The organism is Corynebacterium sp. HMSC074C11, assembly GCF_001809455.1.
GTDB classification, from domain to species: domain Bacteria; phylum Actinomycetota; class Actinomycetes; order Mycobacteriales; family Mycobacteriaceae; genus Corynebacterium; species Corynebacterium amycolatum.
This window is the reverse complement of the sequence record NZ_KV797740.1, coordinates 5,759-60,047: the sequence shown is the minus strand read 5'-3', so window position 1 is coordinate 60,047 and position 54,289 is coordinate 5,759. Positions and strand designations below refer to the sequence as shown.

General features: G+C 57.6%; 46 protein-coding genes, 1 tRNA gene and 1 pseudogene. 21 read left to right on the top strand and 27 right to left on the bottom strand.

The window, feature by feature from the left end; translation table 11 throughout:
• Positions 1–280 precede the first annotated feature (280 nt).
• Complete coding sequence (locus HMPREF2614_RS08575) at positions 281–1,786, top strand: ABC-F family ATP-binding cassette domain-containing protein (protein ID WP_070560703.1); 1,506 nt, start codon at positions 281–283, stop codon at positions 1,784–1,786.
• A 272-nt stretch (positions 1,787–2,058) separates the two neighbouring features.
• Positions 2,059–2,209, top strand: a pseudogene (locus HMPREF2614_RS11075) (IS3 family transposase); the annotation flags it as partial.
• Positions 2,210–2,926: 717 nt separating this feature from the next.
• Here HMPREF2614_RS11075 and HMPREF2614_RS08570 read toward each other — a convergent pair.
• The 4 genes from HMPREF2614_RS08570 to nth are packed head-to-tail and all read right to left on the bottom strand — an operon-like array spanning position 2,927 to position 6,573.
• Positions 2,927–4,123: a MarP family serine protease gene (locus HMPREF2614_RS08570; RefSeq protein WP_049180721.1), complete on the bottom strand. Its 1,197-nt coding sequence runs from the start codon at positions 4,121–4,123 to the stop codon at positions 2,927–2,929.
• A complete protein-coding gene (locus HMPREF2614_RS08565) occupies positions 4,120–4,974 on the bottom strand; it encodes an NUDIX hydrolase (protein WP_049180720.1) in 855 nt (284 codons plus the stop codon). The genes HMPREF2614_RS08570 and HMPREF2614_RS08565 overlap by 4 nt, the downstream gene beginning before the upstream one ends.
• Entirely contained in the window at positions 4,971–5,729 is a 759-nt protein-coding gene (locus HMPREF2614_RS08560) for a TlpA family protein disulfide reductase (protein ID WP_070432014.1), read from the bottom strand. Before HMPREF2614_RS08560 ends, HMPREF2614_RS08565 begins: the two co-directional genes overlap by 4 nt.
• A gap of 16 nt (positions 5,730–5,745) precedes the next feature.
• Positions 5,746–6,573 (bottom strand): endonuclease III, encoded by an 828-nt coding sequence (gene nth / locus HMPREF2614_RS08555; RefSeq protein WP_224792307.1) that lies wholly within the window; start codon positions 6,571–6,573, stop codon positions 5,746–5,748.
• A gap of 629 nt (positions 6,574–7,202) precedes the next feature.
• Between nth and glxR the strand changes: the two genes are divergently transcribed.
• The gene (gene glxR, locus HMPREF2614_RS08550) at positions 7,203–7,886 is read left to right on the top strand and encodes a CRP-like cAMP-activated global transcriptional regulator GlxR (protein WP_005511668.1); all 684 of its coding nucleotides are present in this window, start codon (positions 7,203–7,205) and stop codon (positions 7,884–7,886) included.
• 579 nt (positions 7,887–8,465) lie between these two features.
• Here glxR and HMPREF2614_RS08545 read toward each other — a convergent pair.
• From HMPREF2614_RS08545 to HMPREF2614_RS08535, 4 genes are all read right to left on the bottom strand, one after another.
• The gene (locus HMPREF2614_RS08545; protein ID WP_070432015.1) at positions 8,466–9,281 is read right to left on the bottom strand and encodes an MBL fold metallo-hydrolase; all 816 of its coding nucleotides are present in this window, start codon (positions 9,279–9,281) and stop codon (positions 8,466–8,468) included.
• Between the two features lie 135 nt (positions 9,282–9,416).
• Positions 9,417–9,893, bottom strand: coding sequence for a RidA family protein (locus tag HMPREF2614_RS08540; protein WP_070432016.1), 477 nt, complete (start codon positions 9,891–9,893; stop codon positions 9,417–9,419).
• 44 nt (positions 9,894–9,937) lie between these two features.
• Positions 9,938–10,099 carry a Sp36 family protein gene (locus HMPREF2614_RS11070; protein WP_005511670.1) on the bottom strand — a complete coding sequence of 54 codons (162 nt, stop codon included), beginning with the start codon at positions 10,097–10,099 and terminating at the stop codon, positions 9,938–9,940.
• A gap of 71 nt (positions 10,100–10,170) precedes the next feature.
• Entirely contained in the window at positions 10,171–10,533 is a 363-nt protein-coding gene (locus tag HMPREF2614_RS08535) for a WhiB family transcriptional regulator (protein WP_038627417.1), read from the bottom strand.
• 369 nt (positions 10,534–10,902) lie between these two features.
• Here HMPREF2614_RS08535 and HMPREF2614_RS08530 point away from each other — a divergent pair, with 369 nt between their 5' ends.
• Positions 10,903–13,311, top strand: a complete 2,409-nt coding sequence (locus HMPREF2614_RS08530; protein WP_049180716.1) for a transglycosylase domain-containing protein — start codon at positions 10,903–10,905, stop codon at positions 13,309–13,311.
• A 116-nt stretch (positions 13,312–13,427) separates the two neighbouring features.
• Here the strand turns inward: HMPREF2614_RS08530 and HMPREF2614_RS08525 are convergent, their stop codons facing one another.
• Complete coding sequence (locus HMPREF2614_RS08525; RefSeq protein WP_005511696.1) at positions 13,428–13,889, bottom strand: GatB/YqeY domain-containing protein; 462 nt, start codon at positions 13,887–13,889, stop codon at positions 13,428–13,430.
• A 39-nt stretch (positions 13,890–13,928) separates the two neighbouring features.
• Here HMPREF2614_RS08525 and HMPREF2614_RS08520 point away from each other — a divergent pair, with 39 nt between their 5' ends.
• The 10 genes from HMPREF2614_RS08520 (at position 13,929) to HMPREF2614_RS08475 (ending at position 23,429) form a co-directional block, all read left to right on the top strand.
• Positions 13,929–14,864: a metallophosphoesterase gene (locus HMPREF2614_RS08520; RefSeq protein ID WP_070560700.1), complete on the top strand. Its 936-nt coding sequence runs from the start codon at positions 13,929–13,931 to the stop codon at positions 14,862–14,864.
• A 220-nt stretch (positions 14,865–15,084) separates the two neighbouring features.
• Positions 15,085–15,161 (top strand) — tRNA-Pro (locus tag HMPREF2614_RS08515).
• 519 nt (positions 15,162–15,680) lie between these two features.
• The gene (locus HMPREF2614_RS08510) at positions 15,681–18,866 is read left to right on the top strand and encodes a DUF4040 family protein (RefSeq protein ID WP_083300218.1); all 3,186 of its coding nucleotides are present in this window, start codon (positions 15,681–15,683) and stop codon (positions 18,864–18,866) included.
• Complete coding sequence (locus tag HMPREF2614_RS08505) at positions 18,863–19,345, top strand: sodium:proton antiporter (protein WP_038627412.1); 483 nt, start codon at positions 18,863–18,865, stop codon at positions 19,343–19,345. Before HMPREF2614_RS08510 ends, HMPREF2614_RS08505 begins: the two co-directional genes overlap by 4 nt.
• Before the next feature lie 23 nt (positions 19,346–19,368).
• Entirely contained in the window at positions 19,369–20,910 is a 1,542-nt protein-coding gene (locus HMPREF2614_RS08500) for a monovalent cation/H+ antiporter subunit D family protein (protein ID WP_070560986.1), read from the top strand.
• Entirely contained in the window at positions 20,910–21,392 is a 483-nt protein-coding gene (locus HMPREF2614_RS08495) for a Na+/H+ antiporter subunit E (protein ID WP_070560698.1), read from the top strand. Before HMPREF2614_RS08500 ends, HMPREF2614_RS08495 begins: the two co-directional genes overlap by 1 nt.
• Positions 21,389–21,679 (top strand): monovalent cation/H+ antiporter complex subunit F, encoded by a 291-nt coding sequence (locus HMPREF2614_RS08490; protein WP_005511667.1) that lies wholly within the window; start codon positions 21,389–21,391, stop codon positions 21,677–21,679. The genes HMPREF2614_RS08495 and HMPREF2614_RS08490 overlap by 4 nt, the downstream gene beginning before the upstream one ends.
• Before the next feature lie 24 nt (positions 21,680–21,703).
• Positions 21,704–22,045 (top strand): monovalent cation/H(+) antiporter subunit G, encoded by a 342-nt coding sequence (locus HMPREF2614_RS08485; RefSeq protein ID WP_016421914.1) that lies wholly within the window; start codon positions 21,704–21,706, stop codon positions 22,043–22,045.
• Positions 22,046–22,633: 588 nt separating this feature from the next.
• Positions 22,634–22,933: a hypothetical protein gene (locus HMPREF2614_RS08480; protein WP_038627407.1), complete on the top strand. Its 300-nt coding sequence runs from the start codon at positions 22,634–22,636 to the stop codon at positions 22,931–22,933.
• A 139-nt stretch (positions 22,934–23,072) separates the two neighbouring features.
• Positions 23,073–23,429 carry a hypothetical protein gene (locus HMPREF2614_RS08475; RefSeq protein WP_038627405.1) on the top strand — a complete coding sequence of 119 codons (357 nt, stop codon included), beginning with the start codon at positions 23,073–23,075 and terminating at the stop codon, positions 23,427–23,429.
• 156 nt (positions 23,430–23,585) lie between these two features.
• Here the strand turns inward: HMPREF2614_RS08475 and HMPREF2614_RS08470 are convergent, their stop codons facing one another.
• The gene (locus HMPREF2614_RS08470; RefSeq protein WP_070560695.1) at positions 23,586–25,115 is read right to left on the bottom strand and encodes a catalase; all 1,530 of its coding nucleotides are present in this window, start codon (positions 25,113–25,115) and stop codon (positions 23,586–23,588) included.
• A 359-nt stretch (positions 25,116–25,474) separates the two neighbouring features.
• Between HMPREF2614_RS08470 and HMPREF2614_RS08465 the strand changes: the two genes are divergently transcribed.
• The 4 genes from HMPREF2614_RS08465 (at position 25,475) to HMPREF2614_RS08450 (ending at position 29,435) form a co-directional block, all read left to right on the top strand.
• Positions 25,475–26,584: an efflux RND transporter periplasmic adaptor subunit gene (locus tag HMPREF2614_RS08465; protein WP_070560693.1), complete on the top strand. Its 1,110-nt coding sequence runs from the start codon at positions 25,475–25,477 to the stop codon at positions 26,582–26,584.
• Between the two features lie 9 nt (positions 26,585–26,593).
• Entirely contained in the window at positions 26,594–27,331 is a 738-nt protein-coding gene (locus HMPREF2614_RS08460; protein WP_038627399.1) for an ABC transporter ATP-binding protein, read from the top strand.
• Complete coding sequence (locus HMPREF2614_RS08455) at positions 27,318–28,748, top strand: ABC transporter permease (RefSeq protein ID WP_070560691.1); 1,431 nt, start codon at positions 27,318–27,320, stop codon at positions 28,746–28,748. Before HMPREF2614_RS08460 ends, HMPREF2614_RS08455 begins: the two co-directional genes overlap by 14 nt.
• Positions 28,749–28,856: 108 nt before the next feature.
• Positions 28,857–29,435 (top strand): RNA polymerase sigma factor, encoded by a 579-nt coding sequence (locus HMPREF2614_RS08450; protein ID WP_048759123.1) that lies wholly within the window; start codon positions 28,857–28,859, stop codon positions 29,433–29,435.
• A gap of 58 nt (positions 29,436–29,493) precedes the next feature.
• Here HMPREF2614_RS08450 and HMPREF2614_RS08445 read toward each other — a convergent pair whose 3' ends face one another.
• From HMPREF2614_RS08445 to HMPREF2614_RS08425, 5 genes are all read right to left on the bottom strand, one after another.
• The gene (locus HMPREF2614_RS08445; RefSeq protein WP_049181724.1) at positions 29,494–30,045 is read right to left on the bottom strand and encodes a hypothetical protein; all 552 of its coding nucleotides are present in this window, start codon (positions 30,043–30,045) and stop codon (positions 29,494–29,496) included.
• On the bottom strand, positions 30,042–30,497 hold the full coding sequence (locus HMPREF2614_RS08440; protein ID WP_070560689.1) for a hypothetical protein: 456 nt from the start codon (positions 30,495–30,497) through the stop codon (positions 30,042–30,044). Before HMPREF2614_RS08440 ends, HMPREF2614_RS08445 begins: the two co-directional genes overlap by 4 nt.
• A complete protein-coding gene (locus tag HMPREF2614_RS08435) occupies positions 30,484–31,572 on the bottom strand; it encodes an Asp23/Gls24 family envelope stress response protein (RefSeq protein ID WP_070560688.1) in 1,089 nt (362 codons plus the stop codon). The genes HMPREF2614_RS08440 and HMPREF2614_RS08435 overlap by 14 nt, the downstream gene beginning before the upstream one ends.
• A complete protein-coding gene (locus HMPREF2614_RS08430) occupies positions 31,569–31,766 on the bottom strand; it encodes a hypothetical protein (protein WP_005511694.1) in 198 nt (65 codons plus the stop codon). Before HMPREF2614_RS08430 ends, HMPREF2614_RS08435 begins: the two co-directional genes overlap by 4 nt.
• A gap of 65 nt (positions 31,767–31,831) precedes the next feature.
• Positions 31,832–32,359 (bottom strand): Asp23/Gls24 family envelope stress response protein, encoded by a 528-nt coding sequence (locus tag HMPREF2614_RS08425; protein ID WP_049181732.1) that lies wholly within the window; start codon positions 32,357–32,359, stop codon positions 31,832–31,834.
• Positions 32,360–33,182: 823 nt separating this feature from the next.
• Here HMPREF2614_RS08425 and HMPREF2614_RS08420 point away from each other — a divergent pair.
• Entirely contained in the window at positions 33,183–33,815 is a 633-nt protein-coding gene (locus HMPREF2614_RS08420; RefSeq protein WP_049181734.1) for a trypsin-like serine protease, read from the top strand.
• 107 nt (positions 33,816–33,922) lie between these two features.
• On the opposite strand, the gene HMPREF2614_RS08415 is transcribed toward HMPREF2614_RS08420, so the two are convergent.
• From HMPREF2614_RS08415 to HMPREF2614_RS08380, 8 genes are all read right to left on the bottom strand, one after another.
• Positions 33,923–37,114 (bottom strand): LPXTG cell wall anchor domain-containing protein, encoded by a 3,192-nt coding sequence (locus HMPREF2614_RS08415; RefSeq protein ID WP_049181735.1) that lies wholly within the window; start codon positions 37,112–37,114, stop codon positions 33,923–33,925.
• Positions 37,114–38,046 (bottom strand): isopeptide-forming domain-containing protein, encoded by a 933-nt coding sequence (locus HMPREF2614_RS08410; RefSeq protein ID WP_049181738.1) that lies wholly within the window; start codon positions 38,044–38,046, stop codon positions 37,114–37,116. The genes HMPREF2614_RS08415 and HMPREF2614_RS08410 overlap by 1 nt, the downstream gene beginning before the upstream one ends.
• Positions 38,039–39,052, bottom strand: a complete 1,014-nt coding sequence (locus HMPREF2614_RS08405; RefSeq protein WP_239392967.1) for a class C sortase — start codon at positions 39,050–39,052, stop codon at positions 38,039–38,041. Before HMPREF2614_RS08405 ends, HMPREF2614_RS08410 begins: the two co-directional genes overlap by 8 nt.
• Before the next feature lie 237 nt (positions 39,053–39,289).
• Positions 39,290–40,906 carry a SpaH/EbpB family LPXTG-anchored major pilin gene (locus HMPREF2614_RS08400; RefSeq protein WP_070560686.1) on the bottom strand — a complete coding sequence of 539 codons (1,617 nt, stop codon included), beginning with the start codon at positions 40,904–40,906 and terminating at the stop codon, positions 39,290–39,292.
• A 673-nt stretch (positions 40,907–41,579) separates the two neighbouring features.
• A complete protein-coding gene (locus HMPREF2614_RS08395) occupies positions 41,580–41,939 on the bottom strand; it encodes a hypothetical protein (RefSeq protein WP_005511660.1) in 360 nt (119 codons plus the stop codon).
• Between the two features lie 165 nt (positions 41,940–42,104).
• Positions 42,105–42,872: a class F sortase gene (locus HMPREF2614_RS08390; protein WP_038627376.1), complete on the bottom strand. Its 768-nt coding sequence runs from the start codon at positions 42,870–42,872 to the stop codon at positions 42,105–42,107.
• A 9-nt stretch (positions 42,873–42,881) separates the two neighbouring features.
• A complete protein-coding gene (locus HMPREF2614_RS11365) occupies positions 42,882–45,833 on the bottom strand; it encodes a VaFE repeat-containing surface-anchored protein (RefSeq protein WP_070560684.1) in 2,952 nt (983 codons plus the stop codon).
• Between the two features lie 939 nt (positions 45,834–46,772).
• The gene (locus HMPREF2614_RS08380) at positions 46,773–47,420 is read right to left on the bottom strand and encodes a hypothetical protein (protein ID WP_049190903.1); all 648 of its coding nucleotides are present in this window, start codon (positions 47,418–47,420) and stop codon (positions 46,773–46,775) included.
• 367 nt (positions 47,421–47,787) lie between these two features.
• On the opposite strand from HMPREF2614_RS08380, the gene HMPREF2614_RS10940 reads away from it, so the two are divergent.
• The gene (locus HMPREF2614_RS10940) at positions 47,788–49,131 is read left to right on the top strand and encodes an IS3 family transposase (RefSeq protein ID WP_083300216.1); all 1,344 of its coding nucleotides are present in this window, start codon (positions 47,788–47,790) and stop codon (positions 49,129–49,131) included.
• Between the two features lie 111 nt (positions 49,132–49,242).
• Complete coding sequence (locus HMPREF2614_RS08370) at positions 49,243–50,166, top strand: siderophore-interacting protein (RefSeq protein ID WP_070560682.1); 924 nt, start codon at positions 49,243–49,245, stop codon at positions 50,164–50,166.
• On the opposite strand, the gene HMPREF2614_RS08365 is transcribed toward HMPREF2614_RS08370, so the two are convergent.
• Genes HMPREF2614_RS08365 through HMPREF2614_RS08350 form a run of 4 tightly spaced genes read right to left on the bottom strand, consistent with a single transcriptional unit; the run spans position 50,163 to position 54,027 of the window.
• Positions 50,163–50,957: an ABC transporter ATP-binding protein gene (locus tag HMPREF2614_RS08365; RefSeq protein ID WP_016421888.1), complete on the bottom strand. Its 795-nt coding sequence runs from the start codon at positions 50,955–50,957 to the stop codon at positions 50,163–50,165. The two genes, HMPREF2614_RS08370 and HMPREF2614_RS08365, sit on opposite strands and share 4 nt — an antisense overlap.
• Positions 50,954–52,006, bottom strand: a complete 1,053-nt coding sequence (locus tag HMPREF2614_RS08360) for a FecCD family ABC transporter permease (protein ID WP_370547508.1) — start codon at positions 52,004–52,006, stop codon at positions 50,954–50,956. The genes HMPREF2614_RS08365 and HMPREF2614_RS08360 overlap by 4 nt, the downstream gene beginning before the upstream one ends.
• A complete protein-coding gene (locus tag HMPREF2614_RS08355; RefSeq protein WP_222867362.1) occupies positions 52,003–53,019 on the bottom strand; it encodes a FecCD family ABC transporter permease in 1,017 nt (338 codons plus the stop codon). The genes HMPREF2614_RS08360 and HMPREF2614_RS08355 overlap by 4 nt, the downstream gene beginning before the upstream one ends.
• A 51-nt stretch (positions 53,020–53,070) precedes the next feature.
• Complete coding sequence (locus HMPREF2614_RS08350; protein WP_016421885.1) at positions 53,071–54,027, bottom strand: iron-siderophore ABC transporter substrate-binding protein; 957 nt, start codon at positions 54,025–54,027, stop codon at positions 53,071–53,073.
• Positions 54,028–54,289: the final 262 nt, after the last annotated feature.

The following is a 54,289-nucleotide window of genomic DNA, read 5'->3' as shown; positions in this document are numbered from 1 at the left end:
CAATCAGTAGCAGTTTAAGCCGAGCAGCAATCAGGCCCACCAACACCAATTGATGGGCCCAATAAACCGTGCCTAGAACCCATCCCCAAGAGTTTCACCTAAGAACTCCGATTGGGGCTTGACAAAAACATAGGGACACCCCCAGTAGACCATCATGCGCGCTTTTACAGTTGGTGAGCTTTGACGCTCAGATTGGTTTGAAGTACAGTTTCGGCCTATGAAGATTCGTTCCTAATTCGACGCGCTCTTATTCATCGTTGACTCGAAGGCGGAACTTGGCATGCCTATTTCTTTTTCCCATCTCTCTTTTGCCTGGCCAGACGGCACTCCTTGTTTTTCAGACTTAAGCGCTACATTCACTGCGCCTTTCACCGGTCTTGTGGGCGCTAATGGCTCAGGAAAATCGTCCCTCGCTAAGGTATTGGCCGGCATCTATCAACCCACTTCTGGCACGGTGGAGGCCCCTAAAATCGGTTACCTTGACCAAGATTTAGGGCTCAAAGTGACCGACACCATCGCAGATGTATTTAAAGCCCGCGAGATCTTAGATGCCATAGCGGAGATCGAAGCGGGCAACTACTCCGAGGAACTCGCGGACATCGTTGCTGACAACTGGGATCTAAAGGAACGGATTCAGGCCGCCCTTAGCGCGTCGGAATTGAATTTTTCTCTTACTCGCAGCGTCGGCAGCCTGTCGGGAGGAGAGGCAGTCGCTGTGGCGCTGACGGCGTTGTTTTTCTCCCAACCAGAGATGATTGTTCTTGATGAGCCCACGAACAATCTCGACGCCGCCGCCAAGGAGCGCCTCCTACATATGATTGACGCTTCCCAGGTGCCCATGGTGGTCATCTCGCACGATCGGGAGCTGCTCAACCACGCTGACGAGATCGCTGAGCTCTATCACGGCTCATTACGTATGTTTAGCGGAAACTTTGAGCACTACCGTCAAACCATCGACCACGAACAGGAAGCCGTGCGGGCGGAAGTAAGTGAGGCCAGAGCCTCCTATCACAAGGAAGTTCGACAACGTGCCGAGATGCAGACACGGCTCGCCCGTGACGCCCGCCGTGGGAGAAAGTTCGCTACCTCCAAACGCAAGCCCGGCATGGCCATGGGAAACGATAAGAACCGATCTCAGGTCTCGTCAGCCAAGCGTGCCAGTGATGCCGCAGCCTCGGTGTCACAAGCTCGGGCAAGTTATGACTTGGCGCAGCTTAGGTTGCGGGAGGACACTCACGTTCACATCGAGCTTCCCGATACCAGCCTTCCCAATGCCACGCGCGTTCTGGACAGCGAGATGTTGACAATCGTCGGCCCCGAACGTGTTCGACTCGCCGGTGCCAATGGGTCGGGAAAAACTACGTTTCTCAATCGGATTGCCAGCGGCGAAGTCGACTATGCGCTGCCCTGCGGCTACCTACGCCAACGCATCACATTGCCGGCGGAAAAGAGTGTGTGGGAGCTGGTCGCGGAAAGCAATCCGCAGGCTGACCTGCAGCTTATCCGCGACAAGCTGGCGCAACTGTTGTTCCAGAATGACAGTGTCCACGCACCGGTGAGGCAACTTTCCGGAGGCGAGCGGTTCCGCGTCGAGTGCGCGCGCGTGCTGCTTGCGTCCCCCGCACCGCAGTTCCTGCTGGTTGACGAGCCGACTAACAACTTGGATATCCCCACCGTGGACTGGCTTGTCGACGTTCTCTCTGCCTACCGCGGAGCGTTACTCGTCGTCAGCCACGATGAATACTTCTGTTCGAACCTTTCGCTGGATCGCACCATCGAGCTTTAAAAGCATTTTGCAATGGGTCAGTCGGCACACGAAAACGGGCGAGTAATTGACACCTCGAATGTGCTCAGGCAGCGCCTCTTTGAATTGAACCATGACGATATCGTGATTCCATGCATTGTGCCCCCTCAAAAGCACTCGCTGTCACTTTGAGTCGTATTTTTCCACCGTCTTGAGCGGTCATCATTGAAAATGGGGCCAAGTGCATAGGCTGCTGTATTTTTATGAAGTCACTATAGGTGCCGTGATTTTGCCATGTCACGCGCTTAGCATTGTGGGCGACGGTCGGGGAAGCTGAGCTTGCCACCTTGCGGTGGGTGTACTGGGGGGGACACCAATCGGCTTCACGAAGCACTGGGCTACGCCACCCCACAGGAAATAAGAACCGATTACTATCACACCCAGCCCATCAACACAGGGTCGTAAAATATGCGGAACTAAACCCAGGATGTCGATTCGGGATAGTTGGTACCGCGATTCTGCGCATTTGGTACCTGTTTTTCTGTGTAGCCGGAACTGCAAACGATTTTCTCTCATAGTTAATGTTGGCAGTACCGTCGTCTGATGCTGTCTGTGTCTGCGTCAGCTCCTGCTTCGAGCGATCCATCTGGAGCCCTGCCCACGAGATACAACACTGTCGCGATACCAGGCCGACAACATCTCGTTGCGCAGTCCGAGAGCCCCGCACGTCCTAAGTTGCCAAGAGGCCAACCAAACCGTTACCGATCCATCGCCAACACTACTGTCAAATAGCTGGTTGCAACACAGCGGACACCGAACAACCGAACCCACATTGGTGACCTCAACATGCGCGCGGCCAGCGCCCGTTAGCTCCGAACTGTTATTGCATCCAGCCGGGTTGCCGCAGTCGGCCCGGCCCCTGTGCCGGTACCAACTACGCGGAAGGTGGAAGTACCGATTCTTCGGAATACCGGTACCAGAAACCTGCATCTAAAACCCCAGGACACCTCAGTCATAAGAAAACCCCAACAACCAGAGGCAACCCAACAGGAACAACTGCGAAACACCCCTAGATAGGCCCCTGAGAGCAATTAAAACGCCCCCTGATGTGAATGAACTAGCCACCAAGAGTTTCACTTAAAAATTCCGATTCAAGATTGAAAAACATAGGCTCCCTGGCTCCTACCCCGCCACGCACTCTTGCGTGCTGATGGCCCCGTAGTGATCCATCGCCTCATCAATGTGTGGCTGGACCTCGGCGTGCGTCAGCGCGTAACCAGTCTGGTCATTGTTCACACCGGCACCGAAGACCAAGCCCAGGATCTGGCCCTGCGGCGTAATCAGTGGGCCGCCCGAGTTGCCGTGGCGCACATCTGCCTTCAGAACATAGGACTGACGCTCGTGTCGAGTCGACGAATAAATATCCGGGCCTCGAATAATAATGTTCTCCGTCACGCGCGCAGGCGTGGCTTTAAAGGGGCCGGACTCGGGAAAGCCCAGCACTACCGCGTCATCGCCCGGACGAGCTTCCTGGTCCGCCCACTGCATGGGCTCCAGGGGTAGGTCGGTGGTCCGGAGCAAGGCGACGTCGTCAAGCGGATCGTAGTGCACGACGTTTGCGTCGGCCATGCCGACCACAGTTTCCAGCCGAACAGTGGTGGCGCCGGCGACCACGTGCGCGTTGGTGAGAATCAGATCCGGTGCGATGACAAAGCCCGTGCCCTGCAGCAAGCGTTCGCACTGCGGGGCCTCGCCCAAGACGCGGACGATGGACGGTCGAATACTGTCGACGACCCCTTGTGAAATCACATTGGGGTCGGCGGGTTCATCGGGGACGTTCTGCTTGTAGCCGAATGGCGGAGCGATGGCGGGCATTCCATCATCGCGGAGCTGGCGGAGGATGCCACTGAAGCCGTCACTCCATTCGTCGGGCGCGACCTGGTCAATGAGATTCATGCCCTTGGACTCACGCACCCAGTCGGCGAATTGTCCGGGCACGGCGGTGGCCAGGGGTACGGCGATCATCCATGTCACTACCAGCGCAGTCACCGACTGCACGATGGCGCCGAGACTCGAATCCAGGCCGACTGCCAACGGCGAGCGAATGGTATTCCGCAGCGACTGCCCCGCCACTGTTCCCACCGCGTGACCAATCAGGGCGAACAGGATCACCGTGCCGAGGCCCAGAAGAACCTTTCCCGACTGGTTCTCGACTTGTGCCATAGCTAGCGGCGCCAAGGGCACACCAATAACCAAGCCCAGGACAACGCCCAAAATGGCCATAATCGACGAGACGGCGCCCTGCTGCCAGCCGACGACAAGCGTGAAAATAAAAATCGCCAGCAGCGCAACGTCAAACACAGCGATTGCAGGCATCATCGTCGGCCTCCCTTCAGTACGGACAGTTTTTCACCATTAGCGGAACGCGCGAGCACCGGCAAAAGTTTCTGTACGTTGGTCTCGTCCCACGGTTCCGACCAGCCGGCCACATCCAGCAAGTAGGACAGCACGCCGCCGGTAAAGCCCCAAACGACGAAGTCACCAACCTTAAATGCCGGCCCTGTCCAGCCGTGATAGCCCAGCATCATGCGGTTGTCCGGATTCGTCAGGTGGCTGATTGGCACATTGAGCACCGATTCCGTCTCTGCAGGGTCGACTACACGCAGCGGATGCGGTGCATGCCAATACGCCAACACCGGATTGACCGCGAAGCCAGTCCGCGAAATGTCAATCGAGTCCAGCACCCGCACCGGCGTCACCGTCTCTCGGTTCAGGCCGGTTTCTTCCTCGGCTTCACGCAGCGCGGTATCGATTTCATCCACATCCTCGGGATCGACACGACCGCCCGGAAAAGCCATCTGGCCTGCATGTTTACGCAGGGTTGTCGCCCTGTGCGTAAGTACCACGCTGGCATCCTCCGGCCGTTGGTGCGCCTCCGCATCACCGCTGATCAGCACCAACACCGCCGACCGCGCAGGGTTCCGCAATGGTTTCTCCTGCGTCGAGGAGTCTCGCCGCAACTTCGCAAACGCGCGCTTCACGCTTGACGACGAAGCGGAGCGACCGGCCACCTGTTGCTCCGAGTGACCTGCCGCGTCTTGGCTGGTGCTGGTGTGGCCCGCCGCGTCATGATCAGCGCTGACTAGATGCGGCGGCAAACTATTGGTCAACCACTTCGGCAGATACAGCCCCGAGCTTGCGTCGCGATTCCACGACTGTCCCTTAGTCACTTCAACGCACCTCGCACGAGATCAGTAATCTGCTGCGCATCGATGAATTCACCGGGATGAATGGTCGCCACCGTGCCATCGGCCTTAAACACCACGGTAATGGGCACAACTCGCGGTAGATTCAACGCTGGTCCGACCACATCGACCGTGTCCGAGTAGGTCGGTAGATTCACTCCGATTTCCTGCAGGAGGGCCTGGCCACGCCCCGCCTCGCGAGCCGCATGCACCGTCACCACCTGCACATCTGGGTTGTCCTTGCCCCATTGCTCGATAAGCGGCAGCTCTTGGCGACACGGCGCACAGTTCCATGCCCAGACATTAAGCACGGTTGGCTTGCCCTCGACGACCTGGCCCATGTCTACCAGTTCCGTTCGGCCAGCCTCGTTGCTCTGATCCGCTGAGTCTCCCGACTCTGCCAACAGCGGCAAGCGCACACCGGCCAGCGAGCCACTACCCGCTACCGCCGCGATCTCGTCCTTCGACATCGCTGGCGCCGCCGATGCGCTATCCACCTCATCATCACTGCCGGTGCCACCATTATCAGCACCATTCGCACCGGCACTCACACCAGCTCCAGTCCCACCACCGTCGGCCTCGTCATTGCCACCAGTGGTATTCACAATCGCGAAAACCACCAGCCCCACAATGCTAATCCCCGCGATGAGCAGCGTAATCAGCGATGCCGAACGGTTAACGTCCGCCTGCCGATCCCCAATGTGGCCACCATTGTGACTACGACCGCCCTGCTCATTCACGAAAAGTGCTCCTCGACTAGTCCTGTGTCGCTGTGGTGTTGCGCGCGCTATCCCCGTCGTCAAGCGCGGAAAGTTCCTCCCCACTGTAGCCGTCATTAAGACCGGCCAGGTAGAGAAGCCATTCCCTGTCGTCTGACTTAATCAACTTCTCCGCCGTCTCCGGCTCCGCCGGACCCGCGACGCCATACGACGGGCAATCCGCCGCCAAGAAGCACGCCCCGCACGCCGCCCGGCGCGAATGGCACACCCTCCGACCGTGGAAAATCAGTCGGTGCGAAAACCACGTCCACTCCGCGCGCGGCAGCACCTCCATCATCTCGTGCTCCACGCGCACCGGATCTTCCTGCTCCGTGAGGCCCATGCGCCGCACCAGACGTCCAAAATGCGTATCGACGGTCAACCCCGGCACCCCAAAAGCATTCCCCAGCACCACATTTGCTGTCTTTCGCCCTACGCCCGGCAGCTTCACCAGCTCCTCCAACGTGCCCGGGACCTCGCCGCCGTGCTGCTCCATCACGCCCTGCGCAAAACCGATGATGTTCGCGGCCTTATTCCTATAAAAACCCGTCGGCCGAACGAGCTCCTCGACCTCCTCCTGATTCGCAACCGCCAAATCGGCCGGGCTGGGGAACTTAGCGAACAGCGCCGGCGTGGTCATATTCACCCGCGCGTCCGTGCACTGCGCCGACAGAATCGTCGCCACCGCGAGCTCATACGGATTACGAAAATCCAGCTCACAGTGCGCATTCGGGTACGCCACCGCCAGCGTGCGGTTAATCCGCCGCGCACGCCGCACCATACCCAGACGCGTCTCTTTCCCCCGCGCCGCCGGATGCGCCCCCACCGCCCGACGCTTCTTCGACGTCAGGGATCCCTGCGGGTGCGTGGGTTGGGGTTTGCTCGTCGCCTGGTGCTTGCTTATCTGGTGCTTGCTTATCGACGATGCCTTGCCGGTCGTATCCATGGTCGTAGTGTATCGGCTACCCCGGATTGCAATTCGCGTGCGCACCTTTTCGTCATACCTTTCGCGGACGGGATCCTTAGATTCACCAGAGATGCGGATGCAATCAGTTGAAGCTCGGGCGCAATCGGTCAGAAAAGTCGAAAAAGGTCACGTCCAACCACAACTTAGAACACCGTTAGCTCATTGCTATTTAGAAATACACAGTTCAGCGGCTTTTCACCAGAATTCCCCACAGACGCAGTGGCTCTTTTGCTACAGTGGTGTTTATCACATCTTGGTGACGGCGTAGTTTTTGGGATGCATCTATAGAGGCGATTTTGTCGTGAAATTCGTCCAGGGATGAACCTGCCTTGAAAGCTGGCAGCGGCGTTACCGGGAAAGACCGAAAGTAGTGGGACGGGGCAGCTTCTCTTCCCGTTTGACCACTGCAATCTGTAGTCGAGTGTTAATTTGGTGGCCGCTGGCCTGTATTTACGGTGGTTAGTGGCCCAAGACAGGAGAATTTTACCGTGGATGACGTCAAGGAGATTCTCTCCCGGGCCGGTGTATTTCAGGGAGTCGACCAGGAGGCTGTGCAGGCCTTGCTCGGTGAGCTCGAGACGGTTCGCTTCCCGCGTGGAACCACCATCTTCAATGAGGGTGAGCCGGGCGATCGGCTCTACATCATTATTGATGGCAAGGTGAAGCTGGCTCGTCGCTCAGCTGACGGTCGCGAAAACCTGTTGACCATCATGGGCCCGTCCGACATGTTCGGTGAGCTCTCCATCTTCGACCCGGGCCCGCGCACCTCTTCGGCGGTCTGTGTCACCGAGGTTTCCGCCGCATCCATGAGCGCTGATCAGCTGCAGGAATGGGTCGGGTCACACCCGGATGTTCCGGCACAGCTGCTGCGCATGCTGGCCCGCCGTCTGCGTCGCACCAACAATTCGCTGGCTGATCTCATCTTCACCGACGTCCCAGGTCGCGTGGCTAAGTCCCTGCTTCAGCTGGCTAATCGCTTCGGTGTTCAGGAGGGTTCTGCTCTCCGTGTGAACCATGACCTGACCCAGGAGGAAATTGCACAGCTCGTCGGCGCCTCCCGAGAGACCGTTAACAAGGCTCTAGCAGAGTTCGCCCACCGCGGCTGGATTCGCCTTGAGGGCAAGTCCGTGCTCATCTCCGATACAGAGCGTTTGGCTCGACGCGCACGCTAGCTAGTTGCGCTTGTGGCGTTTGCGGCGTTTGCGGAGCTGCCCAAACGATTCACATCCCGCAGCCTCTGCTTTTGGTTCCTCGGTTCCCGTAGGAGCACATAAAACGCATGAGGCTCGCGGGATTTTTGTTGTCTTCCCCGCTTGGCCTGGCATGCTGGCCTGGCATGCCAGCCCCACCCCACCGGCCGAATTATGGCCAATTTTGGCGCACTTATCGATGCTTCCCGTCGATGCTTCCCGCTTTTCTGCCACTCATCGACGCATTCCCGGCACCTATCGATGCACCATTCACCGATTTCTCCCCGCATCAATCACTTGTCGATGCGCTGTTCACTTATGCGTGCGCTATAGCTCATCGACAAGTGGATACCTCATCGATAAGTGATTGAGCTGACCCCCGACGAGGACAACCCACCCCAAAACCGCCCCCGCCCAAACAAAAAGCGCGCAACCTGCACAACTGCAGGTCACACGCCCTTTTTCAAGCGACAACCCAAGCCCAAGCTCTACCTAGGACCAACCCAAGCTCAACCTGAGACCACCCCAGCCCAGCAACCGGCCGAAGCCAAAGCCCAGCAACTACTCCCCGTGATCGCGCAGGTAGCGCAGGGTCACACGAGTCGACTGCTCAGCAGCATGACGCAGCACCGGATCGACATCGGTGTAAATCTCATCCACAATCTGGTCCACCGTAGCTTCGTCACCCAGCTTGGCAACGGCATCCTTCACCTGCTGCAGGCGCAGCTTACGACGCTCAATGTACTTCTGCGTCATTACAGTGATGTCCGGCAGGTCAGCGCCATGACCAGGCAGCAGACGAACACCCTTGCCGCGCGAATCCAGCATTTTCAGGGTTTCCATGTACTTACCCAGGTCGCCGTCGGTCTCCGAAATCATAGTGGTGTGGCGGCCAGCGATTGTGTCACCGGTAACGATACCTTCAACATCATCCTCGCCATCACCAGTATGGATGAAGTAGCAGACAGAATCAGCGGTGTGACCAGGGGTTGCCACGACCTCAATCTGCGGAGTCACTCCGTCGAGGACGATACGTTCGCCGTCGACAAGCGGATCCTGACCTCCCGCACAGTACTGAGACTCCAGCTCTCGAATCGGCGCGCCGGTGAGCTGGCGGAAACGCGCGGCGCCATCAGCATGGTCGCCATGACGGTGCGTCAGCAGAATCAACGCGACGTCACCGGCATAACGCTGGAGGACGTTCAGGTGTCCCTCGTCCTCCGGACCCGGATCGATGACAATGCTGCGGCTATCCCCCTCAGCCTTAATAACGTAGGAGTTCGTACCCTCCAGCGAAGAGTAGCTGGGGTTCGGGCACAGAACGACGCCCACAGACTGAGAAATCTGACGCAGTTGGCTATACGCAGGATGCTCCATGTCCTCTATCCTACGTGGTTGCGCAATCCGGGGAGCGCGCCACGTCCTCCAAATCGACTCATTTGGGTGTAAGCACGCTTCACGACGCCCCGGAGAACGCAACATCCTCGCTGCTTGCAGCAGCAAATACAGCAGCTACTGAGCTACTTCAACGATGATTTCTACTTCCACGGGAGCGTCCAGCGGAAGCTGATTTACACCCACTGCCGAGCGAGCGTGCTGGCCGCGCTCGCCGAAGACGTCGCCGAAGAGCTCCGAGGCTCCGTTGATAACGCCCGGCTGACCAGTGAATCCGGCGGCGGAATTGACGAAGCCGACGACCTTCACGATGCGGGTGACATTGTCGAGGCCAACCTCGGCATCGACTGCGGCCAAAGCGTTGAGAGCGCAGGTGCGGGCGGCCTCCTTGGCCTCCTCAGCAGTGACCTCTGCGCCGACGTGGCCGACGTAGGTGAGCTCGCCGTTAACGAATGGGAGCTGACCGGAAGTGAAAACAAGGTTGCCCGTGCGCGTTGCGGGTACGTAGGCCGCAACTGGCGCGGCAACGGCAGGCAGGGTAAGCCCCAGGTCCTCGAGGGCCTGGGAAGGAGTGCGAGATTCAGAGTTGCTCATTTAAATTAAGCCTTTCCACGGCGACTAGGGCCGGACGAATAAAGTTAGTCAGCCTTTGGGCGCTTGAAGTAACCAACGTGGTTTTCGCCGGTCGGGCCGGGGAGAACGGTGACGAGTTCCCAGCCGTCCTCACCAAAGTTGTCCAGGATGGCCTTGGTGTTGTGAATGAGCAGCGGTGCGGTGAAGTATTCCCATTTAGTAGTCATGGGAGCTACTTTATCTGTCCCCCAGCCTCGCGCGCTGGGGGTTCAGTTTTACTTCGGTCTAAGTTGGGTTTTTACTTAGCCAGCTTTGCCTTGCGCTGAGCTGCGTACTGCTCAGCGTAGAAGTCGGCCCACGAAGTAATTTCCGGGTGCTCGCGCAGCATTGCGCGGCGCTGACGCTCGGTCAGGCCACCCCAGACGCCGAACTCAACGCGGTTATCCAGAGCGTCGGCACGGCACTGCAGAACCACTGGGCAGTGGCGGCAGATAACGGCGGCTTCGCGCTGTGCGGCACCGCGTACGAACAACTTATCCGGGTCAATATCGCGACACTTAGCGCGCGGGACCCACTCCTGGCGATCGCGGAAGCTCTCTACACCGAGCTCGTATTCTGGCGTAGTAGCAGTGCGGTTGCGATCTGGAATCGTGGCGGTCATTGTAGCCTCCTCGTGCCTGCGATTTTCGTTATTTCGAAATAGTTTCAACTAAATAGTGCTGAAATTTTGTTGTAAGTCTATTCACACCACCCAAATAATGTCGATTGGGTCACACTAGGAAGGTGGACGTGGCGCAGCTCTAAATATAACGATGCAGGTGGGGCAACTTTTTCCAACAAAAGCACGGGGGTGATTTGCGTCACTATGAAAATCTTTTTCCGGAAACTACTACACGACGAGTTGCGCGGTGTTGTAAAGGCATTCGTAGCGCCCCTCCCCGCTCGCCAGGCGTTTTACTGGACTCCCCGGGCATGTCACTAGGTGGATTTTCGAAAACCTACTTCGGCTCAATCCGCCCTACCTTGTAGTGTGATTGCTGTGAATAAAGGTTCGACGCTGTTCAAGCTCTCCGTTGCCACTGTGTTGGCAGCGTTGATTATGGCCAGCGCCCTCTTTCCTCTTGTGGGCGGCTCGGCCTACCTCGTTGCGCGCACGGCTGATGAATTCGCGTCGGCGTCGCGGTCGGTGATTTCTAAGGACGCACCAGGGGTCACCACTATTACGGATCGTAATGATCAGCCAATTGCGTGGCTCTATGATCAGAGGCGGGTTAATGTGCCGTCGGAACGCATCTCGCCAGCTATGAAGGACGCACTGGTCAGCGTGGAGGATAGGCGCTTTTATGAGCACTCTGGTGTGGACTGGAAGGGTACTGCTCGTGCGGCGGTAAAGAACTTCATGTCTCAGTCGGTGCAGGAAGGCGCCTCCACGATTGAGCAGCAGTTGATTAAGAACCACACGCTGCTCGTGGACGCGCAGTCGGAGTCGGAGCGCCGCGCTGCTACTGCCACGGATTATGGCCGCAAGATCCGCGAGATTCGCATCGCGTTGGATCTGGAAGATGAGCTGACGAAAGACGAGATTCTGACCAAGTATTTAAACTTGGTCCCCTTCGGCAATGGCGCTTTCGGCGTGGAAGCTGCAGCTCAGACCTACTTCGGCATTCCCGCGTCCGATCTGAATGTTCCGCAGGCCGCTCTGCTCGCGGGCATGGTTCAGCAGTCTTCCGGGCTCGATCCGTATACAAATCCGGAAGGTGCGCATGCACGGCGTAACGACGTGCTTGCGGCTATGGAATCCACGGGGGCAATTGGCCCGCAGGAGGCTCAGGACGCCAAGGCAGCTGATCTCGGTATTCTTCCGGAGCCTCAGCGCCTGCCGCAGGGTTGCATCGCGGCGGGCGATCGCGGTTTCTTCTGTGACTATGTGGTCTCTTACCTGGAGAACCACGGTATTGATGCCGAAAAGCTGAAGCGCGGTGGCTTCCATGTGAAGACCACACTGGACCCGCGTGTGCAGGACAGCGTGCAGGAGTCTCTGCGTCAGCAGGCGTCACCGACTGCGGATGGCGCAGCTGAGGTTATGAGTTTGCTTGAGCCTGGGGATGACTCCAGGAGGTTGCTCGCGATGGCGTCGTCACGCGTATACGGCCTCGATGCGGAGCAAATGCAGACCGTGCAGCCGCAGCCATTTACGCCGGTAGGCAATGGCGCGGGCTCGATTTTTAAGATTTTCGCGGCAACGTCGGCGGTGGAAAAGGGGCTGGGTATTGATACCCACTTCCCGGTGCCGCGTCGTTATGAGGCCTCCGGGCTGGGCACCGGTGGCGCAGAGGGCTGCCCGCCGGGCCTGTACTGCGTGGAGAACGTAGGCAGTTTCCCGCAGTCGATGTCACTGCGTGAGACGCTCGCGCGATCACCGAATACTCCTTTTATTCAGATTTCGGAGCTGGTCGGCGTTGATGGCGTGATGGACATGGCAGTACGCCTGGGCATGCGCTCATACACGGAGCCGGGCAGTTTCGATGGTGAGTCCTCGGTGGCGGACTATGTCTCGGAGCACAAGCTCGGCTCGTTCGTGCTGGGTCCAACGTCGGTGAATAACCTTGAGCTGTCCAATGTCGCTGCCACCCTGGCCAGTAATGGCCGCTGGTGCGAGCCCTCTCCAATTGAGTCGATCACGGACTCCAAGGGCAATGCGGTCAAGCTGAATGTGCCACCGTGCGAGCAGGCGGTGGAGCCGGGGGTTGCGCACGCAATCGCTAATGCGCTCAGCAATGATGCCACCGATGGCACTGCGAAGGATGCCGCGAAAGAGCTGAATTGGGACGGCCCAGTCGCGGCTAAGACCGGTACCACCGAGTCGAACCAGTCCGCGGCATTCCTGGGCTTCACCGGCGGTCTGGCCGGATCGGTGTACGCCTACAACGACACCCCGACTGTCACGGAGCTGTGCACGTCACCGCTGCGGCAGTGCCCAAGCGGCAACCTCTTTGGTGGTCGTGAGCCCGCGCGGACATGGTTTGGTGCAGTCGGCCCGGTTATCGAGGACTATGGCGGAAAGAACCTCCCCCCATTGGATTCGGACTACGGCCTGGGCACCTCTATCACCCAAATGCCGAATGTGGTGGGCATGCAGAAGGCCGAGGCTCGGGAGACCCTTAAGAAGGCTGGCTACAAGGTAGAGGAACGCACGGTGTCCCGCACGGGTGAGTCGCGCGGAATCGTGGTCGGGCTGGATCAGCCGCCACTACTTCTTAAGGGGGGCACCGTCACAATCCGCGTGGCCGATGGCACCCGTCGTCCGACCCCGCCACCAGCGCCGTCGCCGCGACCGGAGTCGACGACGCCCCGGCCGGATCCACTACCGCAGTTCCCTCGCCCGAACACTCCACCGGCGCCGAGCTTGCGGGATTTGATTCCGCTGCTGCCGTTCTAAAAGCTGCCGTTATCGAAGCTACGGTTCTAGAAGCTGCCGGTTTAAAAAAATGGCCGCGGCAACTTGCTAAAAGTCACCGCGGCACTGAAACACTGAAGGAACCCCGAGAGGTCGCGCTAGCCCTGCAGGGCAGCCTTAACGGCCTCGGAGAGCCGCTTGCCATCGACCTGGCCAGCGGCCTTTTCCTTTGCCACCTTCATAACCTGCCCCATAATCTTCATGCTCGGCGCGTCATCGCCAGCAACCTCGGCCACGGATTCTGCGACGAGGTTCTTCACAGCGTCGTCGTCAAGCTGTTCCGGCTGGTAACGGGCGAAAACCTCTGCTTCGGCGAGCTCGGCGTCGGCAAGTTCCTGGCGGCCGTTCTCGGCGTACATCTCAGCGGACTCGCGACGCTTCTTGACCTCCCGCTCAATCACACGCAGCACTTCTTCATCGGTGAGCTCGTGCTTGGAGCCGGAGACCTCCTCGGTCTGGATGGCGGCCTTCAGCATGCGCAGCGCCGCAACGGTTTCCTTGTCGCGGGCCTTCATTGCGGCGGTCATATCGGAGACAATTGTGTTCTTCAGTTCACTCATACGCCCTAGATTACCGCTGTAGTTGATAGTGTCTCTGTCATGACATCGCGCGCTTTTTCCAACCGAATTCTGCGGTCTGCCGCAGCTATCGCCACGCTCGGCTTGACGACGTTCATCTACGCGAACCAAATCGAATTGCGCGCATTTAAACTCCACCGCGTTCAAGTTCCCGTGCTGACACCCGGCACACTCGCCCGGGCGGGAAAGCGCGAGGGCGAGTCTTTCCGGATTCTGCATGTCTCCGACTTCCACATGCTCCCCGACCAGAAGTTGAAGCAGAAGTGGGTTGCCAGCCTCGATGCTCTGAACCCTGACCTGGTGATTAATACCGGCGACAACCTGGGCAGCGACAAGGCCGTTCCCAGTGTCCTCGCAGCGCTCGGCCCCCTACTGAACCGTCCGGGTGCCTTCGTGTTTGGCACCAATGACTACTTCGCGCCGCGGCCCGTAAATCCGCTGAAGTACCTGACGGGCAAGAAGCGCAAGCCCTCACGTGTCGAACTACCGTGGCGCGGCATGCGCGCTGCGTTTATCGAGCACGGCTGGCAGGATGCCACCCATGCCCGACTGGAGTTTGTCGCGGGCGGAGTGAAGGTGGCACTGTCCGGTGTGGATGACCCTCATCACGAGTTGGAGGATTATTCGCAGATCGCCGGTGCCCCGAATGCGGATGCCGACATCGCTATCGGCCTGTCGCACTCGCCGGAGCCCCACGTGTTGGATGCTTTTGCGGACGATGGCTACGACCTGGTGCTTTCTGGTCATACCCACGGTGGCCAGGTGTGCCTGCCCGGAGGGAAGGCCATTGTGACCAACTGCGGTATCGACCGCTCGCGGGCCTCGGGATTGTCGCGCTGGACCGAGAAGACGTGGCTGCACGTCTCCAATGGCCTTGGCACTTCCCCCTACGCCCCGGTGCGCCTGTTCTGCCACCCATCCGCGACCTTGATTGAGATTGTGGAGCGGGATTCGTAGTTTGTTGATCGCAGGGATGCAGTTTGTAGATCGTACGGGTGCGGTTCGTAATTCGTTGGGCGCGGTTCGTAGTTCGTAGTCCGTTGGGTGCGACAGAGACCGACGCTTGGCCCCGCAGCCCGTTAAGCAGGCGTTTTGCATTCTGGCTCAGCGTCGGGCTAAAGTAAGTCCTCGCAAGCACAGCACTGAGACATATGTTCCCAGTTCGTGTCTGCGGCCTCGGGGTATGGCGCAGCTTGGTAGCGCGCTTCGTTCGGGACGAAGAGGCCGTGGGTTCAAATCCCGCTACCCCGACCAAGTAAAAACCCTCTCTCACCTGGATTTATCCAAGTGAGGGAGGGTTTTGTCATTGGCTACTTTCCGCCGCCGTTCAGGGACGCTAGACAAAAAGCGTGCCTGGTTCTCAAGGTAGTGACTGGCCAGCCCCCCCCACTGCGGCAGCACCACAGCCCGGGATTACGTGGCAAAACAGACAGCCCGAAAACTCCGGGGCTGCAAATGTGAAACTGTGCGAGTTTATGACACTTTCAGGCCATTTTTCGGACCATTTTTGACATAAACGCAGTCAGTAACTCGGATCGACTCAACGCCACCTGACATAAACGCAGTCAGTAACTCGGATTGGGCGTAAGTAGCGAAGATGCCCACCCGCCGACGCACCGTTCATCACTCGTTCCACTATTTTTTCGCTACCGGGTCCACAGAGCCTTACCCCACTCCCCCAAATGCCCCTTTCACCCCGCGTAGAGCAATTTCGTGGCTGTTAGTCTGTAGAGGTACGAACTTTTTTAACAGCAATGTGAAAGTAGCCCCCAAGTGACGCACCTGGCAGCAGCTCTGGCATCAGCCAGCTCCTTTACAGCCAGTCCTCCGTCGGCGACCGCACCACCAGACCAGACATTGGCTTCTGAGTTTGCGTCCGGCGGCGTATCGGCAACATTGAATTCTTTAGATTCCGTTCTTTCTGCCCCAGCAGCTATTTCTGCCCCGGCAACTATTACCGCCCAGGCAAGCAGCTCCGCAGAGCACGCGACAACGCTCGCAGCCCAAGCAGCTCAAGCCACCCAAGCAGCTCAAGCCGCCCAAGTCTCCGCCGACAGCCTGACCCTCCTTTCGGTCCCGCTGCTGGTCGCGGTTGCCCTGGCGCTGACCCCACTGTTTGTGAAGCTCCTTGGTCGTCACGCAGGCTGGCCCATCGTCGCGTTTTTTCTCGCGTCGGTGGTCCAGCTTTCACGTGTAACGGGCGATATCCTCGACGGCACCACCTTCACCTGGTCCCGCGTCTGGTCCCCGGAGCTAAACGCGGCGTTTGCGCTGAAGCTCGATCCTCTCTCCATGGTGTTCAGTTTCTTGGCGCTGTTGGTGGGCTCGATAGTCTTCATCTACTCCACCGCGTATTTGCCGCCTAAGAAGTCCGCGATGAGCTTCTACGTCCTGATGACGGCGTTCATGCTGGCGGTTTTGCTCCTCGTGCTTGCCGACGACATCATGCTCCTCTTCATTGGGTGGGAGCTGGTCTCGATGGCGTCGTTCCTGCTCATTGCAAGGTCGGGCTCGTCGGGCGAGTTGGGCTCGTTGCGCACACTCCTGCTGACCTTCACCGGCGGCCTGCTGCTTCTGGCCGCCCTCGGCGGTGCTGTGTGGCTGACCGGTTCCACGAACCTCACCGAGGTTTTGGCTTCGCCTGAGTGGGAGGCCAACCCGGCAGCACGCAGTCTCATTGCCGCGCTGGTGGCCCTGGGTGCTTTCACGAAGGCAGCTCAGTTCCCTTTCCACGCCTGGCTTCCAGAGGCCATGGCGGCAGCAACTCCCGTCTCGGCTTTCTTGCACGCAGCGGCCGTCGTCAAGGCGGGCGTTTACCTGCTGATGCGTTTTTCCACGGTCTTCGCGGACGTGCGCGTGTGGCAGTTGCTGCTGATTGTCATGGGTATGTGGACGGCTGTTGCCACGGCCTACTTTGCGTTGCAGCAGACTGACTTGAAGAAGCTGATTGCGTACTCGACGGTCTCGCAGTTGGGTTGGATTGTCGCCACGATTGGTGTGGGCACGAAGTTCGCCATTATGGCTGCGGTTGTGCACACCATTGCGCATGCGATGTTTAAGTCTTCGCTGTTCATGATGGCTGGCGTGGTTGATCACCAGGCGGGCACGCGCGACATTCGTCGCTTGGGTCCGCTGTGGAAGCAGATGCCGTGGAGCTTTGGCTCGATGATTTTCGGTGCGGCATCGATGGCGGCAATTCCGCCGTTTTTCGGCTTCATGTCGAAGGAGGGCATGCTGACCGCATTCGAGGGCGCACCTTTGACCAACACCGGCGTGGTCATCCTGCTGACAGTGGCGGCAATTGGTGCGATTGGTACTTTCGCGTACTCGGCACGTTTGGTGTTCGGTGCGTTCGTGGATGGTCCGCGCAACGTTGACCACATCACTGAGGCCCCGATTTCGCTGTGGCTTCCGGCCGCCATCCCTGGCGTGCTGAGCCTGCCTGCAGCCTTCGCTGCCGGCGCTATTTTGAACCGTCCGTTGGACCGCGTGGCGGATACGGTCGGTCAGCTTCCGGCTAGCACGACTCAGGAATCGCACTTGAGCCTGTGGCACGGAATAAATGTGCCGCTGATTATCTCTGTGATTGTGCTGGCTGTCGGCGTGGGCTTCATCTTCACTCGCGCTCGCGTAGGCGCTGTCATGGCCGACCGCAAGCTCTTCCCGTTCACTGGCGTGGAGGCAATCAATGCGTCGCTGAGCGTCTCGCAGCGCGTGGGTCGCGTGCTGGCGAAGATGGCGCGTTCGCATCAGCCGTCGCGTCACCTGTTGCCGCTGCTTGGTCTGCTCGCGGTGTACGCCCTGGTCATTGCAATCGCTCCGGGTGTCGGCGGTGCTCCGGTGCTACCGAAGATCGACGACATCGACCACCTGACCGATCTGATTCCGCTGGTCGTTGTCCTGATTGGTGTGTGGGCCACGCTTCGGGCAAAGAACCGTCTACAGGCGGCTGTGCTGCTCAGCGTCACCGGTGTTGGTGTCACGTTGCAGATTCTCCTGCTGGGCGCACCAGATGTGGCATTGACGCAGTTCATGGTGGAAATCCTGACTGTCGTGCTGATGATGCTGGTGCTGCGCTTCCAGCCTCGCGCGTTCTCTGAGACCTCAAAGAACCGCCAGGCTTCCGCCGCGGTCGTGGCAGCTGCCGTAGGCTTGGCTACGTTCGGCGCGGTGTGGTTCCTCACTGGCCGTCGTCAGTTGCCTGAGGTTGCGCAGTGGTACATCGACAACACTGAGAAGGTCACGGGCGAAACCAATATTGTCAACGTGATCCTGGTTGAGTTCCGTGCTTTCGATACCATGGGTGAGCTGGCGGTTCTCGGTATGGCGGGCGTCGCGATGGCAGCGGTTGTCACGTCGATGCCTCGCTTCCCGCACCTGCTCGATCAGCCCTCCCCGCTTGCGGAGCCCGCTCTGAACTCCATCATGATGCGCTGGCTGGTCCGCTGGCTGTCGCCGGTTCTGTTCGCCCTGTCTGCCGTGGTTCTCTACCGCGGCGGTACCGCCCCGGGTGGCGGCTTCAACGCGGCGCTGATTGGTGCCGCCGCCGTGATGCTGGTTTACCTGTCCAAGGACCGCGACGAGCTGGTCTTCGGCAAGAAGACCCCGGTGGCGCTCAGCGCTGCGGGTGTCATAACAGCAATCGTCACGGGCTTCATCGGATTCGCCAAGGGGTCGTTCTTGGCACCGCTGTACGGCGAGTTCCTGGGCCAGCACCTCACCACGGCATTGCTTTTCGACGTCGGCGTGTACCTGGCCGTCATCGGCATTGTGGCGACCGCACTGAATCTCCTGGGCGGCCCGAACCGTCCTGGGGTGACCGGGTCGGACGATGTGATGCAGGATCTCTACTCAGACCGCTCTAGCTTGCGGGTGCCGCCGGAGATGGGCGTGTTCGCCTCAGAAGCGGAAAGTGCTCCCGCCCCAGCTCATGCCACCGTTGAGGAGGCCAAGAAGTGATTATCGCCATCATGGCTGCCGTCCTCGCTGGCGGTGGCACGTACCTGGTGCTACAGCGCGGCATGCTGCGCACCATTATCGGTATGACTCTGATTTCCCATGCCGCTAACCTGATTATTTTGTCCACGGGTGTCGGCGCCTGGCGCGGCGAGCCGCTGCTGGGCAACGAAGCCACTGCGGGCGCTGGCGCTGCCGAGCAGATGGCTGACCCGTTGCCGCAGGCATTCGTGCTGACGGCCATCGTGATCACCATGGCTGTGACCGCGTTCATGCTGGCACTGGCTGGTTTGGGCCGTGACGACGATACCCGTATCCATGAGGATCGCGAGGCTATGCGACAGCTGTCGACGGCTGGTCGTCGTGCGGGTAAGAATGTTCCGGCGGACTCGGACTCCACGGTCACCGGTACCCCAGGGGTCTCTTCGGCTCCGAACAAGTTCCCGCGCGAGACTCCTTTCGGCGGTGACGAGAAATGGTAGAAGCCTCTGCAATGACCTCTGCAATGTCCCCTTCAACTTTGTCTTCGCTACTGCCACTGTTTGCGGCACTGCCGCTGATTTTGTCGGCAGTCACAGCCATCCTGCCGAAGCTGTGGATGCGCGCGACGATGGGCATCGCCGTTCCGGCCCTATCGTCGCTGGCTGCATTTTGGGTGATGTTCTACGTCACTGAAAACGGCCCGGTCGGCCACGGCGTGGGCGCGTTCCCCGGTGGTATCTCGATTCCTTTCCTGGCGGACACGTTCTCCATGCTGATGCTGGGTGTGGCTGCCGCTGTGGTTGCCATCGGTAACTGGTTCGCCCACGTCGCGGGTGAAAACACCTCTCGTTTCTTCCCTTCCCTGACGCTGATGATGCTGTCCGGCATGTCGGGTGCTTTCCTGACTGCCGACCTGTTCAACTTCTTCGTGTTCATGGAGGTCATGCTGCTGCCCTCCTACGGCCTGATTGCGGTCACCGGTACCTGGCACCGCCTGGCTGCTGGCCGTAACTTCGTGCTGGTCAACCTCTTGACCTCCACGGTGTTGCTGATTGGTGTCGCGCTGATCTACGGCTCGGCGGGCAATGTGAACATCGCAATGCTGGCCGACATGGCCAGCAAGGGCGGCCCTGGCGGCACGGGTGTGGTCGCGTTGGGCATTGTCATCATCGCACTGTGTGTGAAGGCTGGTTTGGTTCCGGCGCACACGTGGTTGCCTAGGACGTACCCGTCGACAAGCCCTGCGGTGATGGCGCTGTTCTCTGCGGTGCATACGAAGGTGGCGGTGTACATGCTCTTCCGCATCTACGTCGTGATTGTGGGCATGAACCCCTCCTGGCACTGGCCGATCATTATCATCATGGCGATCTCGATGCTGGTTGGCGCGTTTGCTGGTCTCGCCGAGAACACCATGCGTGAGGTGCTCGCCTACCAGATGGTCACGGGTATGCCGTTCATTCTGATTGTGCTGGCGTTCACGGATGCTAACGACGGCCAGGACGCCAAGGCAGCACTGGCTGCGGGTATTTTCTACGCGATCCACCACATGGTGACTGTCGGTGCCCTCATCCTGGGCTCCGGTGCGGTGGAAGAGACCTACGGTACGGGTACGCTCTCCAGGCTTTCTGGGCTTGCCCGCCGCGACCAAGCAGTCGCTTGGGTGATGGCGGCGATGAGCTTCTCCATTGTTGGTTTCCCGCCATTTTCCGGTGTGTGGGGCAAGGTGGGCATTGTCTTTGCCTCTGCCGCTACTGGCGATGCCCGTTCGATTATTGCAATCACCGCAATCATCGTGGCCTCGCTGGGCTCGCTGCTGGCCATGATTCGGCTGTGGCGCGCGGTCTTCTGGGGCCGCCCCATGCAGGGTGTGGACGATTCCGTTCGCGTTCCGGGCGCGCTGGTTGCGCCGTCCGCCATGCTGGCAATTGTTTCTGTGGCAATGTTTGTCGCGGTCGGTGCCGTCACTTGGGCGACTACCGGTGCGGCTGATGCGCTGCTGAATATTGATGGCTACCGCGAGGCCACTCTCGGCGGGGTTGAAAACGCCATCGGAGGTATTTACTGATGAAGTTCCTGCATGTTATCCGCTATTCCCTCTGGCTGGTCTGGCAGGTTGTTGTGGCTGCGACGGACGTGGTGCGCGATACGCTGCGCCCGCACCAGAAGCAGCAGCCGGTGCTCATTGGGCTGCCGCTGCGTGTGACGTCTGACCTTGAGGTCACTCTCTTTGCCGAGTCCATCACCATGACTCCTGGCACGCTAGTCTGCGGTGTCCGTGAGACCGATGTGGGACGGTTGTTTATCATCCACGCAATCTTCGGTGCCGACCTGGACGCGCTGTACGACTCCCTCTACGACATGGAGGAGCACCTCGTTCCCAGCCTCCGCGATGTCCCCCGCCCGAAGGCGTTCGTCTTCGAGGAGTACAACGCAGACCAGTTCATTGACCCGGATGCCGTCGTCGGCGTTGCCGCTGAGGTCGACCACGGTCTGCCGCTGCCGGATGGCATTACCTCCAAAGGCGAAGACAAAGGAGCACGCTCATGAATGACACATTGATCGATCCCACCGCAGTACAGGTAATCAGCGGCATTGGCATTGCTCTATGTTCAGTGGCGCTGCTTGTGGGCGTGGTGCTGATCTTCCGGGTCAAGGGCAATGTCTCACGCGCAGTGCTTTCCGACGCTGCCTTCTACCCCATGGTGGGAGTGTTCCTCACAACTGCCATGCTGCGGACTACGGCCATCACTTTCGATATTGCAATGCTGGCGGGTCTGCTTGGCATTCTGTCGACCGTGGGCCTGGCCCGAGTTATTTCCCGTGGCCGCCGCTAAGACCGATTAAGGACGAATCGCAATATGAGTATCGCTTCAATTCTTGTAACTATATTGTTTGCCGTGCTGGTCATTGGCGGATCTTTGTACCTGCTCCTGGCGGGCGTGGCCATGTGGCGCTCTAAAGATGCCTTGAGCCGGTTGAACCAGCTTTCAGCCGGAATCATGGTGGGCATCCCCGCACTGGTGATTGCCAACTTGGTCCTAGAGGCCGACCAGGGCGATTTGACGTGGGGCAAAACCCTCACCGCCATTCTGGCCATTGTTGCTGTCCTGGTCGTCGCCACTGTCGCATCCGAGGTACTTGGACGCGCGGTGCTGGGTGCCCGTGATGGCTCCGCTGAGGACTACGTGCCGGAGCGGTAGCTAGCGGCACGGGAAGCGTCCCGCATACGCTGCTTCCGGCCGGTTTCAGAGCAGCCTCTCAGTGCTCTCCAAGACCCCCTTTGGGCCACCCACCCTACCCAAAAGGGGGTATGTTTCCCCACACTTTTGGCCTCCCACAATGTGATGTACCTCTCATAGGATATGGGTCGCTCGTTAACCCCGTTTATGCCCCTAAATTGAGTGGCAGTTTTTGCCGTTAACTAACCTTTGGTTTCCCTTAGTTAGGGAACCCTTGGTTATCATTTTTGATGAATTCGCCGTTTGCCTGCACCTTTGTGACACCAAGAACAAAACAATCAATGCAATCCCGGTAAAGATTAGGAAAACAACACTTTTGTCATCCGATATTCAGGCAGAGGCCGGGGCCGTCCCGACCGACTCATAACCGCCCTCTTTCCAATATTTTTAGATGGATTTGAGCGAGCTTCAGGGGACACAACCAACTGGAGGCGGACCGAGCCACCTATTTTTTCATTGCAGCCCCTTGGCCCATCGGTTAACTTAATTTCTGTGAGATCGCCAAGAGCGACTCAAAATCTTTACCCCCGAGAACCTAAGGATTTTCTCATGTCCTGCTCTGCAGAAGATATCGCAACCATCCTCGAAGCCCTTCCGGCCGTCACCGTCGAGAGCCCGCTGCCGGCTTTCGAGCAGCTGGCTGGCGGCGACATCAACTTCGCTAACGTTGGTGGCGACCTGAACCTGCCGTTCGGTAACGACTTCCTGGACATCACCTCCAACGATGACTACTCCACCACCGACTCCCACGACACCGAGGTTTCCGACTTCCTGAACCCGGAGACCCACGTCGACCAGTCCAAGGACTTCGACTTCCTGAACCCGACCATTTCTGGCATCGGCAAGTAAGCTCCCGGGCTTCATGGCAGGACAATAACTCTGCCAATCCTTGACACAATAAACCGCGAGTCTCTAAAAAAGACTGCGGTTTATTGTTCAGTTAAAACCGATATTTTTCATTTCGTTACTGTCTAAAGGAACACCAAAAATGGACGTCACTCCTATCGTTGAGGTTCTGGAAGCAATGCCTTCCGGCCCGACCGTCAACGTCACCTTCGAGATTAACCCGACCATCGATGGTGATCTGACCCTCCTGGAAACCGGCGACTGGAACGCTCCGTTCGGCCGCGACTTCATGGACATCAACATCACGAACGATCAGTCCACACACAATGACAACTCCACCCACGTCAGTGGTGTTGAGGCTGATAGTGTCTCCGACGCTGCCGAACAGGGCCGAGAGGTGTCCGAGTCCGCCGAAGAGGCTGACGAGGCTGACGAGGCCGCAGCTGCTCCGAAGTCGATTTTCAACGGCTCCCCGAGCATGCCGGGCATCGGTGCCTAAAACAGCTCACACTTAGGGTTGTTCCTTAGCCGCCCCAAACGGGTCGGCGTGCAGGCAACCACAAAGCCCGTGGCTGTCATGCACAGACAGAATTTTTAAATAAAGCGTTAGCCCTGCAGCTGGTCAAACCACCTGCAGGGCTAACGCTTTTCGTACTTACTTCGTTGCCTTGAAGCGCTTTTCCACCTCAGCACCGAGCCAGGAATCAACGTTGGTCCAGTACTGGTAGACACGCTGCTCCACCTCTGGGGAAACGCCCTGCATGGCACCGACGATGTTGTTTGCCAAGCGATCACGCTCGGCATCGTCCATCACATTGCGGACAAGATCGCCTGCCTGCGAGAAGTCATCATCCTCAGGGTGCTGCACGTAGGCGCCGGCGTAGAACTCTTCGCCCACGCTTTCCCACTGGCCAAAAGTGCCAGCGTCAACCTGCCCCGCGTGACCGGAGCGGACTGGGCAGCCAGCGGCCTTGGCCGCAGCCGCGGTATCGGCCTCCGGGCCGCGTCCGGCGGCGTTGGAGCCATGAACCGGCAGATTCGGGTCAGCGTAGTGGTAGGTGCCGTAGCCGTCCTGCGAGAAGGAATTCACTGGGCAGCGCGGCTGGTTCACCGGCAGCTGGTCATGGTTGACACCAAGACGGTAACGGTGCGCATCAGCGTAGGAGAACACACGAGCCAGCAGCATCTTATCCGGGGAGAAGCCGACACCCGGCACGGTATTCGACGGCGCGAATGCGGCCTGCTCAATCTCGGCGAAGAAGTTGCCCGGATTGCGGTTCAGGGTGAAGTGACCGACCGGAATCAGCGGGTAGTCCTTCTGCGACCAGGTCTTGGTCAGGTCGAACGGGTTCACCTTGTAGCCGGCAGCCTCGTCGTAAGGCATAATCTGCACCTTGACGTCCCAGGTTGGGTAGTCGCCGCGCTCAATTGCCTCGAAGAGATCCTGGCGAGCGTGATCCGTGTTTTCGCCTACCAGCTCAGCGGCCTCATCATCCGTCAGGAAGTCCCAGCCCTGGCGAGTCTTAAAGTGGTACTTAACCCAGAAGCGCTCACCTTCAGCGTTAATCCACTGGTAGGTGTGGGAACCGAAGCCGTCCATATGACGGAAGTCCTTCGGAATACCACGGTCACCCATCAAGTAGGTGACCTGGTGAGCGGACTCCGGAGAGGCAGTCCAGAAATCCCACTGCATATTGGCATCGCGCAGACCCGTATCCGGCAGGCGCTTCTGAGAGTGGATGAAGTCCGGGAACTTAATGCCATCGCGGATAAAGAACACCGGCGTGTTGTTGCCCACGATGTCGAGGTTGCCCTCTTCGGTGTAGAACTTCAGCGAAAAACCGCGCACGTCACGCCAGCCATCCGGGGAGCCCTGCTCACCAGCGACAGTGGAGAATCGCGCCAGCATCGGAGTGACAGTGTTCGGCTGGAAGACGGCAGCCTTGGTGTACTTGGAGACATCCTCGGTGATGGTCAGCTCACCGAAAGCACCTGCGCCCTTAGCGTGAACAACGCGCTCCGGGATGCGCTCACGGTTGAAGTGTGCGAGTTTTTCCAGCAAGTGGATGTCGTGGAGGTTGATACCTCCCTGCGGGCCGTTTGTTAGCGAATGCTGCTCTGTAGGAACCGGCGCGCCGTTAAGACGAGTGGTCGGACCATTGGAGCCTTCATAGAGATTCGACATGGGGTTTCCTCCTAAAGACGAGGGCTAGATGTCAGTCGCAACATGCCCTGACGTTTTCCACCCTACACGAAGTTTCATATTTTGCCTATCAGTCCTCTGGGATTGATATATGGACTTAATTATTAGTCCGATTAGGTTCGCTATATCGGCGACGAACACTCGACCCAAAAAAGGCAGATTTTTCTCGAAGAAAACCGCACACAATGACCGTCGAAAAGCACTTACTGCGCTTTCAAGCAATACCTATCAGCAGTGAATAAAAGGTATAGCCAGCACTACCACTGCCCGCAGGCGTTGAGGGTAGGATTTTTCGCGTACCACGCTGTCAATTTGGATTCTGATCGGATACTTCTGCAGACATGAAAAAACAAGGGAGGGGCGCAAAAGCGCTCACAGTCTTCAAGTACACGCTGGCGTTGCTGGCGACCATTGCGCTTCTCAAGATCGCATTCTTCCCCGCTAACGACGAGGACTATGCGCAAGCAACCGGTGATTTCTCCCAACCCACCACGGAGCTATCCCCTCAGCGGATCAATAACACGCAGAAACTGTCTGCCACCATCGTCCCGGATGAGCCCACCGTGATCCGTGCCAACGCGTCTGGTGAAATCACTGACGCCTTTGTCAACAGCGGTGGCAACGCCGTAGAGGGCCAAAACCTGCTCCAGGTGAAGAAGACCTCGGTGTCCGAGAATGCCAGCACCTCCGGCAGCGCGGATTCCGATGATGAAAGCGCCGCAGCTGCCGCGCCCGAAACTACCGTGACCTGGGGAAACATCACCGCTAAGGCTTCTGGCACTGTGCAGTGGGATATCGTCATTGGCCAGACGGTCGAGATTGGCCAGGAAATTGGCACCATTTCGCCGAATAGCTTCCACGCCGTAGCACCTATTAAGCCGAGCCAGCTGTACACGCTGGGAGACTCGATTAACAATGGCCGCCTCGCTATCACCGATGGCCCGGCACCATTTTTGTGTGATTCAGTGAAGACTGTCACGGGAAGTGGCACGGGCTCGCAGAACACCGGCGCCGGAGAGGGTGCTGGCATGGGTGCCGCCGCTGCGGGGAGTTCCTCGGGCGGCCCACAGCTGCGCTGCGATATTCCCGCAGATCAGACCGTCTACGAAGGTGTTCCCGCAACGCTGATTCTTGGCAGCGGCACGACCTCGGAGGTTCCAGCACTGCCAGTGACCGCCGTGGAGGGACGCTTCCGCGAAGGTGTTGTCTACGCTCCAGCTAAGGATGGCGGCAAGCCCACCAAGATCAAGGTCGAGCTGGGCGCCAACGATGGCACTTTCATTGAAATCAAGCGTGGCCTGAAGGAAGGCCAGCAGGTTTTGGAGTATGTGCCTTCCTACAGGAACGAGTTCGCTGGCGACGGCAGCGGCGACGGCACTGGCACCGGCACTGGTGAAGGCAGTGACACTGGCTTCGACGAGTCCGGCGATGACGCTGGCTCTGAAAAGTAGGCCCGCGCCATGCTTAGTTTGACCGCAGTCACTCGAACAGTGACGCTCCCCAACGGCGAGGAGCTGCCTATTTTGAAAGGCATCGACCTCGAAGTGCCACGCGGTGAGCACCTCAGCATTGTCGGCCAGTCCGGTTCGGGTAAGTCAACGCTGCTGAACATCATTGGCATGCTCGATTTGCCGGATTCTGGCACGTACACGTTCGACGGCACTGATATTTCCACCTTGTCGGATAGGAAACGCGCTGCGCTCCGGGGCGATAATTTAGGATTTGTCTTCCAGCAGTTCAACCTCTTCCCCTCCCGCACCACGCTGGAGAACGTCGAGGTTCCGCTGATGTACGACCGAGGCGAGAAGTTCTGGAATCGCACCGAGCTCGCCGCCGCGATGCTGGAGCGCGTCGGTCTGGGAGACCGCCTAGAGGCCACGCCTTCGCAGCTTTCCGGTGGTGAACAGCAGCGTGTGGCGATTGCCCGTGCGCTCGTGCGCCAACCGCAGCTCATTCTTGCCGATGAGCCCACTGGTGCGCTCGATGTCGACACCGGCAAGATCGTCATGGATCTGCTCGAAGAAGTCGCCACGGAAAACAATGCTGCGCTGATTGTGATTACGCACGATTTAGAGGTCGCCGAGCGCGGCGATCGGGCACTTGAGCTTCGCGACGGTCAGTTGCACGCCGACTCCGTCCTGCTATCTGCCGCCAACGCCATGCACGGCTTCGAGGAGGTTGCTGATGACGACGAATAAAGAAACCGAATCGAAGTCACGGCCGTCCTTCCTCTATGCGGCAACGCCTTATCTCGGCGCTCTGCTGGAAGCGTGGCATGAGCTGCGCATTAACCGTGGCCGCATCATGCTGTCGCTGGTCAGTGTGGCCGCGGCAGTGTGGGCGATGGCCACAGTCATTGCGCTTGGCAATATTCTCACCAGTTCCCAGGATGCGGTAACCGCACAGAGCACGGGCATCGCCGGCACGGTCACGTTGACTGCCGGAGCAGGTAGTTCCGGTTCTGAGGATGGCGGCGACTTCGGTGATGGCGGCTTCGGCGACGGTGCCAACGGCACAATGGCCGATAGCTTCGGTAGCTTCGGCGGTGAAGGAGCCGGTGGAAATGGCCCGGATGACCTGGGGGTTATCAACCCGGACGGGTCTGTCAATGACGCTTTTTCCACTGCCGCTCACCGCTTAGTGGAGACCACTCACGCCAACTTGTGGTCGCGGGTTCGTATGCAGCCAGCGACACCTGTTCAGAATTCGGAGGACTGTGCTCCGGATGACTATGAGTGCTTAGCGCCCGGCACACCCGAATTGATCGCCGCTGACCCAGGCTGGTTCGATATTTACGCCCGCACCATGGTGCAGGGACGTCGTTTGGAAGATGCCGATGGCCAGCGTTTGATGAACCCCGTGGTGGTCAATGACCAGTTCTACGAGACCCTGGGCAACCCTGCGCTGGCAGATCATCCCACTTTCACGTTGAAGGAAACGGGTAACACCACTTTCACCGTGGTGGGAGTGTATAAGTCCCTCGGATCGTGGGACGCCCCGAGCATTGTCACGCACTACGATTCCTTCCTCAATGCCGGCTACGAGGGTCCGGTGGGTGAGCCGCAACTTCTCGTCGCAACGCCTGAAGAGTCCGCGAAGGAGAACCAGAAGGCGCTGCACAACATTTTCCAGGCAGAGCTCGGCCCCAGCTGGAAGGTGAATACCTCCCTGTCGGAGAAGGACACGGAGATTTCCCAGGAAATGAATAACACCATCACTACGGCGCTGGGCATTATCGGCGGCATCGTGATCGCGCTTGGCGCGTTGGGCCTGCTCACGGTCTCGATTGTCACCATCGGCCACCGTGTCCGTGAGATTGGTATTCGTCGCGCAATGGGCGCGTCGGCAGGCCGGATTTTTATCTCTGTGTTCTTGGAGTCGATTGTCGCCACGACGGTGGCGGGCGTGGTTGGCGTGATTGCATCGATCATCACGGTCAAGCAGCTGCCGCTGGATAAGATACTGGCGTTGCCGCTGGAGACGGACGCCGTGGCCTACCCTGTCACGGCCGCTGTTATCGGCGTGTTGGTCGCGACGTTCGTGGGCGCGCTGGCGGGTATTATCCCGGCCACCATCGCAGTCCGCGTCAAGCCCATCGACGCCATTCGCTTCTAGCTTTTTCAGCCCTCGTTCGCCTGGCTGCGTCGCCGCCTGCTTTTTGCAGGTGAGGCCACGTGCAGCCAGGCGAATTATTTTTAGGTTTTAAGTTGCTAAGCTATTGCCATGACTCCCGCACGCCTCGTCTCTAATGACGAATACATCACGCAGCTGGCGCTGAAAGCCGGTCGTGGTGATCAGGCTGCGCTGACGGAGTTCGTACGGCTGACCCAGAAGGACGTGTGGCGTCTGGTCGCACATCTGGGTGGCGTTGATGCCGCGGATGATTTAACGCAGGAGACGTATCTGCGTGTGATGGGGGCGCTCCCCCGTTTTGCGGCGCGTTCTTCTGCCCGCACGTGGCTGTTGTCCCTGGCCCGGCGTGTGTGGGTGGATTCGGTTCGCCATGATTCGGCGCGGCCGAAGAAGTCTGCGGTGGAAGTGGAAAACGCTGCCGAGCAGTTTACGACCGGCGAGTCGTGGTCGGAGCTCGCTGATGCCCGCGTGCTGCTGGAGCAGCTGCCGGAGGAACGCCGCGAGGCACTCATTCTGACGCAGGTGCTGGGTTACTCCTACGCAGAGGCCGCGGAAATCGCAGGTTGTCGCGTGGGCACTATTCGCTCACGCGTCGCCCGTGCGCGCCGCGATTTGGTTGCCGCGCTTGACGACGGCGACAGTGCCAGCGGCGACTCTGCAGCTGTTTAGACCCGCTCCGGCCAGGGGACGTAGCTAGCCGTTGTAGGTTGTGGCCTCTCGAAGCTGACTAACGGTCTAGCTCGATTTTGTAAGTCGAGGCGATATCAGCATGCCCGATGGCATCCCGCATATCACGCTCCGCGTTTTTCAGGGCAGCTACAACAGCGGGGAGGCTCGCGTGCGGCGACATTGCCACGGTCACTTCCAAGGTAGGGATTCCATTATCGCGGTAGACCCGCGAATCCGCCTGGTTAATATGTGCGTTGCGCTCTAGATCGGTGCACACCGCATCGGCAACGTCGGCGACCGGCAGCGAAATCTCTCCCAGTTTTTCTTGTGATTCCGCTGCGGCGACGGTGCTGAACCGGTGCGAGCGCAGATTTGCGACCACCAAGATACAGCCGACGACCGCTAGAACCGCTGTGACCACACCGAGGACGGGAACATACCAGCTTTGCTCAGGTATTTTTCCCCAGGAGTCCATCCGTCCGGTGTCATGAAGCCACTGTGCGGGAGCGACGCCGAAGTAGCTCGCAATTGCCCATGTTGCTACCAGCAGTAGCAGCGCTGAGAAAAGAAACAGCACAATTCGGTCGAATACGCTTACTGATGTTTTCACTTGTCATCACCTTCGTATCCGCCGTGAGTTCCGGAAGCAAGTGCCGTGCCATTCTGGATTTCTTGGTAGTCAGACTTATGCATCCAAACTGGCAGGTTGGCATCGTCATCGACGCGTACATACCGACGCGGGGCAGGAAGAAACACCGCGATGAGCTGTCCCAGCCCATAGATTGCAGCGAGGATTCCGACGAGGAGCAACACCCATGACGCGGCTGAGCCCTGTGGGTTGCTGAACCAGTCGAATACCGGTTGTAACCATGAGGTGTCACCTGAGCTATTGGCGCTAATGATTGCTTCTCTACCTGCGACTATGGCCGCTGCAATCATCAACAGACCGGCGAAAACTCCCAGCCCGCGGACCTTCGGTGATTGACGCGGGTCACGTCCCTGGCGAGTTTCTACTGACTCGTCCGAGACCACCGCGGCCGATGACCTCTCAGTCGGCGTCATAGGGTGTCACCTCAATCTTTTTCAGTGGGCGCGGCTCTGGCGTGCTTACCACCACGGTACGTGGTTGTGGCACAGATACCGGGCGCAGCTGCTCCTGTCGCGGTGCGCGAACTTGTTTCAGCCGAGTTGGACGCGGCACTTTGACCGGACGCAGTAGCGCTGGTCTTGGCGCCTTGACATTAATTGTGCGTGGCGACGGCACTCGTACCGGACGCAGCTTTGGTTGCCGCGGGACACTCACCTGCATCAAGGACGTCGGCTTTGGCGCTGTGACCTTTCGCAGCTGTATGGGCCGTGGAATTGGTGTGCGACGCACCTGTTTCGGCTTCGGTGCCGGGGTGCGAACCACTGGCAGCGGCGGTGGCACAACAACGCGACGGGCCGGTTGCGGCTTTGGTGCCTTAATAGCCACAGCTGGTTGCGGCTTCGGCTGCATGACAAAGCGCACCGGTTGTGGAGCAGGTGCTGGGACACTGCGTACCCGTTGCGGACGCGGCGGAGTAATGCTGCGTACCGGCTGCGGTGTCACCGGCTGAATGCTACGCACTGACTGCGGCTGCGGTACTGAAATACTGCGTACCGGCTGCGGCGTCGGTACAGCGATGGACTGCACTTCTGGGACCCACCGCACCTGCGGGGTAGTCACTACCTGCTGGTTCACCCGGACAGGTGTCACCTGCGGGTGATCTGAAAAGTGCGCCAAGTCCTCTCTGGTGACACGCACGTGCCCGGGTTCGACGCTGTCGATGTCAACATCGACGGTGACATTTTCAAGTCCGGCCATGTCAGCGAGCCAGGTGGCAACGCTGGACCGAATGCGCACTGCAATTTCCGCTGTCGGCGCCGGCCATGATGCAACGGCGCGAACTGCGACTCGAACCGCACTAACGACGTTTGTAGTGGCAGAACTAGGGGCAATCTCACGGTCGATTGAGACAATTGGATAGTCGCGCCCTAGCACACGGGATTGGTCGAGGGTGCCGGGAACCGCGCGCACGGCCATCTCTACGATGCGGCGGATTGCCTTTTCGCTTACGACGGTGGTGCCACGCGTTGCTGGAACGTGGATAGTCACCGTCGGCGGCCTCCTCGGTTGAACTTACGGTTGAGCTCGGGCGCGTCGATTTTGCCATCGAGTACCGCACCGGCTGCACCGGCCAGACCTCCGAAGGCAATAACCGCAAGAAAGCCCGTGAAACCACCAATCATTGCGGCGAAGCACAGGACAACGGCAATCGTCGCGAAGGTCTTTGTGTAATTATCGAACATGAAATTCCCCTTTTTACGGGCTTACCTGCCCATCCTGCCCGGCTTCGACGCGCAATAGTTGTTAACTACTGAACGCGTGGCTGCTCCTTGGGCTCGTTAGCAGCCGCGATGGCCTTGCGCTGCTCTTCGCGCTGCTTAGCGGCCTCTTCTTCGCGCTCCTGCGGGGTCTGGTAGTCGGTGTGAACATCGGAAACATCAACATTGACTTCAGTGACCTCGAGGCCAGTCATACGCTCAACGGAGCTAATGACGTTCTGACGGATAGCCTCTGCCAGCTCATGGATGGCAACGCCGTACTCAGCAATGATGGTGACGTCCACTGCAGCCTGGCGCTCGCCGACCTCAACGGCAATTCCCTGGGACACGTTGGCGCTGCCGCCGGAGACAAACTCACGGACGGAACCAGCGAAGCGATCCATGCCACCACCAAGGTCATAGACACCGGAGACCTCGCGGGTAGCGATGCCTGCAATCTTGGAGACGACACTGTCGTCGATAGAAGTGTGGCCGTGGCCGGTTCCCTTATTCGCAGAATCCGAGCCAGCCTGAGTTGCCGGAGTGTTCTTAGCAGAGTTCTTTGCATTGTCAGCCATGATGTGCCGTTCCTATTCTCAGTGATGTAGACGAAATGTCTGGACAACGCCAATGCTATAACTGCCGCAGGCAACCTGCAGTACGGCTAGGTGTACATAGCTGCGTGAGACCCCCTCTAGTAGGGCTTTCGTTATAAAAAATTCTTAGATAACCGGATCGCAGATTTGATTTGTTTTTGTCCACAGCCTTCCGGGTATTTTTGTATTTTTGGATTACTCCTGCGTGACGGCAGTTTTTACCTGCCATTCACGGTTCTGATGTTACGAGCGGCCCCCACTTGCCTGCAGAATGCTAACAAATTCAACAACTTTGTATAACAAGGTGCAATTTGCGGCACTATTCCATATTTCGACGTTGGATTAGTACCGGCCCTGGTTGGAACTCGTGCGCGCCACGATTTGGTTGCCGCGCTTGACGACGGCGACAGTGCCAGCGGCGACTCTGCTGCTGGTTAGTGCAGCTGTTTAGCCATGCTCCCCCGATAGGCGTTGCCCTTTTTGCCACCCCATTTTTGGAGCGCTATCGCACATGATTGCTCAGTTGAGCGTAGGTTCTGCCTTAACTGATAGTTTTATACATTTCCTTATATTCGCGATACGAAACGGGTATATAAACTGCCCGGCACGCTTAAGTTCCATCTTTTTCGACGAGATTAGCTTCGTTTTTGCGCATCTTTAGGATGATTGGACGCTTACCATGCGCGTTCGTATTCGCCCTCTAGGAAAATCAACCAGAGGAAATGCTTTTCAATGTGCGACCTGGAAGCGCCAGAACCAGTTTTTGGGCCGCCACCGACCAACTCACTGAGGAGCAGATTTCCCCATGAATAGACCTTCATGGATTTTCACTGTCACTGCCATCATCACGGCTACAACCGGACTACCGGCCTACGCTGCCACTATCAACCAAGGTGATCCAGTTGTTATCGTTCACGCTAATGGGCCACAAGCCAGTGTCTGTACAGCTGGCTACGTCGACAAAACCAACTCTCAGATCTACACAGCAGGTCATTGTGGGCAAGAAGGAGACACGGTGACGGATGGGACCTTCCAGAAAATTGGAGTATTCCAACCGTCTCCCACCTATAACCATTCACTAGATACGGGAAACGATATCGGAGTTGTTTCGCTTGATGACCCCGCTACTGCCGGTGAGAATTCGTATTCGGGTGACTCAATAATATCCCCAACAGATGTTCAAACTGGTGAGACAGTCTGCATATACGGAAACACTACGGGGAAAGTGACCTGCGGTTTAGCCGCTGATCGAGAGGCATACCAAATCGAGGACAACGCTCTACAGGTTCAGAATGTACACGCTCAACGCGGCGATTCCGGTGGCCCTGTATGGGTTCCGGAAAAAGGTGCTGTTGGCGTTGTATCGACTAATTGGAACATCATCGATGGGAACGGGCAGCAGCTTGGCTCCTATATCACCGCTAATTCACCCTGGTAAGAGGGCTTTGTTTGCGTAGGGCTTCCTGATGGGTGGGACGCGAGTCTTGTTCTTTGTGCTGCCCAATGGGTTCTGTGCAGGCGACTGCACAGAACCCATTCTTGTTATTAGGACTGCTGGCGGCGAGTCCAGAACCAACCGCAGCTTGCGATTACCGCACCAAACAGTGTCCAGAGAAGAACTCCGTTTCCGCCGGTCTTTGGCAGCTTACCGGTCTTGGTGTCGGTCACCTGCATGATCATGAGTTCGCCGGAGCCTTCGGCCTTGATAAGCGGGCTGCTGCCACCTACCACTGAGACGGTGTACTCCTTGGTCTCCTGGTCAATTGAGATTTCAAAAGCTACTGGCTCTGGCAGCAGGCTAAGTCCTGCCGGTGCCATCGTTTCTACAAGGTAGAAAGTGCCAGTCTCAGTGATTTCAATCGACTTCTGATCAGGCGTGATGGTGTAGACCGGTCCTCCACTGTGGTCTGGCTGACCACCTGCCGAGGGGTAGATATCGAAGGTCGCACCACCAAGTCCCGGTAGAATCTTGACTCCCTCACCATCGACGTACTCTGCCTTTTCCAAGGTCAGCTTGCCCGGCTTGGTGTCCGGTGCTTCGTAGTTATCGACGACACAGGAAATGGAAGACAGGACCTTATTGGATTCCGACATCTTTACGCGGAAACCGAACTCGCCCACATTCTCCACCTTGAGAGGTGAGGTTTTCCCGTCGCGGGTTTGAGTACATACGGCGTTGAAGTCACCGGTGGAATCCAAGGTGTCACCGCGGCGGAACAAAGTGAAGCCCTGCTTCTGTGTTTCAGCCAGAACCAGCGACTGCTCACGCTCGCTTTCAATGTTCCACGATGCAGTACCCTTATCGGATTCAGATCCGGAGGTTACCTTCATCGACTGATGAACCAACGGGCCATTACCAGAACTGATGACATTGTTCTTCGCAGAAAGAGTGAACTCCCAACCTGGGGCGCCGTCTTCGAGGACCTTGCCGTTTTCATCGACAATCCGCTTCTTGACCTTCACTACACCGTTACAACGAGAAGCGAGTTGTTCACCGATCTGCTTCATCTGCGCGGCGAGCTTGGAGTATTGCTCAACTCGGATGGTGTCGCCTGTACCGGAAATATCCTCACCCATGGTCTTAACCCCACGTGGACCATAGGTCCACTTGGATTGATTTCTCGTGATGTTATTCCAACGTCCGTCCGGGGTACGCTCAAACACACTGAAACCGTCCCCCTTGAAAGCTAGCTCGAAATTTGCCGTGGTATTCGTCTTTAAGTAACTCGCAGCATCCACGTAGTTTTTTGTGAACTGCCAATAAAGCCCTGGCTCTGAATTGGATACATTCGAGTTCCACCAACGTACATTTTTCAGCACGAGATCCTGAGTAACAGTTGTGTGCCGAGCATGCGTTCCACCTACAGTCAAGTCGACCATAATCGGGACGATGCGAGTTCCGGCCGCTTTCAGCTCATTTGCTGCGTCGATTGCCTGGTTAAGGGCAGATTCTTGAACAAATTCGCCACCAAGTTTTAATCCGGGCGCTTTCGAGGAATATGTCGGCATACCGTCGGTGATGAAGTACACCACGTCATAGTTTCCTGCCGCGACCTGCTTGAGGCCTGCCTCCCAGTTGGTCGAGCCGTCGCCTTGCCAATTAGCGACAATGCTCTTTGCCCGGTTTACACCTTGTTCTGATTGCAACGAGATGTAAGGAGGGTTCTGCCCATAGGTTGAGCCGTTAGCAGCACGTGGCGCTCCACCCGCGAAGTTGTAGATACCCAGTTCTGCAGGGGTTCCAGCCAACGAATCAATCAAAGCATTTGCCGCCCGCTTCGACTCGGTAAAGCCATTTGAATCAGCGTAATTCAGTGAGGTGGACAGGTCGGCCACCACAGCAATGCGCAGACCACAACGCTGCGGCATCGGCGGGTTAGCGACACGTCCATGAACCCACTGAGCTCCATCCGGCGGAGTAATAATCTCTGGTGGTTTTGGTGTGCTCTTTTTCTCTCCGTACACGTCGAGCGTCACCTTCAGGTTCTTGTTCTGTGAAAGATTATTGGTGAAGGTAAACACTGCATCTTTAGGCACGAGAGCAGAGTCAACCGGTTTGCCGTCCTTTACCGGAACAACGTCCATAGTGATGAACCCATTGCCAATGTTGACGTTGCGCTTCTGCAAAGTCACACCTGGTTCAATTTGATCCAGAGTGAGGTTGTACTTCTGCGGATCCAAGAAAGTCGCGTCAGTTTCGATACGCACCGTTGCATACTTCATGTGAGACTCCTCAGTCACCTTAGCCGTAAAGGCATTGGGCTTCTTCGGATCTACTGGGTCAGCTTTAACTGCAAACTCGTGACCGATGGCATCAAAGTGACGCCCTTCGACAGCCGGTGGCTTGGGGTCTTCGGAGGAATTTGAGCAGTTTTTAACTTCACCACTTAGATTGAAAGTCCACTCGGTACGCGCATTCGGGGCAAGCTTAAAACCTTGCTGCGCCACAGCAGTGACTTTGACAGTTCCTGGCTTGTTCTGCTCATAGACATGAGGTCCGGCGGGTGCCTTTTTTGCGTTGAGGTAGTAATCAACTCCCTTGGTATCCGGGATATTGATATAAGCCTTCTCCACGCACTCCGGTGCAGTAGCAGGGTCGACAAGAGTCGGTTCTGCTGGAGTTATCGTTCCCGGCCCCGGTTCCGGCTCCGGGGTCTCTGGCTCGGTGGGCTCAGTCGGCTCTGTCGGCTGGGTAGGCTCCGTCGGGTCCGTTGACGGGTCTGTTGGCTCACTCGGTTCGGTGGGCTCAGTGGAGCCGTCAGGAGTACCACGAAGGGTTATGGCCACGTCGCCAGTTCCTTTCGGGGTAGTGTAGTGAAGGCTGAGCGTGACTTTGTCGCCCAACTTTACCGTTTGATTCAACCCCTTATGTACGAATTCGAGTGGCGCCTGTCGAGCACTATCGTTACGAGTGATCTGCGGGTCGATTGCCCTGCCATTGATTTTCAAACTATAGCCCTGAATCCATCCTTTCCCACCAACGTTGAATTGCAGGCTGTCAATAGTCGCATCCCTATCGATTGTGAACTCGTATTCAGGAGTGGGGCGAGCATCAATATTCTTAAACTCATACTTCGGCGGAGACGTCGGAATGACCTCCGTCTGCGCCTGCGCCTGCGGCGCGTTGGGCGCAAACGCCTGACCGCTGACAACGAGAGCTACCGCTAGCAAAGCAGCCAAGAACATGCGAAGCACAGTTCGCAGTGAATCCGGCAAGCGGAATGTTGTCGAAAACATTAGTTCTTCCTACTTTCTGAGTTCTTCCTGCTAGCGGCGATAATGACGAATCCTCCACCAATCAGGGCTGCGGCGAGAGCTACCAGCCCTGCCACCTGTACACCGGTAAGCGCCAGCGAGCCGGAACTTCCGCTGCTTCCGGAGCTCGACGAGGATCCAGAAGAGTCCGAAGGTGTCGAGGTCCCCGGCTCATCAGGTGGCGTGGAGGTAGTCGACGGGGTCGTCGAGGTTCCCGGTTCACCCGGTGTTGTCGGCGTCGTTGGCGGGGTCTTCGGCGGAGTCGATGTGCCCGGCGTCGTCGGTGGAGTCTTCGGCGGTGTTGCCGGCGGCGTCGTTGGCGGGGTCTTCGGCGGAGTTGTCGGAGGTGTCGACGGTGGTGGCGTCTCCCCCGGCTTATGCGACTTCGCCACAATGACTCCCTCTACCGGAGTGGAGTCATAATCCAGCCCATAGAACGGCACCGATACTAGGAAGGGATTAATCTCCCGGTAGCTGTCGTTCGGAGCCGTCGAGGTAACGAGGTAAATACCCTGCGGCAAATCGCTGAACTTCACGGAGCCGTTTTCATCAGTGACCTGGCTAAAGTGAAGGTCTTTCGGCCACGCAGCAAGCTCAGCGGCAGTGGCCTTTTCAACCTTCTCGCGGTCCTGCGGCCTAGACGGCGAGACTCCCTTGAGACGCTCCAGATGGACGGTCACACCAGAAATAGAACCCGAAGCTGGCGAATTATCATCGTCCGGGTTTCCTGGGCTCAAGGTAATGCGCACAATGTCCGTGCCGCTCGTTGCTGAAACGCCCGGGGCATCCTGATGCCCAACAATTCTGGCCGCGTTGGCGTCATTCGCGCCAACTGCACCCATTGCTGAAACCAGAGCGCAGGCAGCTAAGAACGCAGCTATCCGGTTCCAGGTGGATGTCAAAGATTTATTCATTGTCGTTTTCCCACCACGAAGTGTTGTTATTATCCTCGGACGCTGATTCGCTGCCGTCAGCGAGTCCATCGCTGTCTGCGTCGCCATCAGCAGTCTCGACGTCCGCGTTCTCGGCGTCGTCGTCAAGCTCTTCGTCGGCGTCGAGGCGCTGGCGCCAGAGCCACCACGCAAAGCCCGTGCCAAGCACAAGTACCGCTACAAGCAGGGCATACATCCACCACTGCCATCCAGCTCCGTGCGTTTGATCGAAGATTTTGCTTTCCGACGGATCCATCGGCACTTGGTGCCCACGCACTAGCAAACGATGCGTGTTAATTCCGTAAGGAGTGCAAGTGATGAGGGTGATGTAGTCCTGGCCTTCAATGGGACGAAGATCATCGGTCTCATGCGGAAGTACAACCTTGATTTGATCAATCTCGTACTTCAGCTTGTGACCTGCGACCTGGATATAGAAGGCGTCTCCCTCTTTTGCTTTCCGCAGGTTATCGAAGAGCGTTACGTTAGTAAGTCCGGTGTGACCGGTAATGATGGAGTGGGTTCCAACACCGCCGACTGGAAGATCGGATCCGTATAGGTGTCCGAGCCCCTTGGCGAGCACCTCATCGCTGGTGCCGTGGTAAATCGGCAGGTCGGCCTGAATCTCTGGGAAGATCAGACGCGCCATCACGTCGGTAGCGTTTAGCTGATCGAGATAAGCGGCGTACTCGGGGTTGTGGTCATTAACTTCGTTAAGCCACGGGTCCAGAATCGGGCCGGTGGTTTGGCGCTCATTGTAAGAATGAGCGCGTTCCCACTGTTCATCTTTAACTTCTTGGGGTACGGACTTTTCCAACTTGGCGAACTCTTTGGCCGCCTTAGAGGTGCCGTAATTGTTCAATGCCGTGGAGACAACCGGGTACAGCATCACAAGTAAACCCACAATCACCAGAATTGCGGGGAGAACCATGCTGTTCTTCTTCGCCTGCTCAGGCTGATCAGGCTGGTCATCTGATGCGTCCCGCGTCAGCGTCGACGCAGAGTGTTTACCCACGGAGGAACTCCCAAGAAGTCAATCAAAAAGGGATGTGGCCTTTCTCTTTCTCACCGGCATGGGGTTGCCTGCTGTTGAAAAAGAGCACATCGAAAGGCCGCAACAGTAATTTCAGTGATGCGCAAACTACAGGAATGGCGTGCGCTGTTGAACGCACGCTATTCCCGCAACACTGGAGCTACAGCGCTCCAGTGACCGAGCCTTTACTCGGGTTTAGTTCTTGGAACCGCGGCGGGCGAACCATGCACCAGCTGCTACGATAGCTGCACCGATAGCAGCCAGGATGCCAACACCGGCGCCACCGGTCATCGGCAGGTTCGGGGTGGTGTCGTCGGAGTTAACAACCTCACCCTCGTTAGCGCCGACCTGGACGGAAGCCAGCTCGTAGACGCGCTCCGGGTCAGTCGAGGTAGCAACCAGCTTGAACTCGAGAGCCTCCGGCAGCAGCTCCTTGCCCTTCGGAGCCTTGGTCTCAATCAGGCAGTAGTGGGACTGCTTGTCGTTTTCAACCACAGCGTTGTCTTCGAAGTCGTTGACGTGGAGACCAGTGATCTTGACGGTACCGTCCTGGTCGGAGACGAAGGTGGTCTTAACCTCGCCACCCTGCTGACCGTTTACCGGAGTCCAGGAGTCCTTCTTCTTGGTGTCAATCTCGGAGCACTGCTTGCCAGCCTCCTGACGGACAATCTGGAACTCAGCGCCTTCCAGACCCTTGCGGTCGCCATCGACCTTCTTGAACTGCAGGCCGCCCCAGTAGGTCTTGACCTCCGGAGTCTTCTTCGGAGTGTCGTTCTCGGTACCGTCTGGGTTGTTCTGGAAGACCAAACCGGTGTTCGGTGCGATGTCGGTAGCGTTCTCGAACTGCGGCTTCAGCTTGGTGGTGATGGTAACGACGACCTTGTCACCAGCATTGAGAGTCTTTGCAACTTCTGGTTTCAGGTCGACGTCGACCTTGTTGCCCTCGAAGAACTTCCCATCAACATCCTGCGTCGGCTGGATCTCCTGGCCAGCGACCGTCACCTTCACGTCGGTGATTTCCAGCTTCGGGTCAATCTGGTCAGTGATCTGGAACTGGGTGCGCTCCGTGTTCGGCTTCAGCTGGCGAGCAGTACCTGTGACGGTGTAGACCAGGTTTTTGTCGCCTGCGTTCTGGTCCTTGTCCTTGACGGTCTTGTCCGGCTCTTCGTCCTTGTAGTTCTTCGGGAATGCGTGAACGTCGTAGTTCCAGGTGGTGCCCTGAGTCTCGGCGCCGACCTTGCCATTGCTGGTCATCGGAACGAAAGCGATGAACGGAACAGCTGGGTCGTAGCCTTCCTTCGGGGAAGTCTCAACAACCAGGTAAGCACCGAGAGGCAAATCCGTGCCAACGTTCCACTTGCCGTCTGCGTCAGTCTTGCCGTCTGCGACCTTCTGCAGGACCCCCGCACGAAGGTCGCCCTTAAGAGCTGCGCCCTGAGAGAAGTCAGATGCCTTCAGCTTCGAAGCAGCCAGCAGACCCTCGTTGGTGGTGACATCAATGTCGGTAGCGCCGTCTGCAGTCTTGTTGATCTTGTAAACAGTGAAGCCGACACCTTCAAGCTTCTGGCCACCGTTGGCCTCAACATCCTTGACGTCAGCTTCGGTACCAGAGGGATGTCCTTCGCCGGTCGGGTTACCGAACTTGTGAATGGTGAGCGAGCCCTTGGCGCCCTTATTCACCAGTGGGGAGTCGCCGGCAGCCTGGTTGACGGCAGTGTCCTGAGCGATTGCAGCCGGGGCGGAGACGCCCATCGACAGACCCACGATGGCAGCGAAGGTTACCGAACGAGCGGTACGAGAGAACTTATTCACGAAAACAGGTCCTTTACAGAAGTCCAAAATGAAGCGACACGCTTCAATACGTCTCGCGATTCACTTCAGACGGCGACATTGATATTCCCCGACCGCACAAAACTGAGAGTTCCCTTAAAGGAAAGACCAGTCCGCCTAACCTTCTAAGCTTAAGCATCATGAACTTTTATGTTTATATTTATAAACATTCCAGCTCAGGCCCATTGCTCGTTCGGTTAACAACGCTCAGTGAACCGCTTATAAATAACTTAACCTGTTCAGCGCTTAGCCAACACTCGACGCAAACACGCCGCCAAGCCGGAACGCACGGAAAACTTATACAAAAGTAAGAATTATCGAAGATTGGTATCGCTTTTATAGAGGTCACAACGACTTTTTCCAATCAGACCAAAACATTCTCGAATCCCCGCAGAATCCACCCACCCCCCACAACCGGGGGCAGCCAAATGACCCATGCCGATTACCTCCATGGGAAACCGTCATCCCCCCAGTACATCCCAGGAAAATGGGGACTTATCAACCTTCTCGAATTTGTTGCCACGACAACGTCGTCAAGCGAAAGCAAAAGCCGTTTGCAGCAAACCGCCCCGCGACGCACCGCCCTGTGCTAGGATCTGTAAAAACACAAAGACAGTAAGCGACACGGGGCGCCCTACCGCGTCAGTTAAGACGTTTAGAGAACCGCCCAGTAATGAACATCGTTGTAGCCGTTGAGCTTGAGGACGTCACCAATCTGATCGACCTTCTTCTTGCCCTCGGGAGTCATACCATCCGGCATGATCTGCACGTCAGCGCTGTGGTCACCGGTGAAAGTGATGTTGACGTAGTCCTTGCCATCGCGATGCTCAAGCTCGAAGACGTAGCGGTTGACGGCCAGCTTGCCCGAGTGGAGGAATCCGCCCTTGCCCGGGGCGACAACTGCGGTGTCAGCAGAGTTTGCAGGTGCAGCTACCGCCTGTGCGGCAGTAGCAACCGGAGCGGCAAGCACAAGTGCGCCCACACCCCAGACACCGATTTTCTTCAACATGCTCATAGGTACCTTCCTTATCTTCAGTGTTTCTGCAGTGTTTCTGCAGATTTGTTCTGTGGTTATCTGTGTTTTCTGTGGTTAGCGGCACCGCCGTTGTTCGACGGCGCCAAACAACCACAGCCAATGGAATTGGTCAATGAATTGAGAGCCGCGCCCTAGCGCACTGGATTAGCGCACCGGGGTGGCCTCGACGATGATGTTGTCTGCGTATCCCAACGTGCCGCCGACGAACTCGCCTCCGCAGGTAATGAGAACCAAGCGGTTCTCACCAACTGCATCGTTGACGGCCTCGGGCATCCGAGCGCCCTTGACCACCTGAATCGGATCGTGGCTGACGGTGAAGTCGCGGCTTTCGCCATCCACCTTCACCGTGACAGTGTCTCCAGCCCTCAGGTCAGCGAAACGTGCAGCGTAGCCATCACCCTGGTCCACCTCATTGACGTGGCCGGTGATGACGGACGAACCAGCAGCACCTTCCTCACCGGGAATCGCGGAAGCTGAGTACCAGCCAAGGCGTGAAACATCCGTCGGCGGAATCAGAGATCCCTGATCAGTCAGCTGAACGAAATCAATCGGAGCCGACTTACCATCAATGAGCATCTCCATCTCGTGCACAGCTCCCCGAGAACCCTGTGCTGGAGTGGGCAGATTCTCCTGCGCACCTTCGAGCGCCGAATCATTGCGGTTCAGTTGGCCAATAACCAGCAGAGCGATAACGCCGATTAATGCGATAGCGGCGATATACATCCTTGGCTGCTTCCACCACGGCACGTCCTGCAGGTCTTCGACATGGCCGTCGGCCTGGTCTTCGTCCTGGTCAAACGCATCAACGTGGTCGAGTGCGCCGGTATCGGTTTCCGGTTCGATGCCCGGTTCGTAACCTGGTGCGTTTCCAGGTTCCTGTCCGGCCTCGTCCGAGCCAAACTGATCAGTCATGGAATCTCCTTAGTTCGTAGCTACCGTCGGCAGAGCGTGAGTAGCCAAACCGGTCGGGCCAGACGGAACCGAACTAATTGCACGTCGTTCCGAGTTCGGAGCCAACGGCTTTCCATGGTTCTTCTGCTTGTCCTGGCCAGTGCCACCAATGACAGTGACGTTGGTGTTGTACTGCTCCGAATGCTGATTAATCACAGTGTTCGGGGTGGCAGCATCGCTGGTGGGTGCGGAGGAATCGTCGTTAGGCGTATTCTGCTCGCCCTCACCCTTGGACTGCTCAGCGGGCGTGTTCTCTGGGGTCTTGCCATTCGTGACAGTCTGCTCCGCAGAGTTGATGTCCTTGTGAACAGCAACTTCCTTGCCATTGGCATCGGTCAGCGTCTCGAAGACAACCTGAGAAGCGCAGTCGGCATCAGTGATGATGATCGGAACATCAACCGTGCCTGCGGATGCCGTCGGCACAAAGTGCAGGCGGCTCCTAGCGCCAGTGGACTTGCCCGTCTCCTTGCACATCAGCTCACCGGTCAGGGTGTACTTCGTGCCCGGCTTCAGGCCAGTGAAGTGCACGGTGTCGATGACGACAGCGCCCTTCTCAACCTGAGCCTTGCCGGCAATACCGGCAGTAGTCGTGATGGCTGGGTTGTCCTCAGACTGCGCTGGGGTGCTCGGGTGGTTCGGCTGGGCAGGCTTGGACGGCTTGCTCGGCTTCTCTGGCTGGGCAGGCTTGGACGGCTTGCTCGGCTTTTCCGGCTGGGCAGGCTTAGTCGGCTTGCTCGGCTTTTCGGACTCAGACTTAGACGGAGTTGTCGTCTCAGACGGCTCTTCCGGCTGTGTCGTCTCCGGCTGCTCGGACGGCTCATCCTCGCTCGGAGTTACCGGAACGGTGGACGTGGTCGGCTCAGTCGAGCTGGTCTCCGGTGCGGTCGTCTCCTCGGACGGAGTTTCGCTTTCCTCAGTCGGGGTGTCTTCCGGCTTCTCCGGAACCTCGCCAGTCACGGTCTGGTTTGCGTCGTTGATATCTGCGTGGTCAGCGATCTCATTGACCTGACCAGCGCTTTCTTTACCAGTCGAGTCAACCTCATCAGAGGTCAGGTGCTCGAATACGACAGCCTCAGCAACAGGAGTCTTAACAGAGTCAGACACCTCAAGAGTGACAGTCACAGTACCGCTTGCCGACGTCGGCTTGAACGTCGCCTCGCCATGACCAATCACAGAGCCATCAGCCTTATTAACAAGTTCACCGGAGAGGGTGTAGTTCTTACCAGGCACCAGGCCCTCGAAATGTACGGTGTCGACAACCTTGGCATTAGCCTCAATGCGGTTGCCCTGAAGCTCAGCTACCGTGCGTAGCTCCGGCTCCAGCGGCGTATCAGCGGGCTCGCTCGGCTTGGACGGTTCGGTAGTCTCAGTCGGCTCGGTCGGCTCCGTGGTCTGCGACTCAGTGCTGTCAGTCGGCTCGGTCGGCTCCGTGGTCTGCGACTCAGTGCTGTCAGTCGGCTCGGTCGGCTCCGTCGGGGCAGCCGGCTTCGTGGACTCGGAGGCGTTAGGAGTAGTCGTCGAAGAGCTCGGCTGCTCTTCGCTTTCCGACGTCGTCGGAGCCTCAGACTCACTGGTCTCAGAAGTAGCGGTCTCGCTGGACGACGGCTCCGTTGTTTCCTCGGTTGTCTCCTCGCTCGTCGGAGTTTCTTCGGAGGTCGTCGGCTGTTCCGGCTTTTCGCCGTGAACGGTCTGAGCTGCGTCGTTAATGTCCTCGTGGGAGGCGATTTCTACCGGCTGACCATCGGCGTTGTCCTGGCCATCGGCGGTGACCTCTGTCGAGGTCAGCTTTTCAAATGCAACAGCAGCGGAAACCGGCTCATCCACATCATCGGAGACGGTAATCATGACAGTCTGTTCACCCGAAGAGGTCTCCGGAGTGAATTCGACGCTGCCGGTACCCAAGATGCGATCAGCATTGGTCTTGTCCACCAGGGTGGCATCCAGGCGGTAGTTCTTACCCGGAACCAGGTCAGTGAACTTCACGATGTCCTTAACCACAGCGCCCGCAACAATCTTGTTGCCGTTTAGGCGAGCCTGAGTGGAGATCGACGGCTTAAGTGTGGTCGGCTTCTCCGGCTCGGACGGCTTGGTCGACTCGGACGGGGTCGTGGTCTCCGTAGGCGTGGTCGGAGTAGTCGGCTTCTCTGGCTCGGTTGGCTGTTCCGGTTCGGTCGGCTTCTCCGGTTCAGACGGCTTCGTCGGCTCTGCTGGAACCTCACCGGAAGACGGAGTGACATTGTCAATCACAATGATGTCTTGTTTCTTACCATTGTTGAAAATGTAGCCAGTGCGGTTCGTACCGTCGACGGTGCCCTGACCGACGTTAGCCGGACCAGTGAGGTAGTCGTAGACAGCCTTCGTCGATGGGTTGTGAATGCCCTTGGAGAAGTCAATGTCATCGGAGAAGTGCCACAGAGCGAATTGAGTTGCGTTATTCGCATCCAGCACATTCAGACGGCCTTTAACTCCAGCTGCCTTCCCCAGTTCATCCAAACCAACAGCTGGCGAACCGTGGTGCGCAATCCAGTTGAGCTTCCGGTATCGGTCAAAGTCGTTCCGCAGCTTATTATTGGTATCTGTACTGCGCGAGAACTGACTGAAGTTCTGCACACGACCGGTGTCATAAAGATCACCGCCGACGCTGGCCTCAATGCAGTAACCCATTTTGTGGCTACCAAATGGAGTTGCAGCCTCGTCAAATGCCGCAATGAGTGGCCCAAAATTACGGACATTTCCATTGGCTTCAACACCCTCAACGGTTCCAGGAACACTCAGAATCTTCTGAATCGTCAGGGTTTCGCCAGTGTCCTCTGGCTCCTGCGCATGCGCAAGTATCGGAGATTTAGCGAAGAAAAGAGCGAGCACAGCCATGAAGCTAAAAAGCGCCAACCAGCGCTTCTCGTTTGTAAAACGACCGAACATGAGCCCTCCCCCTTCCTTCGATTTCAGTGCGTTATACACTTTTCGCTACCTTTCCAGCCTTCAATTAACAATCAATGACCACGCATAAGCGTCTCCAGCCCCCATCACAGGTAGCCCAGTTGACATCGCCTTCTAATTCTCATTTATAGCGTTGGCCGCCCCTGAATATAACAAATACATTTTATGTTTGTTGAGCCATTTAATTGCCACCCCTCTTGTCATTTATTTCAATATCAATAATTATTGTTTGCATATTTTTTCTGGGGTAGCCATTTGGACACCACACGCATGCCGAAGTTCCACTTTCCTCCATGACATCTGGCCATTCAACCCATAAAATCACGATTAACCTGCGCATATGAAGTTTTTTCAATGAATCCCCGCCCATTAATTTGGGTTAGAATGTCTCCCATGTCACGATTTTCATAATTGTGAGTTACGGCACAGCCAACACCCCACCCCCACCTAATGAAAATGCAAGCCAATAAATCTCTAAGAGCAAAAATGATATCTCAAGACTATTTGCAAAAGAATCCCCGGACATCATTTAATAAGCCACATAATTGTGTGCTAATTGCGGCTGCATAAATAATCGCCCCTCCGCCCCAACCTCTCCATCCGCGGTTAATAGACAAAAATGGGTCTGATTCACGGCATTCCAACAGATCACGTTATGTAAAACGCGACTGAATAGGGGACTGCAAATGTGAAACTGTGCGAGTTTATGACACTTTCAGGCCATTTTTCGGGCCATTTTTGACATAAACGCAGTCAGTAACTCGGATCGGCCCAACGTCGCCAGCTATAAACACAGAAAAGCGCCTCCCCACTCCACAAGGAGTGAGAAGGCGCTCGTGCGCTGTTACGTATTAATAGCTGCGAGAGCTAATAGCTGCGCAGTGTCGTTGTAGTGCAGTGCCTAAGTCAGCTTAAACGGCCTTAGATAGCCTTTGCACCGGTGAGGTCCAGGTCGACTGGCAGGTTGTCACCCGCACCGTCCTCGGCCAGCAGGCCACCCTGGTTGTTGCCGCCGGTCTGGGCACCCTGCTCCTGGCCGCCAGTCTGGAGGCCACCCTGGTTCTTACCACCGGTCTGGAGCCCCTGCTCCTGGCCGCCAGTCTGAAGGCCGTTCTGGTTCTTACCGCCAGTCTGGAGACCCTGCTCCTGGCCACCGTTCTGCAGACCCTGGTCACCACCGACGTTCTGCAGGCTCTGATCCTGGCCACCGGTCTGGAAACCGGACTGACGCTCACCAATCTGGCCCTTGTCGTTAACCTGATCGCCGCCGACCTTGTCGCCCTTGTCCAGCTTGTCGCCGCCAATCTGGTCGCCACCGTTCAGCTGGTCGCCGCCCGCGTTCTGGAGCCCCTGGTTGCCACCGACGTTCTGCAGAGCGTTGTCCTGATTGCCGCCAATATTCTGCAGACCCAGGTTGCCGCCCTCAGTCAGAGAGTGGAAGTTCGGGAACAGAGAGTCGACCTGAATCAGCGGGCCCTCCGGGAAGTTCACGTTGAACTCAGGTACCGGCAGCGGAGCCGGTGCTGGCAAGCAGGAAATCAGTTCGCAGATGTTGCACAGGTTATCCATGATGATCCTTTAGAAAAATGAAGTGTAGATAAATGGTGTGGCGCGATGCCCAGAGCTGAAGGTAAAGGGCTTCTCGCCTTCTCCTTTGCGGCCACTGCCGTGCTCACACGAAAACCGTACCGGTGATGAAAAACGGTCACAATATAGAAATTCGACCCACTTCAGCCAGGAAATTGGAAACAGAATAACGGCAAAATTTAACCTGCACTTATGCCCAAACGTCGCATGTCACGGGTCACATTGCTAGCCGTTTGGTCACCCCAAACCAGGCTCGCCTTTTCCAGCAGAAACGCCTCGGCACCTAATGAACTGCTCCCCATTAGTTGGACTGAGAAATCAGTTACCGACTAGTGGGGAGTAGTTGTCATTGAGAGCACGAAGTTCGCTAAGTGAATATCAGCGCGAGCAATTGGTTGAACTATTTCAGCAAGGCATGGGTTATACAGCCGCTGCCAATGCCCTTGGTGTCTCCAAGTATGCCGCCCGTATGCTCTGTCGTCGGTTTAAGCTGCATGGCAGGCTATGTCTTGTGGAGAAACCGACTAAGCAGCAGTACTCGTTCGAGATCAAGAAGGAAGTTGCCCAACGCCACCTTGCTGGCGAGACAGCGATGGATCTTGCACGTGAATTTGGCCTGTCATCACAGCAGCTGGTCCGCGGGTGGTCGTGGAAATGGCGCAAAGACGGCGATGACGCGTTGAAACCAAAGCCGAAGGGCAGGCCCAAAGGATCGGTCACGCCGAAGCCGCTGTCGGAGGAAGACAAGCTGCGTCGCGAAAACGAACGGTTGCGGGCCGAAAATGCCTATCTAAAAAAAATTGCGGGACTTGAGGAATCAGGGACGCGCCTGAAAGTCCAGGCGATTGTCATCCTCAAGTCTCACCACCGCTTGGAATATCTCCTAGAGGCAGCAGGTATGCCACGGTCGACGTTCTTCTACCACCAACAACGACTCAGTAAGCCAGATAAGCACGCCGAGCTCAAGCAAGCGATTCGGGAAAGCTTCGAGCGTAACAAGCATCGCTACGGCTACCGACGAGTGCTACTTGACCTGCGTAACCAGGGCTGGGTGGTCAACCACAAACTCGTCTACAAACTCATGCGCGAGATGGGGCTGCGAGCTAAGATTCGCCAACGTAGACCGTATATTTCCTATGTTGGGACGATCAGCCGCATTGCTGACAACAAGCTTGACCGCAAATTCACCCCGGATCAGCCAAATACCGTCTTTGTCAGCGACGTCACCGAGTTTAGAATCGCAGGCCGCCAGGTCTACCTGTCACCGGTGATGGATCTGTTCGACCGTTCAATTGTTGCCCACACCGTGGCTACATCGCCGTCGACCGCGTTTACCACCGATTCTTTGTCCAAGGCGATCGCGGCGTGGGCACCTGAACCCGGGTGGATGATGCACACTGACCAAGGTTTCCAGTACCAGCATGCCTCGTGGCGTGACTTGATTGGCGACAACGGTGGTGTTCAGTCGATGTCGCGTAAAGCCAACTGTTACGACAACGCGGTCATGGAGAACTTCTTCGGCCACGTGAAAACCGAGATGTACCACGGAGAAGTCTTCGACACTGTCGCAGAGTTCAACCACGTAATCGATGAGTACATCGGGTGGTACAACACCGAACGCGTCCAACAACGACTCAAGGGCCTGACCCCGATGCAATATCGGAATCAGACGCTTGAAGCCCTAACCGCCTAGAGTTAAACCAGTCCAACTTTCGGGGACCAGTTCACCTCGGATCCCCGCCGGGCTTTTTCTGCCCCTCACCCTTTCACTTTTGCTTTAGGTAAGGGTAAGTTAACTCCCACTATGACCTCGAACCCAGTTACCCTGAACACTCCGACGAACACTTCCGCCTACCGCGCAACCTTTTCGGACCACCTACTCTTGGCCGCCCCTTCTGAACCGCACCATCGAATCATCCGCGCCACTGTTTATGACGTCAGCGCCCCGGCAGAAAACCTGCAGAGGATTGTCATCCGCTCCCCCGAGCTAGTCGGCTTTCAGCTTTCCGGCCCGGACGAATTCTTTGGCCTCTTTATGCCGGCTAAGCCCGGCGAGAATCTCCATTTACCACTCCACGGAGGTGGCGCCAATATCCGCGCAAGCGTTACAGCCATGCCGGAGACCCAACGCCCAAATTTACGTTGGTACACCGTACGCTCACTCGATCCCGAGTGCGGACAGATAACTTTCGACGTGGCGACACATGGCGTCAAAAATCCAAAGGATGAGCACGTCGGACCAGGGCTCGCCTGGGCTCTTGCAACTCGTGTTGGCGACCAGGTAGGCATCTGGACATGCCAGGGCCTCTGGCACCGCGCGCAAAGTTCACAAACACTTATCGCAGACCCATCTGCCGTACCTTCCGTTCGCGCCATTTTGGATTACGCGGATGCGTTTGCCCCGGAACAGTTGCGCGACATACACCTCGTAGTGGTCGCCGAGAACCATGGTGACCTCGAGCCATCCCTCGTCGCCGACTGGGAGAGCAAGCTGGGCAGCCTAGAAGTGCTGTTTAGCGCTACAACGGACTTCAGCACGGCAGTGATGTCCCACCTACAGCAACTGGACCGTGCCGAACACCCCGCAACACAGTCGAAGTACGTCTGGGTCGCGGGTGAAGGACAGCTCTGCAAGAAAGTACGGCGCCACGCAATTCACACCTGGGGCCTCAATAGCGAATCCGTGCAGTGGTGCCCCTATTGGTTCCTAGGCAGGGCACGGCCTTAATTAGCCACAATCCCTCGCGGCACAATAATCGGAGCCATACCGCGGGGATCTTCCCACACCTCGGCATTCAGGCCATATGCCTCGCGCAACACATCCACCGTCAGAGCCTCCTTTGGAGAACCCTCGGCGATCTTTTCCCCTTCCTTCATGACGATCATCTCGTCGCTAAAAGCTCCCGCCAGGCCAAGATCATGAAGTACGGTAATCACCGTCTTGCCCTCTTGAGCGAGCTCCCGCACGATACTTAGAATCTCTATCGCATGTGCCGGATCTAGGTAGGTAGTCGGTTCGTCCAACAGCACAATTGGCGTATCCTGCGCCAACACCATCGCCATCCAGACCCGCTGCCGCTGGCCGCCAGAAAGCTCCGCCACGTCGCGGGCAACAAGATGGTCAACCTTCGTCTTCTTCAGCGCCTCGCGCACTTTTTCTTTATCTTCTGACGCCGTCGCTCCCCCACCCCAGAGCGATCGACGATAAGGGTGCCGTCCGCGCTCCACAAGTTCTCCAACGGTCAATCCCGCCGGACACAGCGGGTGTTGTGGCAAAAGCGCAATTAGTTGGGCGGCTTCGCGCGACCGCAAACTATGCACGTCCTTTTTCTCTACAAGAACCCGTCCTTCGGCGGGAGCAAGCAGCCGAGAAAGCGTCTTGAGCAACGTCGACTTGCCACAACCATTGGGGCCTAAGAGCGTGGTGACCTTCCCGGGCTCTGCAGTGAAAGACACGTCCTTAACAATGCTTGGGCCGTCGTTGTAGCCCACGGTGACGTGATCAACTTGAACGTTCATTGAACCATTCCTTTCAGAGTTCCGCGACGGGCCGCCAACCACACAAGCAACACCAACGCGGGGCCACCGATGATGGCGGTAACCAAACCCACAGGGGATGTAAATGGCAGTGCGCCCGCCACGACGGCGCACGCAGCTAATAGAGCAGCGCCTGCAAAAGTAGAGCACAACGGATGGGGCGTGGGCGTTCCGGCCACCAGCTTGGCCAGCTGAGGAGCCAATAGTGCCACGAATCCAATTGGGCCGACAAAGGAAACCACCACCGCGACAATGCCCGTTGCGGCAATGAGCAAAATAGCGCGCACCCTCGTGACATTTACCCCAAGTGTGGACGCGGTAGCGTCATCATGAGAAAGAAGAGGGACATCGCGCGTAACACAGAGGCCTAAAACTACGAAGGGCAACAGGCCCAACACCATAGGCAACAAAGCTTCCATACGCACAAAGCCGGTAGACCCAGCGAGCCAAGTTTGGGCATCCGTGGCACGAGTTAAGTCAGCCCGGAGCAGGAGATACTGCACTAAAGACTGCGTGAGGAAAGACAGTGCCAGGCCGATGACCACTACGCGCTGCGACGTCCCGAAGCCACCGAGTAGAACGAGCAAACCAACGATCACTAGTGCGCCAAGCAAAGCGAGTGCAGCACGCCACCAGAACGTCGGCACCCCCTCACTCCATGCAGGGCGGGTAACTACGGTGCCCGCCACAACCAAAACCGCCGCGCCGCCGGATACACCGAGAATGTCCGGGCTGGCCAGCGGATTGCGGGCCATGGTCTGAGTCCACGCACCTGCCAGCCCTAGAGCCGCGCCGACCAGAACGGTAGCGATTGCTACAGGCAGGCGGAGATCCCACACCACGTTGATTGCTTGCTGTGTGCCCCCACCGGTGAGAACCTCGATGACTTCCATCGGGCTGAGCTTCACCGCTCCTTGCCCCAGGATTAAGCAGTAACAAAGAGCCGCTATGAGGGCGAACCCTGCCGAAGCCGCCAGGACGCTCCTGCTTCGTGAACGCTTAATACTACGGATAGACGTCATATCGCTCATATCGTCAGCTCCGAGTCATTCGAGGTCGGTGAACTCTTCTTACGTCGCACCGCCAGAATCATCACTGGGGCACCGACAATAGCTAAGACAATGGACATTTCCAGCTCGTTAGGCTGCAGGACGAAGCGGCCCACAATATCGGCTAGCAACACAGCCGCGCCACCAACAATGCCGGTCGGCAGCAAGAGGCGAGTCAGGGACGGGCCGGTAAACGGGCGTAGTAGGTGTGGCACGGCGAAGCCCACGAATGTCACAAGCCCCACAGTGGCTGTCGCCGAGCCGGCGAGGATGATCACCGCTGCGGCAGCCAACAAGCGGGTTCTCGTGGGCGAGCTGCCAAGGGAACGGGCGGAGTCCTCTCCCATCGCAAGTAGATCCAGCGGGCGTGCTGCAAGCGCACCACATAGAGCACCTAGTGCTAGACCTAAAGCAGCTAAGGCCACGTCTTCCATACCCCGCCCAGCCGTAGAGCCAACGGTCCAGCGGCGGAGCCCTTCCAGGGTGTCGGAAGAATAGAGGCTCAGCATATTCGTGGCCGCTTGCAGGGCGAAGGTAACTCCCACGCCCACGAGTACCAGAGTTAGCGGGTTACGCGATACGCGGGAAATCAACAGCACGATTAAGGCAGCGACGGCCGCCCCGACGAGCCCTACAAGTGTCCGCTCCCCGACCGTCGTTGCCCAGCCCAAGGTCAGTGCCACAGCGACTGCGAAACTTGCTCCAGCGTTCACGCCGATAATGCCGGGATCTGCCAGGGGGTTGCGGGTCCAGCTCTGAGCAATGGCACCCGCCATAGCCAGGGCTGCGCCTGTGATCACAGCCAAGAGGGTGCGCGGAACGCGCAAGTCCCAAATGATGCCGGACTGTTCAGCATTGATGCCGGATTGCGTAGATGGGTGCGGACCATGCATGAGGATGCTGGTCACTTCGCCAATGGAAAGATCTTTGGAACCCAAGTACAGGGAGGCAAGCAGCAGCAAAGCCAAGCCAACGAGTGCGGCCGAAGTAAGCAAACGCCGGGAAAACACCAAAGAATGTCGAGTTCTTGAAACGGACACTTTCAATTAAATTGCGTCAGAGAACTTGTCGACTGCCCAGGGGATGGTCAATGGGTTCGGCATACTCATTGCATTGCCCACGTTTTCGTCCATCCAGCGGACCTTGCCTTCGCGAACAACGTCCAGCTTGCTGAATGTTGGATCCTTCTTCAAGGTATCGGCGGCACCCTGGTAATCAAGGATGAAGAGGTAATCGACGTTGTTGAGGTCGCTGTAGTTCTCAGGTGCGATGTCGCGGTAGAACTCGCCCCCGTTACCTTCGAGCTCCTTCGGGATCTCGAAGCCCAGACTCTTGATAAACTGCCCGCGACCGTCACCGGAGGTGTACAGGCCGATCTTTCCCTGATAAGGCATGACAATAGCCGCACGCTTGCCTTTGAGCTCAGGGTGCTGCTGTTGGAAATCATCGAAGGCCTTCTGCGTTTCTTCGACGAGTTTGTCGCCTTCTTCTTGCTTGTCTACAGCGCCGGCGATCTGGTTGACCTGATCCCGCCAGGGGATCTGCCAGTCCGTGGCACCGTCTGGCTTAACGGTGGTTGGGGCGATGTCATTAAGCGCCTTCTTCGCCTGCGCGTCTACGGCAGAGTTCACCGCAATGATCTTGTCCGGATCAGCGGCGGAGATCTTCTCCAGGATTTCAGCAGTGAATCCGTTGGCAGTACCGTAAACCACTTCAGGCTTGTTGTCGCCGAGCTTTTCGGTAGCCCATGGGCCGACGCCAGACGCATCAACATCTCCCTCAGCACCCCAGGGCGCTACGAGGACTGGTTGGATGCCTAGAGCGAGCAAGGTATCGCTGTCTCCCAGGCCAACTGCGGCGATGCGCTCGTCCCCGGTGCCCTCATTTTTTGACGCCGCCGCGTCGTCGCCTCGGGAGCAACCAGACAGAACAAGAGTGGATGCTGCCAAGACAGCGGCGGTCTTCAGCGCCGCTCGACGGGTCAGCGAATTGTTTCGAAACATGTGAAAGCCTAATGTGTAAGGAACTCTTTGAGACGCTGTAAAGTACCCGTAGCCCCAAGAGACTGATGGCCTCTTTCGGCTACGGCCAACACAGCAATCGGGTCTATATTACACAGGTAAGGCTAACCACACAACAGGCTACCCTAAGTTAGTCCGCTTCCTGCTCGGCCGCTACCGACTCCATCGCCGCCCTGGCCATCGTCGCCACGCTGGCCACCCGACGCCACTCTGGCCACCCTAGCCACTCTGGCCACTGTCACCG

Bases quoted from the DNA above. Each gene is read 5' to 3' on its own strand.
- HMPREF2614_RS08570 (WP_049180721.1), bottom strand. From the start codon at position 4,123: ATGATGCCTGCAATCGCTGTGTTTGACGTTGCGCTGCTGGCGATTTTT.
- HMPREF2614_RS08415 (WP_049181735.1), bottom strand. From the start codon at position 37,114: ATGTTTTCGACAACATTCCGCTTGCCGGATTCACTGCGAACTGTGCTT.
- HMPREF2614_RS08500 (WP_070560986.1), top strand. From the start codon at position 19,369: ATGTCCCCTTCAACTTTGTCTTCGCTACTGCCACTGTTTGCGGCACTG.
- HMPREF2614_RS11070 (WP_005511670.1), bottom strand. From the start codon at position 10,099: ATGACTACTAAATGGGAATACTTCACCGCACCGCTGCTCATTCACAAC.
- HMPREF2614_RS08520 (WP_070560700.1), top strand. From the start codon at position 13,929: ATGACATCGCGCGCTTTTTCCAACCGAATTCTGCGGTCTGCCGCAGCT.
- HMPREF2614_RS08370 (WP_070560682.1), top strand. From the start codon at position 49,243: ATGACCTCGAACCCAGTTACCCTGAACACTCCGACGAACACTTCCGCC.
- HMPREF2614_RS08390 (WP_038627376.1), bottom strand. From the start codon at position 42,872: ATGACTGATCAGTTTGGCTCGGACGAGGCCGGACAGGAACCTGGAAAC.
- HMPREF2614_RS08470 (WP_070560695.1), bottom strand. From the start codon at position 25,115: ATGTCGAATCTCTATGAAGGCTCCAATGGTCCGACCACTCGTCTTAAC.
- HMPREF2614_RS08420 (WP_049181734.1), top strand. From the start codon at position 33,183: ATGAATAGACCTTCATGGATTTTCACTGTCACTGCCATCATCACGGCT.
- HMPREF2614_RS08460 (WP_038627399.1), top strand. From the start codon at position 26,594: ATGCTTAGTTTGACCGCAGTCACTCGAACAGTGACGCTCCCCAACGGC.
- HMPREF2614_RS08425 (WP_049181732.1), bottom strand. From the start codon at position 32,359: ATGGCTGACAATGCAAAGAACTCTGCTAAGAACACTCCGGCAACTCAG.
- HMPREF2614_RS08485 (WP_016421914.1), top strand. From the start codon at position 21,704: ATGAGTATCGCTTCAATTCTTGTAACTATATTGTTTGCCGTGCTGGTC.
- HMPREF2614_RS08455 (WP_070560691.1), top strand. From the start codon at position 27,318: ATGACGACGAATAAAGAAACCGAATCGAAGTCACGGCCGTCCTTCCTC.
- HMPREF2614_RS08495 (WP_070560698.1), top strand. From the start codon at position 20,910: ATGAAGTTCCTGCATGTTATCCGCTATTCCCTCTGGCTGGTCTGGCAG.
- HMPREF2614_RS08360 (WP_370547508.1), bottom strand. From the start codon at position 52,006: ATGAGCGATATGACGTCTATCCGTAGTATTAAGCGTTCACGAAGCAGG.
- HMPREF2614_RS08575 (WP_070560703.1), top strand. From the start codon at position 281: ATGCCTATTTCTTTTTCCCATCTCTCTTTTGCCTGGCCAGACGGCACT.
- HMPREF2614_RS11365 (WP_070560684.1), bottom strand. From the start codon at position 45,833: ATGTTCGGTCGTTTTACAAACGAGAAGCGCTGGTTGGCGCTTTTTAGC.
- HMPREF2614_RS08410 (WP_049181738.1), bottom strand. From the start codon at position 38,046: ATGAATAAATCTTTGACATCCACCTGGAACCGGATAGCTGCGTTCTTA.
- HMPREF2614_RS08535 (WP_038627417.1), bottom strand. From the start codon at position 10,533: ATGACCGCCACGATTCCAGATCGCAACCGCACTGCTACTACGCCAGAA.
- HMPREF2614_RS08540 (WP_070432016.1), bottom strand. From the start codon at position 9,893: ATGAGCAACTCTGAATCTCGCACTCCTTCCCAGGCCCTCGAGGACCTG.
- HMPREF2614_RS08350 (WP_016421885.1), bottom strand. From the start codon at position 54,027: ATGTTTCGAAACAATTCGCTGACCCGTCGAGCGGCGCTGAAGACCGCC.
- HMPREF2614_RS08450 (WP_048759123.1), top strand. From the start codon at position 28,857: ATGACTCCCGCACGCCTCGTCTCTAATGACGAATACATCACGCAGCTG.
- HMPREF2614_RS08395 (WP_005511660.1), bottom strand. From the start codon at position 41,939: ATGAGCATGTTGAAGAAAATCGGTGTCTGGGGTGTGGGCGCACTTGTG.
- HMPREF2614_RS08490 (WP_005511667.1), top strand. From the start codon at position 21,389: ATGAATGACACATTGATCGATCCCACCGCAGTACAGGTAATCAGCGGC.
- HMPREF2614_RS08475 (WP_038627405.1), top strand. From the start codon at position 23,073: ATGGACGTCACTCCTATCGTTGAGGTTCTGGAAGCAATGCCTTCCGGC.
- HMPREF2614_RS08525 (WP_005511696.1), bottom strand. From the start codon at position 13,889: ATGAGTGAACTGAAGAACACAATTGTCTCCGATATGACCGCCGCAATG.
- HMPREF2614_RS08430 (WP_005511694.1), bottom strand. From the start codon at position 31,766: ATGTTCGATAATTACACAAAGACCTTCGCGACGATTGCCGTTGTCCTG.
- HMPREF2614_RS08380 (WP_049190903.1), bottom strand. From the start codon at position 47,420: ATGGATAACCTGTGCAACATCTGCGAACTGATTTCCTGCTTGCCAGCA.
- HMPREF2614_RS08440 (WP_070560689.1), bottom strand. From the start codon at position 30,497: ATGACGCCGACTGAGAGGTCATCGGCCGCGGTGGTCTCGGACGAGTCA.
- HMPREF2614_RS08480 (WP_038627407.1), top strand. From the start codon at position 22,634: ATGTCCTGCTCTGCAGAAGATATCGCAACCATCCTCGAAGCCCTTCCG.
- HMPREF2614_RS08365 (WP_016421888.1), bottom strand. From the start codon at position 50,957: ATGAACGTTCAAGTTGATCACGTCACCGTGGGCTACAACGACGGCCCA.
- HMPREF2614_RS08465 (WP_070560693.1), top strand. From the start codon at position 25,475: ATGAAAAAACAAGGGAGGGGCGCAAAAGCGCTCACAGTCTTCAAGTAC.
- HMPREF2614_RS08545 (WP_070432015.1), bottom strand. From the start codon at position 9,281: ATGGAGCATCCTGCGTATAGCCAACTGCGTCAGATTTCTCAGTCTGTG.